The 56,730-nt window shown below is 71.8% G+C and carries 53 protein-coding genes and 1 riboswitch (1 of these 54 only partly in view); of the genes, 30 read left to right on the forward strand and 23 right to left on the reverse strand.

Translation table 11 applies throughout. The features are described from left to right. Positions 1-209 precede the first annotated feature (209 nt). Together ACIQK6_RS28790 and ACIQK6_RS28795 are read right to left on the reverse strand one after the other, a co-directional pair. Complete coding sequence (locus tag ACIQK6_RS28790) at positions 210-1,166, reverse strand: NAD-dependent epimerase/dehydratase family protein (protein WP_402695707.1); 957 nt, start codon at positions 1,164-1,166, stop codon at positions 210-212. Further along, complete coding sequence (locus ACIQK6_RS28795; protein WP_329104685.1) at positions 1,163-1,864, reverse strand: ScbR family autoregulator-binding transcription factor; 702 nt, start codon at positions 1,862-1,864, stop codon at positions 1,163-1,165. Before ACIQK6_RS28795 ends, ACIQK6_RS28790 begins: the two co-directional genes overlap by 4 nt. 102 nt (positions 1,865-1,966) lie before the next feature. Here ACIQK6_RS28795 and ACIQK6_RS28800 point away from each other — a divergent pair, with 102 nt between their 5' ends. Then, on the forward strand, positions 1,967-2,938 hold the full coding sequence (locus ACIQK6_RS28800; RefSeq protein ID WP_329104683.1) for a ScbA/BarX family gamma-butyrolactone biosynthesis protein: 972 nt from the start codon (positions 1,967-1,969) through the stop codon (positions 2,936-2,938). Between the two features lie 198 nt (positions 2,939-3,136). Here ACIQK6_RS28800 and ACIQK6_RS28805 read toward each other — a convergent pair whose 3' ends face one another. Next, positions 3,137-3,493, reverse strand: a complete 357-nt coding sequence (locus ACIQK6_RS28805; RefSeq protein WP_329104681.1) for a zinc ribbon domain-containing protein YjdM — start codon at positions 3,491-3,493, stop codon at positions 3,137-3,139. A 161-nt stretch (positions 3,494-3,654) separates the two neighbouring features. Then, positions 3,655-4,482, reverse strand: a complete 828-nt coding sequence (locus ACIQK6_RS28810) for a helix-turn-helix transcriptional regulator (protein WP_402695708.1) — start codon at positions 4,480-4,482, stop codon at positions 3,655-3,657. A gap of 247 nt (positions 4,483-4,729) precedes the next feature. On the opposite strand from ACIQK6_RS28810, the gene ACIQK6_RS28815 reads away from it, so the two are divergent. The 3 genes from ACIQK6_RS28815 to ACIQK6_RS28825 all read left to right on the forward strand — a co-directional run bounded on the left by ACIQK6_RS28815 (position 4,730) and on the right by ACIQK6_RS28825 (position 9,062). Then, positions 4,730-5,956: a serine hydrolase domain-containing protein gene (locus tag ACIQK6_RS28815; protein WP_329104677.1), complete on the forward strand. Its 1,227-nt coding sequence runs from the start codon at positions 4,730-4,732 to the stop codon at positions 5,954-5,956. Between the two features lie 287 nt (positions 5,957-6,243). Then, a complete protein-coding gene (locus ACIQK6_RS28820) occupies positions 6,244-8,313 on the forward strand; it encodes a discoidin domain-containing protein (protein WP_402695709.1) in 2,070 nt (689 codons plus the stop codon). A 125-nt stretch (positions 8,314-8,438) separates the two neighbouring features. Continuing rightward, positions 8,439-9,062, forward strand: a complete 624-nt coding sequence (locus tag ACIQK6_RS28825) for a TetR/AcrR family transcriptional regulator (RefSeq protein WP_402695710.1) — start codon at positions 8,439-8,441, stop codon at positions 9,060-9,062. Here the strand turns inward: ACIQK6_RS28825 and metE are convergent. Continuing rightward, on the reverse strand, positions 9,059-11,374 hold the full coding sequence (gene metE, locus ACIQK6_RS28830) for a 5-methyltetrahydropteroyltriglutamate--homocysteine S-methyltransferase (protein ID WP_329104671.1): 2,316 nt from the start codon (positions 11,372-11,374) through the stop codon (positions 9,059-9,061). The genes ACIQK6_RS28825 and metE overlap by 4 nt on opposite strands. A 177-nt stretch (positions 11,375-11,551) precedes the next feature. After that, a riboswitch (cobalamin riboswitch) is annotated at positions 11,552-11,781 on the reverse strand. Between the two features lie 215 nt (positions 11,782-11,996). Between metE and ACIQK6_RS28835 the strand changes: the two genes are divergently transcribed. Next, positions 11,997-12,560 carry a hypothetical protein gene (locus tag ACIQK6_RS28835; RefSeq protein WP_329104669.1) on the forward strand — a complete coding sequence of 188 codons (564 nt, stop codon included), beginning with the start codon at positions 11,997-11,999 and terminating at the stop codon, positions 12,558-12,560. Between the two features lie 95 nt (positions 12,561-12,655). Here the strand turns inward: ACIQK6_RS28835 and ACIQK6_RS28840 are convergent, their stop codons facing one another. Continuing rightward, positions 12,656-14,338, reverse strand: coding sequence for an FAD-dependent monooxygenase (locus tag ACIQK6_RS28840; protein WP_329104666.1), 1,683 nt, complete (start codon positions 14,336-14,338; stop codon positions 12,656-12,658). A 146-nt stretch (positions 14,339-14,484) separates the two neighbouring features. On the opposite strand from ACIQK6_RS28840, the gene ACIQK6_RS28845 reads away from it, so the two are divergent. Next, a complete protein-coding gene (locus ACIQK6_RS28845) occupies positions 14,485-15,657 on the forward strand; it encodes a SchA/CurD-like domain-containing protein (protein ID WP_329104664.1) in 1,173 nt (390 codons plus the stop codon). 13 nt (positions 15,658-15,670) lie between these two features. Next, positions 15,671-15,922 carry an acyl carrier protein gene (locus ACIQK6_RS28850; RefSeq protein WP_030011473.1) on the forward strand — a complete coding sequence of 84 codons (252 nt, stop codon included), beginning with the start codon at positions 15,671-15,673 and terminating at the stop codon, positions 15,920-15,922. Between the two features lie 83 nt (positions 15,923-16,005). On the opposite strand, the gene ACIQK6_RS28855 is transcribed toward ACIQK6_RS28850, so the two are convergent. From ACIQK6_RS28855 to ACIQK6_RS28865, 3 genes are all read right to left on the reverse strand, one after another. Beyond that, the gene (locus ACIQK6_RS28855; RefSeq protein WP_329104661.1) at positions 16,006-17,064 is read right to left on the reverse strand and encodes a methyltransferase; all 1,059 of its coding nucleotides are present in this window, start codon (positions 17,062-17,064) and stop codon (positions 16,006-16,008) included. 35 nt (positions 17,065-17,099) lie between these two features. After that, positions 17,100-18,263: a right-handed parallel beta-helix repeat-containing protein gene (locus ACIQK6_RS28860; protein WP_329104659.1), complete on the reverse strand. Its 1,164-nt coding sequence runs from the start codon at positions 18,261-18,263 to the stop codon at positions 17,100-17,102. Between the two features lie 196 nt (positions 18,264-18,459). After that, positions 18,460-19,008 carry a DM13 domain-containing protein gene (locus ACIQK6_RS28865; protein WP_402695711.1) on the reverse strand — a complete coding sequence of 183 codons (549 nt, stop codon included), beginning with the start codon at positions 19,006-19,008 and terminating at the stop codon, positions 18,460-18,462. A 255-nt stretch (positions 19,009-19,263) separates the two neighbouring features. On the opposite strand from ACIQK6_RS28865, the gene ACIQK6_RS28870 reads away from it, so the two are divergent. Next, positions 19,264-19,626: a hypothetical protein gene (locus ACIQK6_RS28870; RefSeq protein WP_329104657.1), complete on the forward strand. Its 363-nt coding sequence runs from the start codon at positions 19,264-19,266 to the stop codon at positions 19,624-19,626. A gap of 150 nt (positions 19,627-19,776) precedes the next feature. After that, positions 19,777-23,646 (forward strand): helix-turn-helix domain-containing protein, encoded by a 3,870-nt coding sequence (locus ACIQK6_RS28875; RefSeq protein WP_402695712.1) that lies wholly within the window; start codon positions 19,777-19,779, stop codon positions 23,644-23,646. Here ACIQK6_RS28875 and ACIQK6_RS28880 read toward each other — a convergent pair. Further along, entirely contained in the window at positions 23,630-24,199 is a 570-nt protein-coding gene (locus ACIQK6_RS28880) for an XRE family transcriptional regulator (RefSeq protein ID WP_329104652.1), read from the reverse strand. The genes ACIQK6_RS28875 and ACIQK6_RS28880 overlap by 17 nt on opposite strands. 194 nt (positions 24,200-24,393) lie before the next feature. Here ACIQK6_RS28880 and ACIQK6_RS28885 point away from each other — a divergent pair, with 194 nt between their 5' ends. From ACIQK6_RS28885 to ACIQK6_RS28915, 7 genes are all read left to right on the forward strand, one after another. After that, on the forward strand, positions 24,394-25,173 hold the full coding sequence (locus tag ACIQK6_RS28885; RefSeq protein ID WP_402695713.1) for an ABC transporter permease: 780 nt from the start codon (positions 24,394-24,396) through the stop codon (positions 25,171-25,173). After that, positions 25,170-25,889, forward strand: a complete 720-nt coding sequence (locus tag ACIQK6_RS28890; protein WP_329104648.1) for an ABC transporter ATP-binding protein — start codon at positions 25,170-25,172, stop codon at positions 25,887-25,889. The genes ACIQK6_RS28885 and ACIQK6_RS28890 overlap by 4 nt, the downstream gene beginning before the upstream one ends. 32 nt (positions 25,890-25,921) lie before the next feature. Then, a complete protein-coding gene (locus ACIQK6_RS28895; RefSeq protein WP_329104646.1) occupies positions 25,922-26,917 on the forward strand; it encodes an NrtA/SsuA/CpmA family ABC transporter substrate-binding protein in 996 nt (331 codons plus the stop codon). A gap of 88 nt (positions 26,918-27,005) precedes the next feature. Continuing rightward, on the forward strand, positions 27,006-28,115 hold the full coding sequence (locus tag ACIQK6_RS28900; protein WP_402695714.1) for an aryl-sulfate sulfotransferase: 1,110 nt from the start codon (positions 27,006-27,008) through the stop codon (positions 28,113-28,115). Between the two features lie 217 nt (positions 28,116-28,332). Then, positions 28,333-29,523 (forward strand): LLM class flavin-dependent oxidoreductase, encoded by a 1,191-nt coding sequence (locus ACIQK6_RS28905; RefSeq protein ID WP_402695715.1) that lies wholly within the window; start codon positions 28,333-28,335, stop codon positions 29,521-29,523. A 58-nt stretch (positions 29,524-29,581) separates the two neighbouring features. Then, positions 29,582-30,946 carry an NtaA/DmoA family FMN-dependent monooxygenase gene (locus tag ACIQK6_RS28910; RefSeq protein WP_402695716.1) on the forward strand — a complete coding sequence of 455 codons (1,365 nt, stop codon included), beginning with the start codon at positions 29,582-29,584 and terminating at the stop codon, positions 30,944-30,946. Between the two features lie 71 nt (positions 30,947-31,017). Continuing rightward, positions 31,018-32,160, forward strand: coding sequence for an LLM class flavin-dependent oxidoreductase (locus ACIQK6_RS28915; RefSeq protein WP_402695717.1), 1,143 nt, complete (start codon positions 31,018-31,020; stop codon positions 32,158-32,160). 173 nt (positions 32,161-32,333) lie between these two features. Here ACIQK6_RS28915 and ACIQK6_RS28920 read toward each other — a convergent pair whose 3' ends face one another. After that, the gene (locus ACIQK6_RS28920) at positions 32,334-33,899 is read right to left on the reverse strand and encodes a hypothetical protein (protein WP_402695718.1); all 1,566 of its coding nucleotides are present in this window, start codon (positions 33,897-33,899) and stop codon (positions 32,334-32,336) included. 129 nt (positions 33,900-34,028) lie between these two features. Further along, complete coding sequence (locus ACIQK6_RS28925) at positions 34,029-34,223, reverse strand: hypothetical protein (protein WP_402695719.1); 195 nt, start codon at positions 34,221-34,223, stop codon at positions 34,029-34,031. 307 nt (positions 34,224-34,530) lie between these two features. On the opposite strand from ACIQK6_RS28925, the gene ACIQK6_RS28930 reads away from it, so the two are divergent. Together ACIQK6_RS28930 and ACIQK6_RS28935 are read left to right on the forward strand one after the other, a co-directional pair. After that, entirely contained in the window at positions 34,531-35,505 is a 975-nt protein-coding gene (locus ACIQK6_RS28930) for a fibronectin type III domain-containing protein (RefSeq protein WP_402695720.1), read from the forward strand. A gap of 62 nt (positions 35,506-35,567) precedes the next feature. After that, positions 35,568-37,664 carry an NB-ARC domain-containing protein gene (locus ACIQK6_RS28935; RefSeq protein WP_329104632.1) on the forward strand — a complete coding sequence of 699 codons (2,097 nt, stop codon included), beginning with the start codon at positions 35,568-35,570 and terminating at the stop codon, positions 37,662-37,664. 152 nt (positions 37,665-37,816) lie between these two features. On the opposite strand, the gene ACIQK6_RS28940 is transcribed toward ACIQK6_RS28935, so the two are convergent. Further along, the gene (locus ACIQK6_RS28940; RefSeq protein WP_030011808.1) at positions 37,817-38,002 is read right to left on the reverse strand and encodes a DUF5999 family protein; all 186 of its coding nucleotides are present in this window, start codon (positions 38,000-38,002) and stop codon (positions 37,817-37,819) included. 155 nt (positions 38,003-38,157) lie between these two features. Here ACIQK6_RS28940 and ACIQK6_RS28945 point away from each other — a divergent pair, with 155 nt between their 5' ends. Together ACIQK6_RS28945 and ACIQK6_RS28950 are read left to right on the forward strand one after the other, a co-directional pair. Then, on the forward strand, positions 38,158-38,595 hold the full coding sequence (locus ACIQK6_RS28945; RefSeq protein WP_329104630.1) for an SRPBCC family protein: 438 nt from the start codon (positions 38,158-38,160) through the stop codon (positions 38,593-38,595). A gap of 71 nt (positions 38,596-38,666) precedes the next feature. Continuing rightward, positions 38,667-39,449 carry a hypothetical protein gene (locus ACIQK6_RS28950; protein WP_402695721.1) on the forward strand — a complete coding sequence of 261 codons (783 nt, stop codon included), beginning with the start codon at positions 38,667-38,669 and terminating at the stop codon, positions 39,447-39,449. 58 nt (positions 39,450-39,507) lie between these two features. Here ACIQK6_RS28950 and ACIQK6_RS28955 read toward each other — a convergent pair whose 3' ends face one another. After that, the gene (locus tag ACIQK6_RS28955; protein WP_329104625.1) at positions 39,508-40,737 is read right to left on the reverse strand and encodes an acyl-CoA dehydrogenase family protein; all 1,230 of its coding nucleotides are present in this window, start codon (positions 40,735-40,737) and stop codon (positions 39,508-39,510) included. 216 nt (positions 40,738-40,953) lie between these two features. Between ACIQK6_RS28955 and ACIQK6_RS28960 the strand changes: the two genes are divergently transcribed. Beyond that, on the forward strand, positions 40,954-41,598 hold the full coding sequence (locus ACIQK6_RS28960) for a TetR family transcriptional regulator (RefSeq protein ID WP_150256330.1): 645 nt from the start codon (positions 40,954-40,956) through the stop codon (positions 41,596-41,598). 376 nt (positions 41,599-41,974) lie between these two features. Here the strand turns inward: ACIQK6_RS28960 and def are convergent, their stop codons facing one another. Next, complete coding sequence (gene def / locus ACIQK6_RS28965; protein ID WP_329104621.1) at positions 41,975-42,529, reverse strand: peptide deformylase; 555 nt, start codon at positions 42,527-42,529, stop codon at positions 41,975-41,977. A gap of 123 nt (positions 42,530-42,652) precedes the next feature. On the opposite strand from def, the gene ACIQK6_RS28970 reads away from it, so the two are divergent. The 6 genes from ACIQK6_RS28970 (at position 42,653) to ACIQK6_RS28995 (ending at position 47,933) form a co-directional block, all read left to right on the forward strand. Then, positions 42,653-43,891 carry a MurT ligase domain-containing protein gene (locus ACIQK6_RS28970; protein WP_030010289.1) on the forward strand — a complete coding sequence of 413 codons (1,239 nt, stop codon included), beginning with the start codon at positions 42,653-42,655 and terminating at the stop codon, positions 43,889-43,891. Between the two features lie 20 nt (positions 43,892-43,911). Further along, positions 43,912-44,640, forward strand: coding sequence for a glutamine amidotransferase (locus tag ACIQK6_RS28975; protein WP_329104618.1), 729 nt, complete (start codon positions 43,912-43,914; stop codon positions 44,638-44,640). Positions 44,641-44,855: 215 nt separating this feature from the next. After that, positions 44,856-45,881, forward strand: a complete 1,026-nt coding sequence (locus ACIQK6_RS28980) for a 6-phosphofructokinase (RefSeq protein WP_189746068.1) — start codon at positions 44,856-44,858, stop codon at positions 45,879-45,881. Between the two features lie 103 nt (positions 45,882-45,984). Beyond that, positions 45,985-46,947, forward strand: coding sequence for a cytochrome c oxidase assembly protein (locus ACIQK6_RS28985; protein WP_329104617.1), 963 nt, complete (start codon positions 45,985-45,987; stop codon positions 46,945-46,947). 32 nt (positions 46,948-46,979) lie between these two features. Then, positions 46,980-47,138, forward strand: a complete 159-nt coding sequence (locus tag ACIQK6_RS28990) for a hypothetical protein (RefSeq protein WP_030010293.1) — start codon at positions 46,980-46,982, stop codon at positions 47,136-47,138. A gap of 84 nt (positions 47,139-47,222) precedes the next feature. Continuing rightward, complete coding sequence (locus tag ACIQK6_RS28995) at positions 47,223-47,933, forward strand: lysophospholipid acyltransferase family protein (RefSeq protein WP_329104614.1); 711 nt, start codon at positions 47,223-47,225, stop codon at positions 47,931-47,933. A 28-nt stretch (positions 47,934-47,961) separates the two neighbouring features. Here ACIQK6_RS28995 and ACIQK6_RS29000 read toward each other — a convergent pair whose 3' ends face one another. The 7 genes from ACIQK6_RS29000 to ACIQK6_RS29030 form a co-directional block, all read right to left on the reverse strand. Continuing rightward, a complete protein-coding gene (locus tag ACIQK6_RS29000) occupies positions 47,962-49,635 on the reverse strand; it encodes an alpha/beta hydrolase (RefSeq protein WP_329104612.1) in 1,674 nt (557 codons plus the stop codon). A gap of 181 nt (positions 49,636-49,816) precedes the next feature. Further along, positions 49,817-50,632 (reverse strand): urease accessory protein UreD, encoded by an 816-nt coding sequence (locus tag ACIQK6_RS29005; protein ID WP_329104610.1) that lies wholly within the window; start codon positions 50,630-50,632, stop codon positions 49,817-49,819. After that, positions 50,629-51,324, reverse strand: coding sequence for an urease accessory protein UreG (ureG, locus tag ACIQK6_RS29010; protein WP_301372643.1), 696 nt, complete (start codon positions 51,322-51,324; stop codon positions 50,629-50,631). Before ureG ends, ACIQK6_RS29005 begins: the two co-directional genes overlap by 4 nt. Before the next feature lie 21 nt (positions 51,325-51,345). Next, positions 51,346-52,020: an urease accessory protein UreF gene (locus tag ACIQK6_RS29015; RefSeq protein ID WP_402695722.1), complete on the reverse strand. Its 675-nt coding sequence runs from the start codon at positions 52,018-52,020 to the stop codon at positions 51,346-51,348. Positions 52,021-52,036: 16 nt separating this feature from the next. After that, on the reverse strand, positions 52,037-53,758 hold the full coding sequence (locus ACIQK6_RS29020) for an urease subunit alpha (RefSeq protein WP_329104605.1): 1,722 nt from the start codon (positions 53,756-53,758) through the stop codon (positions 52,037-52,039). Further along, positions 53,751-54,062 carry an urease subunit beta gene (locus ACIQK6_RS29025; RefSeq protein WP_329104603.1) on the reverse strand — a complete coding sequence of 104 codons (312 nt, stop codon included), beginning with the start codon at positions 54,060-54,062 and terminating at the stop codon, positions 53,751-53,753. Before ACIQK6_RS29025 ends, ACIQK6_RS29020 begins: the two co-directional genes overlap by 8 nt. A gap of 16 nt (positions 54,063-54,078) precedes the next feature. Next, on the reverse strand, positions 54,079-54,381 hold the full coding sequence (locus ACIQK6_RS29030; protein WP_030011137.1) for an urease subunit gamma: 303 nt from the start codon (positions 54,379-54,381) through the stop codon (positions 54,079-54,081). A 312-nt stretch (positions 54,382-54,693) separates the two neighbouring features. On the opposite strand from ACIQK6_RS29030, the gene ACIQK6_RS29035 reads away from it, so the two are divergent. After that, positions 54,694-55,086, forward strand: a complete 393-nt coding sequence (locus ACIQK6_RS29035) for a VOC family protein (RefSeq protein ID WP_329104601.1) — start codon at positions 54,694-54,696, stop codon at positions 55,084-55,086. A 70-nt stretch (positions 55,087-55,156) separates the two neighbouring features. Here the strand turns inward: ACIQK6_RS29035 and ACIQK6_RS29040 are convergent, their stop codons facing one another. Then, positions 55,157-55,606 carry an ATP-binding protein gene (locus tag ACIQK6_RS29040; RefSeq protein ID WP_327386595.1) on the reverse strand — a complete coding sequence of 150 codons (450 nt, stop codon included), beginning with the start codon at positions 55,604-55,606 and terminating at the stop codon, positions 55,157-55,159. Between the two features lie 197 nt (positions 55,607-55,803). Between ACIQK6_RS29040 and ACIQK6_RS29045 the strand changes: the two genes are divergently transcribed. Further along, positions 55,804-56,688, forward strand: a complete 885-nt coding sequence (locus ACIQK6_RS29045) for a helix-turn-helix transcriptional regulator (RefSeq protein ID WP_329104597.1) — start codon at positions 55,804-55,806, stop codon at positions 56,686-56,688. A gap of 12 nt (positions 56,689-56,700) precedes the next feature. Then, positions 56,701-56,730: the 5' portion of a DUF397 domain-containing protein gene (locus tag ACIQK6_RS29050; protein WP_266599078.1), read on the forward strand. It continues 192 nt past the right edge of the window; the window shows 30 of its 222 coding nt (coding positions 1-30); the start codon lies at positions 56,701-56,703; its stop codon lies off the right edge, out of view.

Genomic DNA, 56,730 nt, shown 5'->3' on the forward strand with positions numbered 1-56,730 from the left:
TCGACGAACGCGGCACCGAACAGCTCGGCCAGGGACTCGTCCCACTCGTCCGGCACGACGCCACGCACGTCATACGCCTTGACGATGTTCGAAAGGTCGGACATTTCCACTCCTTCAGGGGTGAACGGCTGTGCTGCGGACGCTACCCGCCCCCCTGCTCGGCACAGCCCGCCCACGCCCCATCCCACTGCGGCTTTGGCAGATCGCCATCACCCCGGGGCGGCCCCGCCCCTCTCCCGGTACCACTGGGCCGCCGGGCCGATCCGGCTCAGCGGGCCGGGCCCCGGTGCGATCCCGGCCCGCTCCCATGCCTCGTCGGCGCGGTACCAGTGGTCACCGGCCAGCAGCGTGAACTGACGCTCGCTCACCCATCCCGGAGTCGCGGCCAGGGCGTCCAGGCACCTGCGCCACGACCAGTCGACGTCGGGCCGCGCCGGCAACACGCGGTGCTCGGCGAGAACGTCCATGAGGTCCCTGTTGCGCACCGGCTCGGGGTGGTGGGCGTGCAGGACGCCCGTTGCGTCGGCCGCGGCGCCGGCGCCGAGCGCGAGCGCCACGATGAGCCGCGCGAGGTCGTCGACGTCGACGAAGGAGGCGAGCCCGGCTCCTGCGCCCCACCGCGCCGGTACCCGCCGGAAGGAGTCGACGAGGGCCGGTACGGCCCACCGGTCGCCCCGTCCCAGCACGAGCCCCGCGCGCAGGACCAGTCCCCCCGCGTCGAGCACCGCCCCCTCCCCCGCCAGCCGGCTGCTGCTCGCCGCCGATACCGGGGCGGGCACCAACTCGCCCGCTTCCCGCCCCCGATGGGGGCCCGGACCGTAGACCGCGCAGGTGGACAGGTGGATGATCCGCCCCACTCCGGCCCGCCTGGCCTCGGCCACCAGGGCCGCGGTTCCGGCGAAGTTGACCGCAGTGCACCGTTCTGCGTCCGGTCCGACGTAGGAGGCCAGGGACAACAGGACGTCCGAGCCGTCGCACACCCCGCGCAGGGACGGTCCGTTCGTCAGGTCCGCGCCCACCCACTGCGCTCCGGATAAGGCCGTGCGGGCCTGCGTGCGGGACACCATGCGGACCTCGGCCTGCTGGTCCCGCCCGGTCAGTCGGCGCAGCACCGCCGACCCCACGAAGCCCGTCGCACCGGTGACGACGACTCGAGGGGTACTCACGCCCGCTTCCCCGATGCCGGCTTCGCTTCCGGCCCCGACTCCGACTCCACCTCGGACTCCGACTTCGGTTCGCTCGGCGGCAGCGTCAGGCGCAGTCCGCCCCGGATGTCGTCGGCTGCCACGGCGGGCAGCAGGTAGCGCCACAGGGAAGCGATCCGCCGCGGCAGGTCGGCCCGGCCGGTGGACGCCTGGGAGAAGAGCTGCGCCCCGGTGAAGGAGCTGACCAGCACCCAGGCCAGTTCGTGGTCGTCGACGTCCGGCTGGAGTTCGCCCTTGGCCCGGGCGAAGCGCAGTTGCTGACGGAACTCCAGCACCCAGGCCTGGTAGGCGACGTCGTCACGCAGGCCGAACTCGCCCTGCTCCACGGCCAGTCGGACGCCGGCGCGGAGCACCGGATTGTGGCGGAGCTGCTCGGCGAGGTAGAGCGTGATGTCCACCAGGTGCTGCAGGCCGTCCTCCCCGGCGGGGAACTCCAGGCCGTCGCCCTGGCCGACCATGACGGCGTACGCGAGCTCCTCCTTGGAGCTGAAGTGGAAGTACATCCCGCCCTGGGTGACGTCTGCCCGCTTCATGATCTTGCTGATGCTGGCGCCGCTGAAGCCGAACTCGTCGAACACCTCGGCCGCGGCGCGCAGGATGGCCGCTTTGGTCTGAACTGCCCTGAGTTGGGGGGCGCGTTGCTGCTTTCGTTCTGACATGGGCACCTAACTAATCTCGACAAAAAAAACGAACATCCTTTATTTTAGGACCTGCGCCGAACAAGCACCAGCTCATGTCCGACGTTCCAGGGGGGCTCAACCATGACTGTGTCCATTGATCACTCCGCCTCACCCGTCGCCGCGCTCAGCAGCGCCTTACCTCGGGAGTACGTACACAAGAGCGCACACTCGGAAGTCCTGCTCACCGGATGGCGCACCGTCGCACCGGACGAGTACGTCGTCACCGCCCAGTGGCCCCGCACCCACAGCTTCTACACTCCGGACGGCGGTCACCACGACCCCCTCCTCCTGGCCGAATCGGTCCGCCAGGCCATACCGCTCCTCAGCCACGTCGCGTACGACGTCCCCTTCGGTCACCGCCAGATCTGGGACACGTTCAGCTACTCGACCAACGCCGATGCCCTCGCCGTCGGTTCGACCCCGGCCGACATCTCGCTGCACATCCGCTGCTCCGGCATCTCGCGCCGCGGCCGCAGACTCGCGGGTCTCACTATGCACGTGACCGCGACCCGCGACGGAGAGTTCCTCGGCACCGCCGAGGCCGGATTCACCAATCAGCCCGAAGCCGTCTACCAGCGGCTGCGCGGCCAGAACGCGGACCTCGACGAGGTGGCCGCCCGTACGATCCCGCTTCCGCCACCGCTGACCCCCCGCCGCGTGGGCCGCGACCGCTTCCACGACGTGGTCCTCTCCCCCACCAGCTCCACGCGGCGCGCCCAGCTCCGGGCCGACGTCAACCACCCGATCCTCTTCGACCACCCCGTCGACCACGCCCCGGGCATGCTGCTCCTAGAAGCCGTGCGCCAGGCCGCGTACCGGTCCGCCTACCCCCGGCGGGGAGTCCTGACCGATATGGAGATTCGTTTCTTCCGCTACGCGGAGCTGACCTCGGCCTGCTGGATCGAGACGCTCCCGAACACCGAAGGAGCGACCGCGCCGGACCGCCATCCCGTACGCGTCGTCGCCCGTCAGAACGGCGAGGTGATCTTCGCCGCCACGGCGACCATCGCCACCGCGACGACCGTCCCGCTCCGCATGTACGCCGCGCGCTGACCGGCCCGCCCCGGCCGGGGCGACCTCCGGCGATCCCGTCGGCCCATGAGCGCGCCGGCTCATGAGCCGCCCGCCGGATCGGCTCCACCCCTGCGGAAGAACGACGAAGGCGCCTGATCGGGACCGTGCCCAACAGGCGCCTTCGTGCTCCGCCGACCTGCCGGACCGGACCCCGGGGGGCGGACCCGGCAGGTCGGATCAGACCTTCCTGACCACGCTGGACTTCAGCTGCATCGGGCCGAACCCCTCGATCTTGCAGTCGATGTCATGACCGTCGACGCCGTCCACCAGACGGATGTTGCGCACCTTCGTGCCCGCCTTGATCCCGGACGGGCTGCCCTTGACCTTCAGGCCCTTGACCACCGTCACGGTGTCCCCGTCGGCCAGTACGTTGCCGACCGCGTCCTTGATCACCCGCTCCTCGGAGGCACTGCCGGACTCGCCGGGGGCGAGCGGCCACTCGTGCCCGCACTCGGGGCAGACCAGGAGCGCCCCCATCTCGTAGGCGTACGCGCCCGCACATTCGGGGCAGGGAGGCAGCGGGTTCTCAGTCACCCCGCCAGTATATTTCAGGTCCATCACCGCAGGTCGGCGCCCGATCGAGGGCCCGTAGCCCCTGCAGGAACTCACCACCCGCGAGCGTGGGCAGCACGGCGGCGTGCTGCGGATGGCGCCGGCCGCCTCCCCGACGCCGCGGCGACCCCGCCGCCAGGCGGTCATGACGTGCGGCGGGTGGCGTGCAGGCTGCCGAGCAGCGCGAGGCCCCGGGCGCTGGGGCTGTCCGGTTCGGCCTGGTAGATCACCAGTTGCTGACCCGGCGCTCCGAGCACGGCGAAGGACTGAAAACCGAGCGTGAGCGGTCCGATGTCGGGGTGATCGAACTCCTTGGTGTCGCGGGTCTTGCCGCGGACGGTGTGGGCGGCCCCGAGTGCCGCGAACTCCGCGCTGACCTCGCCGAGTTCACGGATCAGCGCCCTAAGGCGCGGGTAGTGCGGATCGAGCCCGGCCGCGTGGCGCAGGCCGGCCACCACCGCCTCGGCCGCACGGTCCCAGCGGACGAAGAACGGCCGGGCCGCGGGGTCGAGGAACGTCATGCGCGCGAGGTTGTCCCGCTGCGCGAACGGGGAGAACAACGCGTCGGCCATCGCGTTGGCCGCCAGCACGTCGGTGGCGGGATTGAGGACGAACGCCGGGGCGCCCGGGTACCCGTCCAGGAGTTGGCGCAGGGGAAGTCCGATCGACTCCCTCGGCTGCGGCCGGTCACCGTCCGGCGCCGTGCCCGCCAACCGGAAGAGGTGTTCCCGTGCCGCTCCGTCCAGTCGCAGGGCGCCGCTGATCGCGTCGAGGACCTGCGGGGAAGGGCCGCGTTCGCGCCCCTGTTCCAACCGGGCGTAGTAGTCGCTGTTCATTCCGGCCAGGACCGCCACCTCCTCGCGGCGCAGCCCTGCCACGCGGCGGTGCCCGTAGGAAACGAGTCCCACGTCGTTCGGCCGCAGGCGTGCGCGCCGGGCACGCAGGAAGTCTCCGAGATCGCTGCTGGTCACGGATCCAGACTAGGGCGCACCACCGAGCAGGTGCCTGGGTGCGGTGCACCCGGGCACCCCACCGCGACCCGCCGCACCTCGCCGCGCCCCGCCGCCAGTGGAATCGGGACGGACGAGCGGCTCGCCCGGGTGGCTGAACTGCCGTTCACAATTGGCGCGTTCCGGCTCATGCTCGCGGCCGATCGGTCCGATGATCTTGCGTAGGCTCGTGTCGTCCGACCCGTACGTCCCCCACCCGAGGAGCATCGTGCCCCTGCCCGTGAACCGTCGTCTGGCCCTCAGTGCGGCCCTGCTCGCGGTCATGGCCGCCGTGGCTCCGGCGACCACCGCCCACGCCGCCCCGACCATCCCGACCGCCCCGACCGCCCCCGATCTCGAAGCGCTGACCCAGGCGTTGCGCAACACGACCGCCGCCGGTGCACCCGGCGCCCTGGCGCGGTTCAGCGGGCCCGGCGGGGTCAGCGTCCGGACCGAGGGGGTGCGCGACAAGGCCACGGGCTCGGCGATGGACCCGCAGGCGCGCTTCCGGATCGGGAGCGTCAGCAAGACCTTCTCCTCCGTCGTCCTCCTGCAGTTGGTGAACGAGGGCCGGATCGGCCTGGACACCGCCGTCAACCAGTACCTGCCCGGACTGCTGCCCGACGACCGGATCACGGTGCGTCATCTGCTGAGCCACCGCAGCGGGCTGGCGGACTACACGAACGCCATGTTCGAGCACACGGTGCCGGGCTTCGAGTCAGTGCGCAACAAGGTGTTCAGCTACCAGGAGCTGGTGGACCTCTCGCTGCGCGAACCCCGGACGACCGAGCCCGGCGTCGCGTACAAGTACTCGAACACCAACTTCGTCGTCGTCGGCATGCTCATCGAGAAGGCCACCGGCAACGGAGTGGCCAAGGAGTACGAGCGGCGCATCTTCAAGCCGCTGAAGCTGCGCAACACCTCCTACGTCCACCCCAGTACGCAGATCAAGGGGCTGCACACGCGCGGCTACCTCCACCCCGACGAGGCCGGGGCGCCGCTGGTCGACTCCACCGAGCAGACGGTGTCGTGGGCCCAGTCCGCCGGAGCGGTGATCTCCAATCCCGCCGATCTGAACACCTTCACGTCCGCGCTGCTCGGCGGGCGGCTGCTGCCCGCCGCCATGCTGGACGCGATGCTCACCGCGACGCCGACCGATGCCACCAACACCCGGTTCTACGGACTCGGCCTGCGCCGCTACGACCTGTCGTGCGGCACCTCGGTCTACGGGCACACCGGCACCGTGCAGGGCTTCTACACCTACGCCTTCTCCACCCGCGACGGGCGCCGCTCCCTCTCCGCGATGGCGAACACCTCGAACAAGGGCGAGGCGAACACGGCCCTCGGCGGCACCCTCGAAGCGGCGTTCTGCGGCAAGCCGACCCCGAAGGCCACGAAGCGCGGATTCGGGATCGCACCGGCCGAAATGGACCTGCTGGAGCACGGCGCGCGCTGACGTCACGGCGCCGTCGCCCCGGGCGGGGCGGACCCGGCTCGCGCGCGCTTTCGCGTACCGCGCCGAGCCGGGCCGCCCGGGTGGGTGGACCTTGTGAAGGAACGGCGAATCTGATGAATCATCAGGTCAACCGTCCCGGACTATTGACTCTGTCGATGGCAGTCGCGATTCTCGTCCCACCGCTTGTTGGGTCCATGACAAAGCACGCCTGTGGCCGTGGCGCGTCGTGCCCCCGAACGGATCCGGCTCCACGACCGCGCCATCCGGCTGACCTTAAGACGTGAGTGATGACCATTTCTCGACACACGCACCACAGGCGTAGGCCCCTGGCGGTCCTGTCATTGCTCCTCGCCGTGGTGGCCATGGTGCTCGGCCCCGTACCCGCTTCCGCCGCCGATCCCGGCTGGTGGAACCCGGTCGCGCGGCCCGCACCCGACTCCGACATCAACGTCACGGGCGAACCCTTCAAGGGGACCGACGCCCAGGGACGGGTCCGGGGCTTCGTCGACGCGCACGACCACCTGATGTCCAACGAGGGCTTCGGCGGCCGCCTCATCTGCGGCAAGCCGTTCTCCGAGGCGGGGGTAGCGGACGCGCTCAAGGACTGCCCCGAGCACTACCCCGACGGCACGCTCGCGATCTTCGACTTCATCACCAAGGGTGGTGACGGCAAGCACGACCCGAACGGCTGGCCGACCTTCAAGGACTGGCCCGCCCACGACTCGCTGACGCACCAGCAGAACTACTACGCCTGGGTCGAGCGGGCCTGGCGCGGTGGTCAGCGCGTGCTCGTGAACGACCTCGTCACCAACGGCGTCATCTGCTCGGTCTACTTCTTCAAGGACCGCGGCTGCGACGAGATGACCGCCATCCGGCTCGAAGCGCAGAAGACCTACGACATGCAGGCCTACATCGACAAGATGTACGGCGGACCGGGCAAGGGCTGGTTCCGGATCGTCACCGACTCCGCGCAGGCCCGTGACGTCGTCCAGCAGGGCAAGCTGGCCGTGGTCCTCGGCGTCGAGACCTCCGAACCCTTCGGCTGCAAGCAGATCCTGGACGTCGCGCAGTGCAGCAAGGCGGACATCGACCGCGGCCTGGACGAGCTGTACCGCCTCGGGGTGCGCAGCATGTTCCTGTGCCACAAGTTCGACAACGCCCTGTGCGGGGTCCGCTTCGACGAGGGAGCCCTCGGTACGGCCATCAACGCGGGCCAGTTCCTGTCGACCGGAACCTTCTGGAAGACGGAGAAGTGCACCGGTCCCCAGCACGACAACCCCATCGGACTGGCGGCGGCCGCGCCCGCGGTGCAGAGCAAACTCCCCGAAGGGGTGGCGATCCCCTCCTACGCCGCCGACGCCCAGTGCAACACGCGCGGGCTCACGGAACTCGGCGAGTACGCGGTGCGCGGCATGATGAAGCGCAAGATGATGCTCGAGGTCGACCACATGAGCGTGAAGGCCGCGAGCCGGTCCTTCGACATCATGGAGTCCGAGTCGTACCCGGGTGTGATCTCCTCGCACAGTTGGATGGACATGGACTGGACCGAGCGGGTCTACAAGCTCGGCGGCTTCATCGCCTCGTACATGAGCGGCGCCGAGGGATTCAGCGCCGAGGCGAAGCGGACGGACGCGCTGCGCGACAAGTACAACGTCGGCTACGGGTACGGCACCGACATGAACGGTGTCGGCGGCTGGCCCGGACCGCGCGGAGCCAACACCCCGAACCCGGTGCGCTACCCGTTCCGCAGCACCGACGGCGGCTCCGTCATCGACCGGCAGACCACCGGCTCGCGCACGTGGGACCTCAACACCGACGGCGCCTCGCACTACGGTCTGGTCCCCGACTGGATCGAGGACATCCGCCTCGTCGGCGGCCAGGGCGTGGTGGACGACCTGTTCAAGGGCGCCGAGTCCTACCTGACCACCTGGGGGAACTCCGAGAAGCACAAGTCCTCGGTGAACCTCGCCACGGGGTCCCCGGCCTCGGCGTCGACCTCGGAGTGGTGGAACCCCTTCGTGAACTACTCCCCGGGCCGGGCCGTGGACGGGGACTCGGGCACCCGCTGGGCGAGCGAGTGGAACGACAACCAGTGGCTGCGCATCGACCTCGGGTCCGCGAACCGGGTGGGGCGCATCACCCTGGACTGGGAGACCGCATACGGGAAGGCGTACCGCATCGAGGTCTCCACGGACGACACGAACTGGCAGACCGTCTGGTCCACGACCGCCGGTGACGGCGGCCTGGACACGGCCCGCTTCTCCGGGGTGCCGGCCCGCTACGTCCGCATCCAGGGACTCCAGCGCGGCACCAAGTGGGGGTACTCGCTCCACGAGGTCGGCGTTTTCAGCAGCTGATCGAGCCGACGGAAGTCCAGGGGCCGGGGCCGGCCGGATCTACTGATCCGGCCGGCCCCGGCCGCCGTGGCACCACACAGCGCACCACGCACCACGCACCGCAGCACGGACCGAAAGGAACGCCCATGGCACGGATGCCCTCGGCCGAGCGGCGCCGGCAGCTGACCGAGGCCGCCATCCGCGCGATGACCCGCGACGGCGTCGCCGCCACGACGACCAGGTCGATCGCCGCCGAGGCGGGCGTGTCCCTGAACGTCTTCCACTACTGCTTCGACTCCAAGCAGGCCCTGCTCGAATCCGTCATCGCGGCGATCACCGACCACAGCGTCGCCCTGGTGAGGGAGGCGATCCAGCCGAAGGCCACCCTTCGCGAGACCGTCCGGGCGGGCTTCCAGGCGTACTGGGACCACGTGTCCGCCCACCCGGGCGAACACATGCTCACCTACGAACTCACCCAGTACGCCCTGCGCCGGCCGGACTTCGAGCACCTGGCGCGGCGGCAGTACGAGCGGTACTGCGACACCTACACCGAGCTAATCGAGCAGCTCCGGCACCACATGACCTTCGAACTCCGCGTGCCCGTGCACGTGTTGGCCCGCTATCTGGCCGCCATGACCGACGGACTGACGCTGAACCACCTCGTCCTCGGCGACGACAGGATTTCGACGGACATCCTCGATGTGATCACCGACCACGTCGCGGGCCTCGTCGGCGACGACAGGGCCGCCGCCGACGTGCGCCCGGCCTAGACCTCGGCGCGCACCTGCCGGGCCGCCTCGACCAGGTTCTCCAGGGAGGCCTTGGTCTCCGGCCAACCCCGGGTCTTCAGGCCGCAGTCGGGATTGACCCACAGCCGCTCCGCCGGGATGGCCCCCAACCCCTTGCGCAGCAGGGCCGTCGCCTCGGCGACGGAGGGGATCCGCGGCGAATGGATGTCCCAGACACCGGGACCGACCTCGCGCGGGTAGCCGGCGCCCGCGAGTTCACCGGCGACCTGCATGTGGGAACGGGCGGCCTCCAGGCTGATGACATCGGCGTCGAGGTCCTCGATGGCCGCCACGATGTCACCGAACTCGGCGTAGCACATGTGCGTGTGGATCTGGGTGTCCGGGCGCACCCCGGCCGTGGCGAGCCGGAAGGACTCGGTGGCCCAGGCGAGGTAGGCGGCGTGGTCGGCGGCCCGCAGCGGGAGGGTCTCGCGCAGGGCGGGTTCGTCGACCTGGATGACCGGGGTGCCGGCCGCCTCCAGGTCGCCCACCTCGTCGCGCAGGGCGAGCGCCACCTGGCGGGCGGTGTCGCCGAGTGGCTGGTCGTCGCGGACGAAGGACCAGGCGAGCATGGTGACGGGGCCGGTCAGCATGCCCTTGACCGGCTTGGGCGTCTGCGACTGGGCGTACGTGGTCCAGCGCACGGTCATCGGGTCGGGGCGGGAGACGTCGCCGGCCAGCACGGGCGGGCGGACGTAGCGGGTGCCGTAGGACTGTACCCAGCCGTGCTGGGTGGCCAGGTAGCCGGTGAGCTGCTCGGCGAAGTACTGGACCATGTCGTTGCGTTCGGGCTCGCCGTGCACCAGCACGTCGATGCCGGCCTTCTCCTGGAAGGCCAGGACCTCCCGGATCTCGGCCCGGATGCGGTCCTCGTATCCGGCGGTGTCGATGCGCCCGGCCCGCAGGTCGGCGCGGGCCGTGCGCAGTTCGGTGGTCTGCGGGAACGATCCGATCGTGGTCGTCGGAAGCAGCGGGAGACCCAGGTGCGCCCGCTGGGCGGCGGCCCGCTCCGGGTACGGCTGGGCGCGCCGCCCGTCCGCGTCGGTGACGGCGGCGGTGCGGGCCCGGACGGCCGGATCGTGGGTGAGGGCGGAGCCGGCGCGGGAGGCCAGGTCGGCCCGGTTGGCGGCGAGTTCGGCGGCGATGGCGTCCGTGCCGCGGGCCAGACCGCGGGCGAGCGTGGCGACCTCCGCGGTCTTCTGGCGTGCGAAGGCGAGCCAGCGCCTCACCTGCGGGTCGACGTCCCGTTCGGCGGTGGCGTCCAGCGGCACGTGGAGCAGGGAGCAGGAGGCGGCCACGTCCACCCGGTCGGCGAGCCCCAGGAGGGTGCCGAGGGTGCCGAGGGACTTCTCGTAGTCGTTGATCCAGATGTTGCGGCCGCCGACGACACCGGCTACGAGGCGCTTGCCCGGTAGGCCCCCGACGGCTGCGAGGTCCTCGAGGTTGCCGGCCGCGGCCTCGGTGAAGTCCAGGGCGAGACCTTCGACGGGGGCCTTGGCCAGTACGGGCAGGGCCTCGCCGAGCCGGTCGAAGTAGGAGGCGACGAGCAGCTTGGGCCGGTCGCTCCGGCCGCCGAGCTCCCGGTAGGCGCGGGCGGTGGCGTTCAGTTCGGCCGGGGTGCGGTCCTGCACCAGGGCGGGCTCGTCCAGTTGCACCCACTCGGCTCCGGCGGCGCGCAGGTCGGCCAGGACCTGGGCGTAGACGGGCAGCAGCCGGTCGAGCAGGGCGAGCGGGTCGAAGTGGGCGCCGACGCCGGGGGCGGGCTTGGCCAGCAGCAGGTAGGTGACGGGGCCGACCAGGACCGGGCGGGCGGTGTGGCCCAGCCCGAGCGCTTCCTGCAGCTCGGCGACCTGCTTGGTGGAGTCGGCGGTGAAGACCGTGTCCGGGCCGAGCTCCGGCACCAGGTAGTGGTAGTTGGTGTCGAACCACTTGGTCATTTCCAGCGGCGCGACGTCCTGGGTGCCGCGCGCCATGGCGAAGTACCCGTCGAGGGGGTCGGCCGCGACGGCGGCGCGGTGCCGCTCAGGGACAGCGCCGACCATCACGCTGGTGTCCAGCACGTGGTCGTAGTACGAGAAGTCACCGGTCGGCACCTCGGTGATGCCGGCGTCGGCCAGCTGCTGCCAGTTCGTCCGGCGCAGTTCGCGGGCGGTTTCCCGGAGGGCTCCGGCGTCGTTGCGGCCCTTCCAGTAGCCCTCGACGGACTTCTTCAGTTCGCGGTTGGGGCCCTGGCGGGGGTAGCCGTACACGGTGGCCGCGGTGGGCCGTCCGGCGGCGGGGGTCGTGCGGGTCACGGAACTCTCCTTCGCGAGCGTTCTCCTGTGGACCCGGTGGGGCCGAGGGCGCGAAGGGATGACGGACCGGGCGGATACCGACCGGATACGGGTGCGTGCGGCTGCACGTGCCCGCGGTCGTCCGCCTGATGTGTCGCCGACCCGCCCACGAGGTCACCGGGATTTCCGTGCGCGATCGGTCGCGCACGGGCAACGGGCAGGTCTTCGGACTCGCGGGCGCGTCCCGTCGTACGGATGCCGTACGAGACTCCTACTGGCCGTCGCTTCCCAGACCCGTCCGGGTCCAGTGCGTATGACGGCGGTCGTTCCCGCTCACCGCTGCGGGGCAGTCCCGGATTCCCACCGGGTTCCCTCTTACGACGCATCCCGCCTGGCGGACGGGGCGAACCAGCTGCCCGGCCAGAGTAGACGGCGTTGCCCGCCGGCGTGCGGAGTTGTCCGGCATCCGGATGGTGAAGTGAGACTCCTGAGGGGCGAAATCCAGCCATGGAGTGAATTGCGTCACTGCGGCGCGAGTTGTGTCCCTCTTGTCCGTTTACCGGATCGAACTGCCCGGTAAGGGCGCTACGTTGCAGCTCCCCGCATCGAGATCGCTCGACGACCACCGGAAGACCGAGGAAGTATGGCTACACCGGTCCCCCGCACCCCACGCGTCCGCGCCCTGACACCCGGCGTCGTGCGTGCCGCCCTGGTGTCCGTGCTGGCATCCGGCGCTCTCACCGCCTGTGCCGCCGACGAGGAGCTGCGGTACGCGACCGACTACGCGAACCACGAACCGCTGGGCGTGGTCGGGTACCCCACCTCCGAGTCCCTCAAGATCACCCAGAGTCTGGTCTGGCGGCTCGCCGACGGCAAGGCCGAGGAGGTGGAGTCGCTCGCGGCCGACCCCGATGACGCGAAGGGGGACGTCGAGCGGACCGCGCGGAACTGGATCCGGTCCTTCCACGAGGGGGCCAAGGGGAAGGTCACCGCCGAGTTCTACGACGAGGGGTCCGTGCGGCAGGTCGTCGTCGTGTACTTCCACGACACGGGCCAGACCAAGTCGTTCGTGGTGCGCCTCACCGGAAGGGCCGGAGAGGACGGCTGGCGCGTGACCATGCGGGAGCCGGATCCGAAGGAGGCCTCGGCCACCCCCGACTGGGTTCCGAGGACCCCCGGGGGCCTCGGCTCGAAGACGGCGCGATGACCCGGTCCGGCATCACCACGAGGTGAAGGGCGCCGCCCCGCGGATCACTCCGCCGGACGGCGCCCCCGGTGCCCGCGGGAACGGGAGCGGCCGGATCAGGAGCGGTCCAGCAGCGTGGTCAGGACCTCGTGGAGGACCGCTGCCGGATCCGCCACCGCCTGCGCCGAACGCCAGGCCACGAAGCCGTCCGGGCGGACCAGGATCGCGCCCTGCGCCGTCGTGCCGTGCACCTCGGTCCAGTCGGCGCCGTTCGCCGGGATCAGATCGGCCTCGGGGCCGGTACCGATCGCGTACACGTCCAGGGGAACGCCCAGCAGTTCGGCGACGGACCGCCCCGCGGCACGCCACGGCGCGTCCTCGGAACACAGCAGGACGAAGGAACGCTCGTAGAGGTCCACGGTGGACTTCGGCTCCGGGTCCCCCGGACCGCAGAGCCACATGTGCGGTGCGCGACTGCCCGGATCGCCGCAGAGCCGCATCCGTTCGGGCACCACGGACTGGTCCGGGTCGGCCCCCAGCACCGCGCCCCGGTTGTAGCGGTAGCCCATGGCCACGGAGAGGACCCCGCCCTGTCGACCGCCGCCGCCGATGCCGGGCACGGACGCGGACCCGGAGGCCGGCGTGGACGTGGGCTCGGCGTCGGGCTCGTACCCCGGGTGGCTGTGCTCCGCCGAACGCGCCGAGGCGCGCTCGCTCGTCGCCCGGGCCACCGGCAACCGCTCGGCCTCGTAGGTCTGTAGCAGCCCCGGCCCGGCCGAACCGTCCAGCACCGCGGCGAGCTTCCAGGCGATGTTGTGGGCGTCCTGGATGCCGGTGTTCGAGCCGAACGCCCCGGTGGGGGACATCTCGTGGGCGGAGTCGCCGGCCAGGAAGACCCGGCCGACCGCGTACCGCTCGGCGACCCGCTCGGCGGCGTGCCACGGGGCCTTCCCGGTGACCTCGACGTCCAGGTCGGGGGCGCCGACGGCCCGGCGGATGTGTTCCACGCAGCGCTCGTCGGTGAAGTCCTCCAACGTCTCGCCCCGGTCCGGGTGCCAGGGCGCGTGGAAGACCCACCGCTCGCCGTTGTCGACCGGCAGCAGGGCCCCGTCGGCATCGGGCTTGGTCAGGTAGCACACGATGAAGCGCCGGTCGCCGACCACGTGGGCCAGCATCTGCGACCGGAAGGTGATGCTCACGTTGTGGAACAGGTCTCCGGAGCCGCTCTGACCGATCCGGAGCGCCTCCCGCACGGGGCTGCGCGGCCCGTCGGCGGCGACGAGGTAGTCCGCGCGCACCGTGCTGTGCTCCCCGGTCTCCCGGTTCTTCACGATCGCGGTGACCCCGCCCGGGTCCTGGTCGAAGGAGAGGAGTTCGGTGGAGAACCGCAGGTCAGCCCCGAGTGAGGGGGTCACGGACATCAGGACCGGCTCGATGTCGTTCTGGCTGCACAGACACCATGCCGCCGGACTGAAGCGCGCGAGCGCGCCGCCCGGATCGATTTCCTCGAAGAGCCACTCCTGGTCGTCACCGGTCAGCGAGCCGCCCTGCATGATGCCGTGGTTGTCCGCCAGGACCGAGGCGGCCTCGCGGATCTGGTCCTCGACGCGGGCGACCCGGAACAGTTCCATCGTCCGTACGTTGATACCGCGTCCGCGGGGGTGCATCGAGGTACCCGCGTGCTTCTCGACCACCATGTGTCTGATGCCATGCCGGCCGAGGAAGAGCGAGGTGCACAGACCCACCAGCGAGCCGCCCACGATGAGGACCGGGACGTGGTGGTCGACGTTTTCCTTCATGGCTCTTCCATGCCCTGTGCGAGGCCGGTTCCCTCGCTCGTTCACCCGCTTGGTTCTCTCCTCTCGCGCCGCAGGGATTACGGGACAACGATCGGTTCGGGTGGCGCCGCCCGTGGCGACCGTGTGGTCTCGAAGGAGTGTGAACGATGACAACCTTGTCGGAACGGATATCCCAGTCCGCCTTCGACGGCTCGAGACTTCGGGTCGTTCTGCTGCTGGATCTGTACGACGGTGCGCAGAATCAGTTCCTGGAGGTGTACGAACATCTCCAGGAACAGGTGTCCTCCGTCCCCGGACACATCAGCGACGAGTTGTGCCAGTCGATCGAGAATCCGTCGCAGTGGCTCATCACCAGCGAATGGGAGAGCGCACCGCGGTTCTTGGCCTGGGTCAACAGCGAGGAACACGTCGCATCGGTGCAGCCGCTCCACGGCTGCGTACGGGACACCCGCTCGCTGCGCTTCAGCGTGCTGCGGGAGGTCGGCAAGGGGCCGGGCGCCGGCTCCCCCTCCCCCACCGGCCCGCCCTCCGCCCCCGCCCCTTCGCCGGACACCGCGGACCGGGCCCGGGGCAGCCTCCAGGTCGCTCCGCGGCGCGGTGACGGCGTGGTCCGCCACGCACTCACCTTCACCGTGAAGCCCGGCAGCGAGCAGGTGGTGGCGGAGCTCCTGGCCGGGTACACGTCCCCCCAGGCCCAGGTCGACGAGAGCACCCGGCTGCGCCGCACCTCGCTGTTCATGCACGGCAACCGCGTCGTCCGGGCGGTCGAGGTCGAGGGCGACCTGCTCGCGGCCCTGCGCCACGTGTCCCAGCAGCCCGAGGTACGGGCGCTGGAGGAGGCCATCAACCCGTACCTGGAGCAGGACCGGGATCTCAGCGACCCCGGGTCGGCCCGGATGTTCTTCACCCGTGCGGCGCTGCCGGCGGTGCACCATGTGGCGGCCAGCGGCCGCGAGAGCGCGGACGTCAGGCGGCACGCCCTCTTCTACCCCGCGAAGGACGGGTGCGGCATGGCGCTGGCCCGGCTGCTCGCCGGGCAGGACGAGGCCGCCGTGGACGATCCGACGAGCCCCATCGAGGGCAGCACCGTCTTCCAGCGCGACGACATCGTCGTGCGCCTCCTCGACCTGCGCGGTCCGCTCGACGCGCGGCCCGCACTGGCCCTCGGCGTCGAGGGCGGCCACAAGGCGGCCGTGCTCGCCCGGCTGCTCGACAGCGCCAAGGACGGCGTCCCCACCACCGACCAGGAGATCTCACGCTTCCTCGCGCGCTCTGAAATGCGCCTGATCACCGACCGGCGTGCGCCGGCCCAAGCCTGAGGAGTTGTCCGTCATGACCGCTCGACTGACCATGGAAGAACTGGCCGCCCTGATGAAGAAGGGTGCCGGCGTCACCGTCGACCCCGCGGACATGGCGAGCCGCCCCGACTCGGGCTTCGACGAGTGGGGGCTCGACTCCCTGGGACTCCTCGGCATCGTCGGTGAGCTGGAGAACCGGCACAGCCGGCCGCTGCCCGCCGACGCGGACCGCTGCAAGTCGCCGCGCGAGTTCCTCGACCTCGTCAACAGCGCCCTGGCGGCCTGACGCCGACGCCCGGGTGACCGCGGACGCCTTCGAGACCGGCTTCGTGCCGGTCTCGAAGGCGTGCGGTCCTATGCCGGCCGGCATCACCCGGGCACGGTGCACTCGAAGGCGTGCAGGTAGGCGTTGACCGGCCGGATCTCGCCGATCACCAGTCCGGCGTCCTCCATGCGGGCGGTGAGGCTGGCCTTGGTGTGCTTCGCGCCGCCGACGTTGAGCAGCAGCAGCAGGTCCATGGCCGTGGTGAACTTCATCGACGGGGTGTCGTCGACCAGGTTCTCGATGATGACGACCCGGGATCCGGGACGGGCCGCCTCGACGACGTTGCGCAGGGTCCTGCGGGTGCTGTCGTCGTCCCACTCCAGGATGTTCTTGATGATGTACATGTCGGCGTCGACCGGGATGGCCTCACGGCAGTCCCCGGGGACGATGTCGGCCCGTGCGGCGAGCGGACCGTCCTCCCGCAGCCGCGGATCCGCCTTCGCCGCCACGCCCGGCAGGTCGAGCAGGACGCCCCGTACCGTCGGGTGCTTCTCCAGCAGGCTCGCCAGCACGTGTCCCTGACCGCCGCCGATGTCCGCGACGACCGAGATCCCGGTGAGGTCGAGGAGCTCCGCCACGTCCAGCGCCGACTGCATGCTGGAGGTGGTCATGGCCCGGTTGAACACGTGGGCCGACTCGTGCGCGTCCTGGTGCAGGTAGTCGAAGAACCCCTTGCCGTACAGCTCCTGGAAGACGCTGTCGCCGGACCGGACGGCGTCGTCGAGCCGCGGCCAGGCCTGCCAGGTCCAGGGCTCCGTGCACCACAGGGCGATGTAGCGCAGGCTGTGCGGGTCGTCCTCGCGCAGCAGTCGCGACATCTCGGTGTGGACGAACTGCCCGTCCTCTGTCTCCGCGAAGATCCCGTAGCAGGACAGGGCGCGGAGCAGGCGTTGCAGGGGCAGCGGCTCGGAGCCGACCGCGGTGGCGAGTTCGGCGGCGGAGGCGGGCGACTCCCCGAGGGCGTCGGCCACCGCGAGGCGGGCCGCGGCCCGTACGGCGGCGGCGCAGGCCGCTCCGAAGACGAGCTCGCGCAGGCGCATGGCCGGCTGGGGGGTGTGCTGGGGGGACGGGATCGGTGTCGGAGTGGGACTTACCGTGGTCATGAGGCCTCGATTCCGCTGATCAGGGGGGTCACGCGTCAGCACATCCCGGCCGGTACGGAAGATGCGCACCGGTTGTTGACGAACTGGTTGCCCGTTCCGGTCCCCTGGTTGGCCAGGTCCGCCGGCTTGTTGTCCCGCACCACGTTGTCCCGGATGACGTTGTCGGTGTTCGTCGCGCCCACGAAGCTCTTGAACAGCAGGATTCCGCCGGACAGCGGGGAGGCTCCGACGTTGCCGCGGATGTCGTTCGAACGCACGACCGTCTGCTCGGCGCCGGTGAGGACGATGCCGACGCCCTGGATGTCGGGGAGACGGGTGTTGCCCTTGCAGAACTTGTTGTTCTCGTGGATCCGGTTGTTGCGGATGGTCATGTCCCCGGCGCCGGGCTCGCCCTCGTCGCCGACGACGAAGATGCCGCCGCAGTTGCCGGTGAGGGTGTTGCCGTAGACGGAGAGGTTCCGCACGCGCCGGACGGTCACGCCGATCCGGTTGCCGGTCAGCGTGTTCCGGCGGATCACGGCGCCCAGGGTGTCGGTGGCGCCGCCCTCCCGATCGACGGTGTTGGCGATGAAGAGGCCCGACTCGACGTTGTCGCGGGCGGTGTTGTCGCGGAAGAGCCCGCGGGTGGATCGCTCTTGGGCGATGCCCCAGGTGCCGTTCTTCTCGGAGATCACCCGCTGGACGCTCAGCCGGTCGGTGTAGGAGGCCCAGATGCCGTTGCGCTTGAAGCCCGAGACGGTCAGCGACCGGATGTCCACGCCGACGACGGGCTGTTCCGCCGTCCCCATGACGCAGATTCCGGTGTCGGCCTGCGAGCAGGCGAGCGCCCTGCCGGACGGCGCCGTCGCCGCGGTCGGCGCCTTGGCCGCTCCGGGTGCCACCGGCGCCGTCGATGCGCCGGGGGCCGGCGGTGCCACGGGCGCGACCGGCGCGACGGCCGTGACCGGCGGCTTGATCACCGTCCGGGCACCGAACCCGCGCAGGGTCAGCCGCTTGGTGATCAGCACGTTCTCGTAGTAGGTGCCGGGCATCACGGTGATGATGTCGCCCGGCCTGGCGTAGTTCACCGCGTCCTGGATCGAGTCGCCCGGGTGCACTCTGCGTCCGGCCTCGGCGGCGGCGGACGGCGCGAGCACGCCGAGACCTGCGGCCATGACGACTGCGATGCACGTGAGGGACTTGATTTGTCGGTTCGTCACGATGCCGAAGTTATGGGCGATTACGACCTATTTCCACACCGCTTGCGCGGATGGATACATCCCGTGGGCAAACGGCCGCATTTTGCCGTCCGGACGAGTGGATAGTCGTACTCCGGGAGACGGCCGAACGGGGGTGACGCCCGATCAGCTCCGGCCCCACGGCGTGTCGCCCGGCCCGGACGGCCCCGGCGGCGGGTCACACGGCGGTGAGGCCCGCCGCTCCGAAGGAGACGTCGAAGCGGTCGCACCAGATGGTGACGCTGGTGAACTCGGCGACGTTCACATCGGCGGGCACCGGGTAGTTCTGGTCCCCCTTGTTGCCCTTGAGCTTGCCGAGGCTCACGTGCTTGCCGTCGTCGAAGACGCGCCAGCCCGCCACGCCCTCCTTCACCGGGGCATCGGCCAGCCACACCCGCAGGTCCGGGCCGTTGCTCGTGTCGAGGTTCGCCAGCCGCACGGTGTGGGACCCATCGGGGAGCCGGATGAGTTCCACCGCGCCGGTAGTGGCGTGCTCGTGGCTGATGAGCGTCCCGCGGGCGACGGTCACCGGGGCGGCCGGGGCACCCGGTACGGCCGCGGGCGCGCCAGGACCCGACGGCGCGGCAGCGGCCGGGAGCGCCTCGCGGACGGTCTCGTCCTGCCACAGCTTCCACGGCTGCAGCCAGTACAGCGCCACTGCCACCACCACCGCCGCCGCGATCGATGCTCCGCCCCACAACCGTCCGCGCCGCCTCGTCCGTGTCACTGCCGTTCCCTCTTCCTCGCCTCGTCCGTCTCTTTCGAATTCAACGCGGTCGGGGCGCCGTGCGCCATGCCCGCACCGATGACGAAAGTCTTACGCCGCACCATCCGGGCGTTGCCCTCCTGCTCCGTGTTCGGGCTGGTGGCAGGGGGTTTCCCGGGCGCCGCCGCGATGGGCGACGGGCAACCCGTCGACCTCGGTACGGGCCGGGGGGAGGCTGGAGCCGTCCGCACGAGGCACGCACCACAAGGGGAAACCATGCGCAAGATGTTCCGCGGCGCCGCCGCGCTCGCCACCGCCGTCGTCGCCGTGATCGCGCTCAGCGGTACGGTCGAGGCCAAGCCGGCCGACGCGTGGGCCGGCTGCCCGGACGGGGCGGTCTGCATCTACCCTCAGAACCAGAACCCCGCCGTCAAGCCGACGCACGTCTTCTACACCTACGGGGCGCACAAGCTGAGCGACCAGTTCGGGAACCACTGGGTGCTCAACAACCAGTACGGCGGTGCTACCGCACAGCTGTGCACGGGTTCCGCGGGCTCGGGCTGCGGCAGCCCCATCGCCGCCAAGACCGGTGTCTACGCCGACCTCACGCCCATCAACTCGGTCCGTCTCAACCCGTAGCGACGCCCCATCCGGGGCGGTGTACGGAGCCGCGCGCCTGGCGGCTCCGTACGCTCGTGTGCTGGTCATACCGATTCGAAGGGGCGGCCGTCCGCCCCACCCCCGCGGTAGCCTGGCCGCTCCCGTACCGCTGCCTGGGCGCACACTGCCATGGGGGATGTCTTGGGGGATCCGGACCACCGGCGGAAGACCGATGGCCAGCGCGAGTCCGACGACGCCGCGATGCCCTTCCCCGCCCAGCTGAGACGTCTGCGGCTGCAACGCGGTCTGTCCCTCGCGGACCTCGCCCGGCAGACCCATTACAGCAAGGGCTATCTGAGCAAGATCGAGACCGGCTCGAAGCGCGTCACCGTCGACGTCGCGCGGCGCTGCGACGACGTACTGCGGGCCGGGGGTGAACTGGTGCGGATGGTCGGGGAAACGGGGCCGCGCGGAGCCGACGGCAACGCCGGCACGGGCGACACCGGTGCGCAGGCCGGTGCGCGGGCCGACGGCGAATGTCCCTACCGGGGCCTGCCGGCCTTCACCGCGCAGGAGGCCCGCTGGTTCTTCGGACGGGACCGCGCGACGGCCGAGCTGATCGAGCGGGTCTTCGAACGGATCGGCGACGGACCGCTGATGCTGCTCGCCCCGTCGGGCGCGGGCAAGTCCTCCCTGCTGAACGCCGGTTTCGTGCCGGCACTGCGCGGGGGCGGCTTCCCGATGCCGGGCTCGGACACCTGGCCGGTGCTGCGGTTCACGCCCACCGCGCACCCGCTGGACGAACTGCTGGACTGCGCCGCGAGAGCCCTCGACGGCGATCCCGGCGTCACCGTGGGCGAGCTCCGGGACCGGCCGCACGCGCTGCTCGAAGCCGTCCGGCGGCACGCGGGCGGTGACCGGGTGGACGGCCCGGGCCGAACGCCGCCGCCCCCGCGTCCGGTGCTGCTCGTCGACCAGTTCGAGGAGCTGTTCACGCTGTGTTCCGACGAGGACGAGCGGCGCGCGTTCGTCCGGGTGCTGAGCGCGCTGGCGACCGCGCGCCCCGTGCCGGACGGCCGCGTGCCGGACGGCCCGGGCGCCGCCGTCGTGGTGCTCGGCGTACGGGCCGACTTCTCCGGGAACTGCCTGGACCTGCCGGAACTGGCCCCGGTCTTCACGCGGGGGCTGTTCGCCCTGCCCCCGATGTCCCTGGCGGAGCTGCGGGAATCGATCACCCGCCCGGCGGAGCTCGCCGGACTCGCCCTCGAACCGGGCCTGTTCCCGCTGCTGATGCGCGATGTCGGACTGCGCGACGACCAGCCCGACCGGACCCCCTCCGGGGTGCTCCCCCTGGTCTCGCACGCCCTGCTGGCCACCTGGCGCCAGCGCGAGGGCGCCACCTTGACCGTCGACGGGTACGAACGCACCGGCGGCATCCAGGGGGCGATCGCCCGCACCGCCGAGGAGGTGTTCACCCGCCTGTACCCGGCCGAGCAGAACACGCTCCGCCGGGTCCTGGTGCGACTGGTGCACGTCGCCGACGGTACGGGCGCCACGCGCCGCCGGATGAGCCGGACCGCCCTGATGGAACAGCTGGCCGACGCGGGTCCCGCCGCGGCCGCGCTCGACGCCTTCGTCCGGGCCCGCCTGATCACCATGGACCGCGACACCGTCGAGATCACCCACGAGGCCCTGCTGCACGCCTGGCCGCGGCTGCGCGGCTGGATCCGCGCCGACCGGGCCGGGCTCCTGGTCCACCAGCAACTGGCCCACGCCGCCGCCGAATGGGAGCGCGAGGGCCGCGATCCGTCGGCGCTGCACCGCGGGACCCGCCTGGAGACCGCCCGGGCCTGGGCCGACGAGCACGACGGCAGGAGCCGGCTCGGTCCGCTGGAGGCCGCCTTCCTGCGGGCGAGCCAGGACGCCGAGGACGGCCGTGAGCGGCAGGCCGGGCGGCAGGTGCGGTTGCGGCAGTGGACGCTGGTCACGCTGGTGGTCCTGCTGGTCCTCGCCGTGGGCGCGGGCGGGCTCGCGTACCAGCAGCGCGCGGGCGCGCTCGACCAGGAGCGCGTCGCCCGTTCGCGGGCGCTCGCCCTGCAGTCCGCGGCGCTGGCCGCGGGCCGGCCCGAGGCCTCGATGCTGCTCGCCGGTCAGGCGTACCGGACCGCGGCGACGAGCGAGGCCCGCGGGGCGCTCCTGAGCACCCAGTCCCAGCCGTTCACCGCCCGTCTGGGCGGGCACGGCGGGCCGGTCAACGCGGTGGCCTTCGGTCCGGGCAACGGCCTGCTGGCGACGGCCGGTTCCGACGGGACGGTGCTGCTGCGGCGGGTGGCCGACCGCCGGACGATCGCGACCTTCACCCTGCCCGGGCGGGTGCGTGCGGTGGCCTTCAGCCCTGACGGCAAGATGCTCGCGGCCACGTCGACGGACGGGCCGGCGCGGCTCTGGGACACGGCTGGCCGCGGCGCGGGAGCGCAGCTCCCGGGGAGTACGACGGGCGCCCGGGCCGTGGCCTTCGCACCCGACGGGCGGAGCCTGGCCGTCGGCGGCGCCGACGGGACGATTGGGCTGTGGGACGCGGCCGGTGACCACCGCGCCCTCGCGTCCCTCACGGGCCACACCGGGCGGGTGAACTCCCTGGCGTACGCCGCCGACGGCCGGACGCTGGTGTCGGCCGGCGCCGATCGGACCGTACGGCTGTGGGATCCGGTGGAGGCGGGTCCGCAGGCCGTCCTCACCGGGCACACCGACGAGGTGCTCGGCGTGGCCTTCGCCCCGGACGGCCGTACGGTCGCGACGGGGGGCGTCGACCGCACGGTACGGCTGTGGGACGTGGCCGGGCGCCGGGCGACCGCCACGCTGACCGGGCACAGCGACGACGTCAACGGCGTCGTCTACACCCCGGACGGGACGACGGTCGTCAGCGCGGGCGGCGACGGTACGACCCGGCTGTGGGACGTGGCTGGGGGGCGGGCCACGGCCACGCTCGCCGGCCACACCGACTACGTCCTCGGGGTGGCCGTGGACCGGGACGGTGCGGTGCTGGCCACCGCCGGGTTCGACCAGTCGGTGGTGCTCTGGGACCTGCGGGGCGCGGTCCTGACCTCGCGGCCGTTCACGGAGATCTGGCACGCCGCGTACAGCCCGGACGGGAAGCGGTTGGTCACTGCGGAGGCCGATCACGCGGTGCGGCTGTGGGACGTCGCGGGGCGCCGGGTCCTGGCCACGTTCGCAGGGCACGGCGAGACGGTGTTCTCGGTGGCGTTCGCGCCCGACGGGCGGACCCTGGCCTCGGCCGGCTCGGACGGCACGATCCGGCTCTGGGACACCGTGGCCCGGGGCCGGTCCGCCGTGCTGGACGGCCGGGGCGGGACGGTGTTCGCGGTGGCCTTCTCTCCGGACGGGCGGACCCTGGCCTCGGCCTGTTCCGACGGCTCCGTGCGGCTGTGGGACGTGGCGGGGCGCCGCCCGCTCGCCGTCCTCACCGGTCACACGGACTTCGCCAACGACGTGGCGTTCAGCCCCGACGGACGCACCCTGGCGAGTGCCGGGGACGATCTGACGGTCCGTCTGTGGGACGTGGCGGAGCGCCGCCCGCTCGGCGTCCTCACCGGTCACCGGGGCGCGGTGCGCGGGGTGGCCTTCAGCCCGGACGGGCGGACGCTGGCGAGCAGCGGCAACGACGGGACCGTACGGCTGTGGGACGCTCGGCGCCACCGCTTCCGCGCGGCGCTGGTCGGACACACCGGTTCCGCGCGGGGGCTCGCCTTCTCCCCCGACGGCCGCACGCTCGCGAGCAGCGGCAACGACCGCACGGTGCGGCTGTGGGACGTGGCCGGGCGCCGGACGGTGGCCGCGCTGTCCGGCCACGCGAACGCGGTGTGGGGCGTCGTGTTCGCTCCCGACGGGCGGACGGTGGCCAGCAGCAGTACGGACGGCACCGTGCGGCTGTGGGACCTGGACGTCGGGACGCGGCTGGCGGCGGTCGACGGGCTGCGGACGTCCGGGCCCGAGGGGCGGGACGGGGGTCCGGCCCTCGGGCTCAGGCGTTCGCGATGACGAGCAGGGTGCGTGCCGCTGCCGGGCCCGACAGGCGGCAGCGGTGCGGGACTTCGCCCCGGTGGTGGGCGCTCTGGCCCGCGCGCAGGGTCAGCGGGTCCTCGCCCTCGACCTCGAGGACGATCTCGCCCTCCAGGACGTAGAGGAAGTCCTCGCCGGGGTGTTCGAACCAGCCGCGCTCGCCCCGGCCGGGCTCGAAGTGGTGCTCGTAGGCCTCCATCAGGGTGCTGCGCCCGCCGGGGATGAGGACCTGGGCGATCTGTCCTGCGGCCTCGCTCACGCGAATCACCTGGGGGTCGCTCTCGTGGCTGACGGCGCCGGGCCGATCGGGCGGCCGTAGGAAGGTGCCCGGGGTGACGTCCAGGGCCTCGGCGATCCGGTAGATCGAGCTGAGGCTGGGCGTGGCGAGTCCGCGTTCCAGCTGGCTGAGGAAGGGCTGGGAGAGGCCCGATCGGGTGGCGAGTACGGCCATGGAGACGCCGCGCTGCTTGCGGCAGCCGCGGATCACCCGTCCGACCTCGATCGCTTCGGGCGTGGGTTCTGGGCGAGACACGCAGGTGAACGTACCTCATCGGGTCTGGCGTGCCGGAGGGCCGCGGGAGGTTTCGCACGGCCGCAACACTCCCGTCATAAGCGTGGTCAATTATTGACCTCACTTATCAACGCGTTGAAACAGGCGCCTCGCAACGAATGCGCCGGAACGAACGCGTGGCAACGAACGCGTCGCAACGAACGAGGAGCCGCCCCGTGCACGCCACCCCCTCACCCCCCGGCCGGGGCCTCTCCGGGCTCGGCCCGGCCCTGGGCGCGGCCGGTGTCGTCCTCGCCCTGTGGTACCTCCTCGCCCGCTCCGGCGGGGTCGCCCCGGGACTGCTGCCCACGCCCGGCGAGACCGCGACCGCCCTGGCGGACATGGCCCGCAGCGGCACCCTGGCCGCCGACCTCGGCGCCAGCCTGGCCCGGGCCGCACAGGGCTTCGCGCTGGGTGCCGTCGGCGGCAGCGCGCTCGGCTTCACCACCGGCTACCTGCCGAAGGTGTCCGCCGCCGTCACCCCGGTGATCTCCTTCCTGCGGCCGATCCCGGCCATCGCGCTGGTACCGCTCGCGACCGCCTGGTTCGGCATCGGCGAGAGCGCCAAGCACCTTCTCATCGCGTACGCCGTCCTGCTCGCCGTCTGGCTGTACGTCCACGACGGGGTGTCCCGGGTACCGGTCTCCCACCTGCGGGCGGCCCGGTCGCTGGGGGCCCCGCTGCACCGGCGGTTCACCGAGGTGCTGCTGCCCGCCGCCGCTCCCGTGCTGCTCGCGGCGCTGCGCTACGGGGCTTCAGTGGCCCTGCTCGCCCTCGTCGCGGCCGAACTGGGCGGCGCGGACAGCGAACTGGCGTACCGGCTCCAGGTGGACGGCCAGTTCCTGCGGGTGGACCGGATGTTCGCGGGGCTGCTCGTACTCGGGCTGCTGGGGGTGGCCGTCGACCTCGTACTGGCCGCCGTGGGCCGCCGGTTCGTGCACTGGAGCGCGTCATGAGCCTCGAGGTACGCCTGAAGGGGCTCTCGGTGGGCTACGCGGCCGGCGCGCCGGTGCTGGAGCACACCGACCTGGAGTTCGCGGCGGGCTCGTTCACGGCGCTGCTCGGGCCCAGCGGATGCGGCAAGTCTACGGTCCTCAACACGGTGGCCGGCTTCGTACGGCCCACGGCCGGGCGGGTCACCGCGGGCGCGGAGCCGGTGCGCGGGCCCGGCCCGGAGCGGGGCGTGGTGTTCCAGCACTACGCGCTGTTCCCGTGGCGCACGGCCCGCGGCAACGTCGAGTTCGCCCTGGGGCGCCTCGGGCTGCCCCGTGCGGAGCGCCGCCGGCGCGCCCTCGCGGCGCTGGCCGAGGTGGGGCTCGCGGACGGCGCGGAGAAGTACCCGGCCCAGCTGTCGGGCGGGATGCAGCAGCGGGTGGCGCTGGCCCGGGCGCTGGCCGCCGAGCCCGAAGTGCTTTTGATGGACGAGCCGTTCGGTGCGCTGGATGCGCTGACCCGGACCCGGATGCAGACCCTGCTGCGGGAGCTGTGGCAGCGCCGCGGCACCACCGTCCTGTTCGTCACGCACGACATCGACGAGGCGCTGGCGCTCGCCGGGCGCGTGATCGTCCTCGGCGGGAGTCCCGGGCGGGTGCTCGCCGACCACGCCGTGCCCGCCGGGCCGCCCGATCCCGACCTGCGCTCCCTGATCACCCGTCACCTCGGCTCCGAATGATCCCGTTCACGTCCCCGGAAGGACCGCTCACCATGCTCGGACCCCGCGCGGTGGCCGCCGTACTGCTGGCCGCCCTGCTCTCCCCGTTCGCCACGGCCTGCGCCGGATCCCCCTCGGACCCGGCGGACGACCGTCCGGCCGTCGCCCTCGCCGCGAGCGACCATCTCGGCGGCGCCCCCGTGTACGTGGCCGAAGAGGGCGACCTGTGGTCGGCCGAGGGCATCGAGGCCACCGTCACCACCCAGCCCACCGGCCGGGACGCGTTGAACGCCGTGCTCGGCGGCCAGGCCCAGCTCGGCGTCGTCGGCGATCTGCCCGCCGTGACGGCCGCGCTGGGCGGGCGGGAGCTGCGGGTCGTCGCCGACCTGTCCCGCTTCTCCGACTGGCGCCTGCTCACCAGGACCGACCGGCAGATCACCGCCTTCGCCGCGCTGAAGGGCCGCAAAGTCGGAGTCCCCCAGGGCACGAACGTCGAGTACGCGCTGTCGCGGATGCTCGCCTCGGCACAACTGACCGCGGCGGACGTCACCGTGGTGAACCTCGCCCCGAACCAGGTCACTTCGGCCCTGGCCCGCGGCGACATCGACGCCGGCGTCACCTTCCCCAGCTTCTACGACGCCGCGCGCACCGCCCTGGGCGGCGCCTACGCCGAGCTCCCCTTCACCGGGTACACGGCCAGGACCCTCCTCGTCGCCGGACCCTCGGCGAGCGAGCAGAGCACCACCGCGGTCCTGCGCACGCTGCTGCGCGCCCAGCGGGAACTCGGCGCCAACCCGGCCGAGGCCCGCAAGGCCGTGCTCGCCCAGTCCAAGGGCGTCCTCCAGGCCGCCTACGTCGACGCCTTCCAGCCGCGCTACACGTACGGCGCCACCCTCTCCCCCGAGCTGTTGGCGCAGCTGGAAGAGGAGGCCGCCTGGGCCAAGGCCGCCCAGAACCTGCCCGGCGCCGCCGACCGCGCCGCACTGCTGACGTACCTGAACACCGGCCCGCTGGCGGCCGTCGACCCGGCCGCCGTCACCGTCCGCTGAACCAGGCACCCGCACCCGCACCCGCACCCGCACCCGCACCCGCACCCGCACCCGCACCCGCACCCGCACCCGCACCCAGGAGAATCCCATGACCGTCGACCAGAACACCCTGCGCCGCCGCGGCGTCGGCCTGATCGCCCACGACCCCGAGCGCAGCTACGGCGGCCTCACCCTCTACACGCCGATCACCAGCGCCGGCGAGATCCACCTCGTCGACATCGAGGGCCGGCCGGTCCACACCTGGAACTCCCCGCACCCGCCCGGCCGTCAGGCGCAGATCCTGCCGAACGGAAACCTCTTCTACGCGGCCAAGGACACGAGCGGCCCGACCCTCTTCCCCATCTGGGACGTCTACCACGGCGGCATCTTCCAGGAGCTGGCCCCCGACTCGACGGTGGTCCGCGAGGTCCGGCACCCCTTCCACCACCACGACGCCTCGCTGCTGCGCAACGGCAACCTGATCATCGGGGCCGTCGAGCCGCTGGACCCGGCCGACGCGGCCCGGATCCGGGGCGGCGTCCCCGGGTCGGAGGCGCCCGGCGGGGTGATCTACGGGGACGTGGTGTACGAACTGACCTGGGACGGGGAGATCGTGTGGCGCTGGGCCGCCATCGAGCACCTGGACCCGCAGGAGGTACCGCTGAACCCGCACTTCGCGCGCAACCACTGGCCGATGGCCAACACCGTCAACGAGAGCGCGGACGGCTCGATCGTGGTGGGCTTCCGCAGTGCGTCCACCACCGTGTCGGTGGACCGCGCCGACGGGTCCGTGCGCTGGCGCATCGGCCCGGACGTGCTGGCCCAGCAGCACCATCCGCACGAACTGCCGGGCGGCACCCTCCTGGTCTTCGACAACGGCACCTACCGCGACACCACTTCGGTGCCGTACTCGCGGGTGCTGGAGCTCGACCCGACCACCGGCAAGGAGGTGTGGGCGTACGAGGACAACCCGTCGCAGAACTTCTTCAGCCCGTACATGTCCAGCGCCCAACGCCTCCCGAACGGCAACACCTTCATCGCCGAAGGCTCCTTCGGACGGCTCTTCGAGGTGACCCCGGGCGGGGAGGTCGTGTGGGAGTTCGTGGTCCCGCAGTTCCGGTCGTTCGGGGAGGGCGTGGGCCTGGAGTCCTCGGCCGGCGCCCAGAACTCGGTCTTCCGCGCCCACCGGTACGCCGCGGAGCAGATCCCGTGGCTGTGAGGCACACCCGCACACCCCGAATTGTTGCGCCGGAAGGCGTTTCATTCGAACAGCAGACTCGGGCAACACCGGTGCCAAGTTCTCTTAATACTGCGGTCATTGTATGGCACCACTATCGGGCGTAGCGTTTTCGAAGGGAATTGATGACGGGCCGAATTACGTGATCTCGCATCGGCTTCCCCATTTTCGTACGCCGAGCAGGAAGGCGCAATCCTCCGTGTCCGTTTCCTCATCGTCCCCGGAGCCCCTGCACCTCGCCGTCGCCCTCGACGGCGCGGGCCGGCACCCGGCCGCCTGGCGCGAGCCGGGTGCCCGGCCCGCCGAGCTCCTCACCGCCCGCTACTGGGCCGGTCTCGCCGCCGAGGCCGAGACCGGGCTGCTCGACTTCATCGCCTTCGAGGACGGCCTCGCCCTCCAGTCCTCCTCACCCGCCGGACCCGACGGGCGCACGGACCGGGTCCGCGGGCGGCTGGACGCGGTGCTCACCGCCGCCCGGATCGCACCCCTGACCCGGCACGTCGGGCTGGTCCCGGCCGTGACGGCGACCCACACCGAGCCCTTCCACGTCTCCAAGGCGATCGCCACGCTCGACCACGTGAGCCGGGGACGGGCCGGCCTGCGGATCCAGGTGTCCGGGCTCGCCCACGAGGCACGGCACTTCGGGCGGCGGACCGCTCCGTTCGCGGACGGGGAGCTGTACGCGGAGGCCGCCGACCACGTCGAGGTGATCCGGCGGCTGTGGGACAGCTGGGAGGACGGCGCGGAGATCCGGGACGTGGCCACGGGCCGGTTCGTCGACCGCGGGAAGCTGCACCACATCGACTTCGAGGGCCGTCACTTCAACGTCAGGGGCCCCTCGATCACCCCGCGCCCGCCGCAGGGTCAACCCGTCGTCAGCGCGTCCGGGGACGGCGAGGCCTCGTACGCGCTCATCGCCCGGTCAGCGGAGGTCGGGTACGTGGCCGCGCACGACGGCGACGGTACGCGGGCGGCCGTGGCGGCGATCCGGCGGGCCCGGGAGACGACCGGGCTCGCGGCGGACCCGCTGCACCTCTTCGGGGAGCTCACGGTGTTCCTCGACGCGGACGCTCCGGCGGCCGCCGCCCGCCTGGAGCGCCTCGACGCTCTCGCGGGTGTCGCGTACGCCGGTGACGGCACGGTCTTCACCGGGAGCCCCGGGCAGTTGGCGGACCTGCTCCTGGAGCGGCGTTCGGCGGGCCTGTCGGGCTTCCTGCTGCGGCCGGGCGCGATCGCCCACGACCTGCCCGCCATCACCCGGGGGCTGGTGCCGGAACTGCAGCGGCGCGGAGCCTTCCGCCAGGGGTACGGGGCGGACACCGCGGACACCCTGCGCGGTCTGCTCGGGCTGGACCGCCCGGCCAACCGCTACGCGCGGCCCGCGGCCTGATCGCGGCCTGATCGCGGCCCGATCCGTCGCCCGACCCGGACCTCCGGAAGGACCCACCATGAGCAGCAAGCCGCTCAAGCAGATCCACCTCGCGGCCCACTTCCCGGGCGTCAACAACACCACGGTGTGGAGCGACCCGGCCGCCGGCAGCCACATCGACTTCGACTCGTTCATCCACTTCGCGCAGACGGCCGAGCGCGCCAAGTTCGACTTCCTCTTCCTCGCGGAGGGGCTACGACTGCGTGAACAGGGCGGTGAGATATACGACTTGGACGTGGTGGGCCGGCCCGACACCTTCACGGTGCTCGCCGCGCTGGCCGCGGTGACCGATCGCCTGGGCCTGACCGGCACCATCAACTCCACCTTCAACGAGCCCTACGAGGTGGCCCGCCAGTTCGCCACGCTCGACCACCTCTCCGAGGGCCGGGCCGCCTGGAACGTGGTCACCTCCTGGGACGCCTTCACCGGCGAGAACTTCCGGCGCGGCGGGTTCCTGCCGCGCGAGGACCGCTACTCCCGCGCCCAGGAGTTCCTGGCCACCGCCAACGAGCTGTTCGACTCCTGGAACGGCTCCGAGATCGCCGCCGACGCGGGGTCCGGCGCCTTCCTGCGCGACGCGCGGGCGGGGGCCTTCGCCCACCGGGGCCGGCACTTCGACATCGAGGGCCACTTCAACGTGCCGCGCAGCCCGCAGGGCCGGCCGGTGATCTTCCAGGCGGGCGACTCCGAGGAGGGCCGGGAGTTCGCCGCCGCCGGTGCCGACGCGATCTTCGGACGGTACGGAACCCTCGACGCGGGGCGGGAGTTCTACGCGGACGTCAAGGGCCGGCTCGCGGGGCACGGCCGGACGCACGACCAGTTGAAGATCCTGCCCGCGGCCACCTTCGTCCTCGGGGACACGGACGCGCAGGCTCGGGAGCTCGCGCACGAGGTGCGCCGCCTCCAGGTCAGCGGGCAGACCGCGATCAAGTTCCTGGAGCACGTCTGGAACCGGGACCTGTCCGCCTACGATCCGGACGGTCCGCTGCCCGAGGTCGACCCCCTGGCCGGGGAGAACACCATCGCCCTCGGGCGGGCGAGCGTACGGCAGTTCCGCGATCCGCTCGCCACCGCCCGGCAGTGGCGCGAGCTGGCCCGGGCCAAGAACCTGTCGATCCGCGAGCTGGTCATCGGGGCCACCGCCGACCAGACCTTCGTCGGGTCGGCCGCCACGATCGCCGAATCGATCAACACGCTGGTACAGGCGGACGCCGCCGACGGTTTCATCCTGGTCCCCCACATCACCCCGGGCGGTCTGGACGGATTCGCGGACTCGGTCGTACCGCTGCTCCAGGAGCGGGGTGTCTTCCGCACCGACTACGAGGGCACCACCCTGCGCGACCACCTCGGCCTCGCGGTTCCGACCCCGTCCTCCCGACCCTGAAGCGCTTCGTCGAGCGGAGCTCGGCGCTGATCGGCAGCCCCTTCCCTCCCCGACTCTCAAGGAGTCCGGCCATGCCCGGCATCCCCCTCGGGGTCCTCGACCTCGTCCCCGTCTCGTCCGGTTCCACCGCCGCCGAGGCCCTGCACCGCAGCATCGATCTCGCCCGGCGGGCCGAGGAGTTCGGCTACGCCCGCTACTGGTTCGCCGAGCACCACCTCAATCCCGGGGTCGCCGGGACCTCGCCGGCGGTCGTACTCGCGCTGACCGCCTCCGCGACCTCCACCATCCGGCTCGGCTCCGGCGCGGTGCAGCTCGGGCACCGCACCGCGCTGTCGACCGTCGAGGAGTTCGGCCTGATCGACGCGCTGCATCCCGGGCGCATCGACCTGGGGCTGGGCCGCTCGGCGGGCCGGCCCCGCCCGCCGTCCGCCGGTCTTGGCAGACAGCCGCCGGTCACCCCGGTCGTGGACGGGTACGCCCCGAACGGCCTGCGGATCCCCGACCCGTTCTCCTTCGCCCCCCTGCTGGGCCATCCGCGGGTGGCCCTCCAGCAGAAGCTGCTGAACCTGCCGGGGGCCGAGCCCCAGGAGTACGGCGAGCAGGTCGACGACGTGCTCGCGCTGCTGCGGGGCGAGTACCGCTCGCCGGAGGGGGTGGAGGCGCACGCCGTCCCCGGCGAGGGGGCCGACGTGGAGGTGTGGATCCTGGGCAGCAGCGGCGGGGCGAGTGCGCAGACGGCGGGTCGCAACGGGCTGCGGTTCGCGGCCAACTACCACGTCAGTCCGGCGGCGGTGCTGGACGCGGCCGCGGGGTACCGGGCGGCCTTCAAGCCGTCGGCCGAACTGGACCGGCCGTATCTGACGGTGTCCGCCGACGTGGTGGTCGGCGAGGACGGGGAGACAGCGCGCGAACTGGCCACCGGGTACGCGGCCTGGGTGCGCAGCATCCGGACGGCCGAGGGTGCCATCCCCTATCCCACCCCGGCCGAGGCACGGGCCCTGCCGTGGACCGAGGCGGACCGGCAGTTGGTGGCCGACCGCGTGGAGACCCGGTTCGTCGGCTCCGCGCGGACCGTCGCCGATCACCTGGAGCGGCTCCAGGTGGCGACCGGCGCGGACGAACTGCTGATCACCACGATCACGCACGGGCACGCGGACCGCGTGAACTCCTACCGGCTGCTCGCCGAGGAATGGCACCGCCGGTCAGCGCACTGACGAGGCCGCCGCCAACAGCGCCGGTCGCTGATCGACCTCCCGCTCGTCTCCAGCGCCGTCGTTCCCGCCGGCACCGTGGCGTGCTGGTTCCGGCCGATCGTCCGAAGCGGGCGCCGTGCGCGGTGAGCCGCCCGCCGCCGGGGGTACCCGGCGGCGGGCGGTCCGTCCGTCCGTCAGGTGTCGCGGACCGCGACGATGCCGTTGAAGACGCCGACGTACGCGGTGCCGTCGGGGCCGAGGGTGATCGGGGCCCAGTTGTTGTCGTAGAGCGGACCGGTGCCGGTCAGCTGTCGCCAGCGGCGTTCGCCCGTGCGGAAGTCCACCGCCGTGAGGTACCAAGCGTCGATGCCCCAGGCGTTCGGCTCCTTCTCGTAGAAGTAGAGCAGCCCGTTCGCGGTGGAGAGCTTCGGGACCACGGAGGGAGCGCGGATCGCGCTCGCCCAGACCGTGTCGCAGCCGCTGCCGTCGGCGCGGACGTCGATGCGGGCCGCTCCGCCCACGACGGACTTGCCCAGCAGCAGGGTGGTCGGGTTCTCGTAGCCGTAGTTGTTCTCGACGACGATGCTGTTGCCCCAGGTGATGAGGGAGTTGTCGGTGGTCGAGGCGCCGGATCCGAACACCGGCACCTTGCAGACCAGCCGCCGGTCGGCGGGTACGTCCGCCCCGCGCTTGTAGACCAGTACGTTCATCCGGTCGTCGGCGTTGTCGGTGATGGCGACGTAGCCCTGGCCGAAGAGGTCCGGGGTGGTGCCCGACCCCTGGTTGACCGAACCGGGCTTGGACGCCGTGCCCCGGTCGTACGTCTGGCGCCACTGGATCTCGGGAGTGCCGTCGGCAGTGGCACGGAAGCTGTAGAGCGCGTGGTCGGAGACGATGGAGACGCCGTCTTCGGCGACCGAGAAGGAGTTCTGGATCTCCTCGCCCGGCAGCTGGACCGAACGGATCTGCGAGGTCACCGGATCCACCGTGCCGACCCGGCCCTGGCGGGTGACCCACCAGATGCGGCCGTTCCAGTCGGGCATCACCGAGGTGACGGGGTCACAGGTACCGCTGGGCCACAGGTTGGTCCAGGTCACGCAGTCGTGCGGAACCTGCCCGGTGAGGTCCCAGTCGTCGTCGACCGTGAACTTCCAACTCCCGTCCGGGTTCTGGGAGTGGGCCAGGCGCAGGATGTGCTGGCGGGAGTCGGCCAGCACGGCGCGGTCCTGGTCGTCCAGGTAGAAGTAGGCGCCGCCCGAGGTGTCCTTGAAGATCTTCGCGAAGTCGAGCGAGGTGATCGCCTCGACCGTCGAAGAGCGCTGCGGGAGCTGGTGTTCCGCGAGCGTGGCGAGCGTACGGGGCTCCAGGAGCTTGACCTTGAAGCCGGAGAAGGTGCCGCACACCGTGACGAGCCGGCCGGCCGAGTCGAAGGTCGCGGTCGCGCACTCGCCGCCGAGTGCGGCGATCTTCTCGCTGGTCACCTTCGGGTTCTTGCCGAGCGGTCCCGACCAGGGGGAGGTGGCGCTGCCCGCCGCGTCGGAGTGCATGCCGCTGCGGCCGTTGGGTGCCAGGAAGGGGTGCTGCGGCGGCGCCCCGCCGGGCAGGGGGGCGGCGGCCGCGGGCGCGCCGTCGTAGTGGGTGACGAGGCGGTGGCCGGGGGCCTTGGGTATCTCTTCGGCCTGGGCCGGCGAGCCGCCGTACATCACCGTGAGGGCGGCGACGACGGGCAGCACGGCGCAGTTCAGCGATCTTCGGAACATCCGGACTTCCTCCGTTTCTCTCAGCGTTGTTGACGTTGCGTCTGATGTCGCGCCGCCGCCAGACGCTAGGTCCCTCCCCTCGAGGAGTCCATGGACGGGCCGGATGATTCACGAAGGCGCAACAGTCGATCAAGGATTGAGACTGGACACGACGTGCGCGGTGGCCGTCAGGCCGTCGTGGATGGTCGCGGCCATGCTGCTGCTCGCGAGGTGGAAACCGAGCAGCGCGCAGACGACGGCGTGCGAGAACTTGAGACCGCCGCTGCGCAGGAAGATCCAGGCCAGGATGAGGAGCAGGACGACCGCCGAGAGGGAAATCACCATCGAAACCTCCTTACTCGCCGCCATGGTGACGCAGGAAGGAGTGCCTTCGGGCGAAGGACGTGCCCGCCATACGGGTGTTGACCGTCCGTGACGGCCGGTCGGTCCTTGACGATCCCGTCCGAGTCGGTCGTACGGTCGCACCGGCCGCCGGCCGCCGGCCGCCGGGGTGAGGCGGGCGGGCCCTGCGGGAACAGAAGGGCACGAACCCGGGCACACCGCGAGCCGCCGGGCGCAGGGGGCTTGTCGGGGTCCCGCCCGCCGTGCCATATATGTCTAGACCATTAAGGAAGCCGAGGAAGGCACTCCTGTGCGACGCAGCGCCCCCACGCTCGCCCTCCGCCTGGCCGTCGCAGGCATCACCGGCCTCACTGCCGTCACCGGCCTCACCGCCTGCGCCGCGCCCGATACCGAACCCCCGCCCGCCCCTGCCGGACTGACCGCCCAGGCCGGCAGCGCCACCAGCGTGCACGTCATGTGGAACGCGGCGGCCGACCGGGACGGGGTGACCGGCTACCAGGTCTTCCAAGCCGACCGCATGGTCCGCGAGCTCCCCGCAGAAAAGACCATGGTGGACATCACCGGCCTCGCCCCGCAGACCGGTTACGCCTTCACGGTGCGGGCCGAGGACGCCGCCGGCAACCTTTCCGAACCCGGCCCGGTCGCCCGGGTGACCACCCCCGCCGCCAAAGCCGAGGACCGTACGGCACCCACTTCCCCCGCCACCACCACCGCCCGGGCGACCGGACCCCGGTCGGCCCGGGTGTCCTGGACGGCGGCGACCGACGACACCGGCGTCACGGCCTACGACGTCTACCAGGGCGGGGTCCGCATCCACACGGCCGGCCCCGGCGAGAGCGCCACGGCCCTGGACAACCTCCGGCCGGACACCGTCTACACCTTCACCGTCCGGGCCCGCGACGGGGCGGACAACTCCTCCCCCGACGGTCCGGCGGTGGACGTGACGACCCCGCCGGCCTCCGGTGACGGCCCCGGCACGGCACCCGCCGACTTCGCTGCGACCGCCGCCCCGGGCGCCGTCACCCTGACGTGGACCGCCCCGGACACCGGCGACCCGGCCACCGAGTACGAGCTGTACGTCAACGGAGTGCCCACGACCGTCATCCAGTTCGGAGCGGGTGCGGTACCCACCGGCCGCGCGGAGCACCGGCTCACGGTGGCCGAGCCGACCGGCACGCCCTGGGCCGTGAAACTGCGGGCCAGGCTCCCGGACGGCAACTGGGGATCCTTCTCAGCGGAGCGGCGGATCACACTCGTCGCATGAAAGTGGACACCGATCCGGCTTGAACGGCACGGCCGCACGGGAAGATCGCGCACAATACATCCGTGTTCGGTGAGTACTCGTTCAATGACAGTCAGGCAGGATCCGCGGACGGCGATCCCGGACCGGACCCCTGCCCGGTGCCCGGCAACCTGCCCCCGGAACCTGCGAGCTTCGTCGGTCGGGAGCGCGAACTCCAGCTGCTCGACGACCTGTTGCACGAGCGAAGACTGATCACCCTCACGGGGGTGGGCGGCGTCGGCAAGTCACGGCTGGCCCTGCGGGCGGTCGCCACCGTCCGCCAGGTGCGCCCCGACGGGGTCTGGTGGGCGGAACTGTCACCCCTGCGCGATCCGAGCCTGCTCACCGCCACCGTCGCCCACACCGTGGGCCTCGCCGACCACTCCCCACGCCCCCTCGACGAGGAACTGTGCGCGTGGATGGCCGACAAGGAGCTGCTCCTGGTCCTGGACACCTGCGAGCACCTGGTGGCCGACTGCCGCCATCTCGTCGGCGAACTCCTGCAGTCTGCGCCCGGGTTGACGATCCTGGTCACCTCCCGCGAGCCGCTCGACATGCCGACCGAGGAGGTCGTGGAGGTCCGACCGCTGCCCTGCGAGGGGCCCGACAGCGATGCCCTCACGCTCTTCCGGGCCCGCGCGCTGGCCGCGACCCCGCGGGCAGCGGCCGTCTTCGCCGACCCCGCGCGCGCCGCCCTGGCCGCCGAGGTGTGCCGGCGCCTGGACGGCATCCCGCTCGCGCTGGAACTCGCGGGCGCCCGGATGCGGTTGTGGACGCTGGAGCACATGGCCGAGCGGATCGGCGAACGCTTGGAGGTGCTGTCCGACGCCCGGGCCGCGCTGCCGCGCCGGCACCAGACGATGCGGACCACGATCGGCTGGAGCCACGAACTGTGCGAGCCGCTGGAACGGCTGCTGTGGGCCCGGCTCTCGGTCTTCACCGGTGACTTCGACATCGCCGCGGCGCGCGCCGTCTGCTCGGGCGGACCGCTGCCCGCCGCCCGGGTGGAGCGCGTACTGGCGGGCCTCGCCGCCAAGTCCGTGGTCCTGCGCATCGAGGAACGCGGGACCGGGACCCGCTACCGGATGCTGGACACGATCCGCGAGTACGGACAGGACTGGCTGGGCGAGCTGGGCGAGGTGGAGATCGTCACCGACCGACACGCCCACTGGTACGCGGCGCTCTCCCAGGCTGCCGAGCGGGGGTGGATGGGCCCGGGGCAGGTGGACTGGTACCGGAGGATCACCGCCGAGCACGCGCAGCTGCGCACCGCCCTGGAGCACCTGATCGCCGCCGACCCGACGGCGGCGCTGGAGATGGCCGGGGCCCTGTGGTTCTACTGGTTCGCGTGCGGGCACGTGCACGAGGGACGCGGCTTCCTGGAACGGGCCCTGCGGTCCGGTCCGCGCACGGGGGCCGCGTACAACCAGGCCGTGTGGGCCCTCGGACTCACCATGCTGCTCCAGGGCGACATGGACGCGGCGCGGCGACTCGGCGACGAGTGCACGCGCGACGCGGCGCGACTCGCGGACCCCGAGCGGGAGCTGCGCGCGGCCTACCTTGCGGCGGCGTCCGTCCTCATGCCCGGTGACCCGGTACGGGCCCTGAGCCTGGCCGGCCCCCGGGCCCGGGCGGGACACGGCGGGCGGACCAGCGGCACGGGCTGGCTGCTGTGCAAGCTGGCCACCAGCTACTCCCTGTGCGACTTGCGGCGCTTCGACGAGGCGACCGAGGAGGCACAGGCCCTGCGGGAGGCCTGCGCGGAGCTGGGCGAGCGCTGGCTGCGGGCGTACGCGGACTACATCCTGGCGGTGGCGGCGCTGGGCCTGGGCGACCACGGGGAGGCCGCCCGGCACGTACGGGCCATGCTCTCCGGAAAACGGCTGCTCGGCGACCGCTTCGGCATCGCGCTCGGCCTGGACCTGCTGGCCGCTGCGGTGGCCGGGCTGGGCGACGGTGAACTCGCGGCTCGACTGCTCGGCACCGCGCACGCCTGGTGGCGCACGGTGGGCCGCCCGCAGATGGGCTCACCTTCACTGAGGGCCCTGCGGGACCAGGGCGAGCAGCAGGCCCGCGCGGCGATCGGGGACGCCGCCTACGAGACGGCGTTCCTGGGCGGCGCGGCTGCGCCCACCGGCTGAGTCTCGGCCGGTGGGCCTGGAATACGGCCTAAGTCCTGGGCTCCCGTCAGTACGGGAGGGGTCTGCCCGACGGTGTGCGCAGGTCCAGGTCTCGGGGGGCGGGCTTCGGGACGGGCTTACGGATCAGCTGCTGGCGCATGCTGCCTCCTCGCTCAGACCAGGGCCGGGCGGCGGGGTTCCACCGTGCGGCTGTCGGGGAGCAGTTCACCGGTGTCGTCGAACACCACGACTCCGTTGCACAGCAGGCTCCAGCCCTGTTCAGGGTGGGAGGCCACGATGCGGGCGGCGTCGTGATCGGCGCTGTCGGCAGTCGGGCAGGGTGGCTGGTGGGAGCACATGGCGCACCTCCTCGCGAAGTGGGGCGGGAGCGCCGGTGGTCACCCGGTCGAATCCGCGATCCACGGTGGCGGTGAGTATTACTGATCGCCGCCCCCGGACGGAACCCATATCGGCCGTCCAGTTCAGGGTGTGTATGCCCGCTTACCATGCGCTCATGCCCGCTATCCGGATCGTTCACCGCACGTCTTTGCAGCCGCTCGAGGCGTGGCCGATGCTCACGGACTGGGAGCGCCACGGCGCGCAGGTCCCGCTCACCCGGACGATCATCGAGACGGCGCCCCCGACCCGCGTCGGAACGATCTTCACGGCACGGACGGGCGTGAGCAGGATCACATTCGACGATCGCATGGAGGTCGTCGAATGGCGACCCCCTGCCGAAGGCCTGTCGGGATTGGTCCGACTGGAGAAGCGCGGCCGGACGGTGACGGGCTGGGCGGAGATCGAGATCCGCCCTTTGCACACGGGCGGCGCAGAGGTCCATTGGCGGGAGGAACTGCACCTGCGCGGCTTCCCCCGCGCCCTGGATCCCCTGGTCGCGGCGGCGGGCCGGTTCCTCTTCGGCCGGGCCCTCGCGCGACTGCTGCGGCCCTGAGGCCGCGTCCGGCAGGGCGTAGGGTGCCGTGATCACCGTTTCGGTGATCATGAACCGATCGAGGAGTCTCCGTGGCCACTCCGCCACAGCCGCAGCAACAGGGCGCCGGCCCGTACAACCCCTACGGCGCGCCCGTCCCGCAGCAGGGCGGCCCGGGCGGCCCCTGGCACGCCGGACCGCAGCCACACGGCGCGTACGGCACGTACGGCGCGTACGGCGCGCACCCCGAGCCGGGCCGGTACGGCTGCCGACTGTGCGGGGCCTGGCCCGCCGCGCACGCGACCGTACGCGGGCACCAGGGCCTGATCGTGCTGATGCGGTTCCTGAGCCTGCGCGGACCGTTCTGCCGCGACTGCGGGCTGGCCAGCTACCGCCGCATGTCCTCCGACTCCCTCTGGCAGGGCTGGTGGGGGCCGCTGTCCCTCTTCATCACGCCCGTGACCCTGCTGATGAACCTCGGCCCGCGGGCGTCCTTCCGGAAGCTCGCTCCGCCGACGGGCGGCTACCGGCCGGCGCTCGACCCGGGCAAGCCGCTGTGGCGCCGGGGCCCGGTCCTGCTGTTCCTCACACCGGTGCTGCTCGTCCTCCTGGGGATCCCCGCGCTGATCGGGATCGCCCTGTTGGTCGGTGACGACACGCTGACGCTGTCGGTGGGCCAGTGCGTCGCCGACGAGTGGGACGGGAAGCACCTGAGGCTGCGCGTGCGGGACTGCGGTTCGCCGAAGGCCGAGTACCGCGTCAGCAAGCGACCGAAGACATCCGCCGACGGCTGCGCCCCGCTCGACCGGATCACTGGGTCGGACTACGGAGCGATGGGCTCCACGCTCGCCTGCCTCACTCCTCTGCCCAAGTGACGCGAAGGCTCCCGGACGCCGCGCGGCGTCCGGGAGCCCTCGTGCGCGGGCCCGCCGGCTAGCGGATCGGCATGCCGGAGATCGTGCGGGCGATCACCAGGCGCTGGATCTCGCTGGTTCCCTCGAAGATCGTGTAGATGGCGCTGTCCCGGTGCATGCGCTCCACCGGGTACTCACGGGTAAAGCCGTTGCCGCCGAGGATCTGGACCGCCTGGGCGGTGACCTTCTTGGCGACCTCGCTCGCGAAGAGCTTCGACATCGAGCCCTCCGCCGACTCGAACGGCCGGCCCGCCACCGCCATCCAGGACGCCCGCCACACCAGCAGCCGGGCCGCGTCGATCTGCGTCCGCATGTCGGCGAGCTGGAAGGCCACACCCTGGTTGTCGATGATCGGGCGGCCGAACTGGGTGCGGGTCTTCGCGTAGTCGAGGGCCACCTCGTACGCGGCGCGCGCGGTGCCGACGGCCATCGCACCGACCGCCGGCCGGGAGGCCTCGAAGGTGGCCATGGCCGCGTTCTTCACCCTCTCGCCGCCGCCGCTGCGTGCGCGCTCGTGGGCCCGCGCGAGGCGCTCGTCCAGCTTCTCCTTGCCGCCGAGCAGGCAGGAGCCGGGGATCCGTACGTCTTCCAGCACCACCTCGGCGGTGTGCGAGGCACGGATGCCGTGCTTCTTGAACTTCTGGCCCTGGGACAGTCCGGGGGTGTTCGGCGGGATGATGAAGGAGGCGTGTCCCTTGGTCCCCAGCGCGGGGTCGACGACCGCGACCACGATGTGGACGTTGGCGATGCCGCCGTTCGTCGCCCAGGTCTTGGTGCCGTTCAGCACCCATTCGTCCTTGGCCTGGTCGTAGACCGCCCGGGTGCGCATCGAGCCGACGTCGGAGCCGGCGTCCGGCTCGGAGGAGCAGAAGGCGGCGACCTTCACGTCGTCCGGGGTTCCGTACATCTGCGGGATCCAGGTGCCGATCTGCTCCTCGGTGCCGTTGGCGACGACGCCGATGGCCGCGAGTCCGGTGCCCACGATGGACAGCGCGATGCCCGCGTCGCCCCAGAAGAGCTCCTCCATCGCCATCGGAATGCCGAGGCCCGTCGGGTCGAAGAACTGCTGGGCGTAGAAGTCCAGCGAGTAGATGCCGACCTTGGCCGCCTCCTGGATGACGGGCCAGGGAGTCTCTTCGCGCTCGTCCCATTCCGCGGCCGCGGGGCGCATCACATCGGCGGCGAAGCCATGGATCCAGTCCCGCACCTGCTTCTGGTCGTCGTTCAGCTCCATGGTGAACTCCGCCATGTCCCCTCCACCTGTCTGTCCTCGGCCCTGCGGAAGTTACTAGCGGTAACCTACGCGAAGACCACAGTGTGTTACCGGCGAGTAAGCACTGTCAAGCACCGTCCGCACCGGCCACGACGCCGGACGGAGTGGCCTCCGGTTCGATCGACAGGGTGTGCGGGGTGTTACGTTGCGTGGGCGTCACGCACATCGCAAGGGCGGGGAGAGAAACACGTCATGGAGACCACTCAGCAGGCCGGTGAGCCGGGAGCGGCCGAACGCCGCCGTCGGGAACTGCTCGAAGCCGCCGACCGGGTCGTGCTCAGGGACGGCCCCAAAGCCTCCATGAACGCGATCGCGGCCGAGGCCGGCATCACCAAGCCCATCCTCTACCGGCACTTCGGGGACAAGGCGGGCCTCTACCAGGCGCTCGCGGTCCGGCACACCGACGCCCTGCTCGACTCGCTGCGGGCCGCGCTCGACGCCCCCGCCGAGCGGCGCCGCCGGGTGGAGGCGACCCTCGACACCTATCTTGCCGCCATCGAGGCCCGCCCGCAGGTCTACCGCTTCCTCATGCACCCGGCCGAGGACTCCCACAGCGCCGAACGCGGCTTCGACGTCGGCCTGCACTCGGCCCCGCTGCTGCGCCGGCTCGGCGAGGAACTGGCCGAGGTGATCGGCGAACGGGTGGACCTCGGTCCGGGGGGCGAACGCCTCGCCCGGATCTGGGGCCACGGCATCGTCGGCATGATGCACGCGGCCGGCGACTGGTGGCTGGGCGAACGCCCCTGCGAGCGCGCGGACCTGGTCGCGGGCCTCACGGACCTCCTCTGGGGCCGCCTGGCCACCGCCGGCAACCGCGAAGACGGCCCGGGCTTCTAGCCCGTTTCAGCCCCGCCGGCGTTTGAGGCGCAGGTCCGGGCGGAGCCCGGTGCCCGGCGGAGCCGGGTTTCGGGGGGGGGGGGGGCCCGCCCCCCCCCCCCCCCCCCCCCCCCCGGGCGGCCCCCCCCCCCCCCCCCCGGGCCGGGGGGGCGCCCCCGCCCCCCCCCCCCCCCCCCCCGGGGGGCCCGCCGCCCCCCGCCCGCCCCCCCCGCGGCCGGCCGGCGGTCGCCCCCCTTTCCCCCCCGGCGGGTTTTGCCGCCCCAGGTCCGGGCGGAGCCCGGTGCCCGGCGGAGCCGGGTTTCCTGGGGCTCCGGCCCCAGACCCCGCTCCTCAAACGCCGGAGGGGCTAGACATGCCCCGGCGAAGGTGGATCGGGCTAGCCGCGCAGCGCCCCGGCTCCCCAGGGGGTCTTCCGGATGGCACGCCGCAGGCGACGGGCGCGCAGGCCCGTCACGCGGTCCGCGTACACCGTCCCGTCGAGGTGGTCGCACTCGTGCTGGAGGCACCGCGCGAAGAACCCCGTCCCGGCGATCCGAACGGCCGCCCCGTTCGACGTGACGCCTTCCACCACCGCGTGGTCGAAGCGGACCGTCCCCGCCTCCAGCCCCGGCAGGGACAGGCACCCCTCCGGCCCCCGGAACTCGTCCCCGTCGGCCGTGACCAACCGCGGGTTGACGATGTGCCCGACGTGGCGGACGTCCTCGTCGTCGGGGCAGTCGTAGACGAACACCCGCTGCCCGACGCCGATCTGGTTCGCGGCGAGCCCGACGCCCTCGGCGGCGTACATCGTGGCGAACATGTCCTCGATGAGCCGGTCGAGTTCCGGGCCGAACTCGGTGACTTCCGCGCACGCGGAGTGGAGCACCGGATCACCCAACAGGCTCATGGGGCGGACGAGGCCGGCGGTACCGGGAATGGGGCGCTGTCGCATGGCCACAACCCTACGACGGGCGACTATATGAGGAGATCCGCGGCGGGGCGGGGGCGCCGCGGTCAAGGCTCCGGCCGGTACTGGATAGGCTGGGGCCGACCGACGCAAGGAGGACAAGGGACGATGGCAGGCAACACGGAGCCGCTTTCGCCGCGGGCCAAGCTGGCCGTGACGGCGGGCAAGGCCGCGGCGGCGGTGTCGCGGGCCGCGGGACGCGGAAGCGGATCGGTAATCGGTGGCAAGGTCGCACTCAGGCTCGACCCCGATCTTCTCGGCGCGCTGGCGCAACATCTCGATGTCGTCCTCGTGTCCGCGACGAACGGCAAGACCACGACGACCCGACTGATCGCGGAGGCCCTGCGGGCCAGCGGTCCGGTCGTCTCCAACGCCTTGGGCGCCAACATGCCGGCGGGCATCACCTCCGCGCTGGCCGGCGGCTCGGACGCCAAGTACGGCGTCATCGAGGTCGACGAGAAGTACCTGGCCGGAGTGGCCCGGGACGTCACCCCCAAGGTGATCGCCCTGCTCAACCTCTCCCGCGACCAGCTGGACCGCGCCGCCGAGACCCGCATGCTCGCGGAGAAGTGGCGCGAGGGGCTCCAGGGCTCCAAGGCGGTCATCGTCGCCAACTGCGACGACCCGCTGATCGTGTGGTCCGCCTCCTCCTCCCAGAACGTGGTGTGGGTCGCGGCCGGCCAGGAGTGGAAGGACGACGCCTGGTCCTGCCCCTCCTGCGGCGGTGTCATGCAGCGCCCGGGCGACGACTGGTTCTGCGGCGAGTGCGGCTTCCGGCGCCCGACCCCGACGTGGGTGCTCTCCGGCGACCACGTGCTGGACCCGCACGGCTCGGCCTGGCCGATCCACCTCCAGCTGCCCGGCCGTGCCAACAAGGCCAACGCGGCCACCTCGGCCGCCGTGGCCGCCGTCTTCGGCGTACCGCCGCAGGTGGCGCTGGAGCGGATGTACCAGGTGCAGGCCGTCGCCGGCCGCTACGACGTGGTCAGCTTCCAGGGCCGTGAGCTGCGGCTGCTGCTCGCGAAGAACCCGGCGGGCTGGCTCGAAACGTTTTCTCTGATCGATCCCCCGCCGACCCCGGTGATCCTCTCGGTGAACGCGCGCGGCGCCGACGGCACCGACACCTCGTGGCTGTGGGACGTGGACTACCCGCGGCTCGCCGGTCACCCGATCTTCGTGATCGGTGACCGCAAGCTGGACCTCGCGGTCCGCCTGGAGGTCGCGGGCCTGGACTTCCGGGTGTGCGACACCCTCGACGAGGCCGTGCAGCTCGCGCCGCCCGGCCAGATCGAGCTGATCGCCAACTACACCGCCTTCCAGGACGTGCGCCGCCGCGTCGGCAACTAGTACCCATAAAGGACAAGAGCATGAGCGACAACAGCCTGCGTCTGGTGTGGGTCTACCCGGACCTGCTGAGCACGTACGGAGACCAGGGCAACGCCCTCGTGGTGGAGCGCCGGGCGCGCCAGCGCGGCCTGGACGTGCAGCGCGTGGACGTGCGCAGCGACCAGCCGATCCCCACTTCGGGCGACATCTACCTGATCGGCGGTGGCGAGGACCGGCCGCAGCGCCTGGCCGCGGAGCGCCTGCTGCGCGACGGCGGTCTGGAGCGGGCCGTCTCCAACGGGGCGATCGTCTTCTCCGTCTGCGCCGGATACCAGATCCTCGGCAAGGAATTCGTCAACGACCAGGGCCAGCGCCAGGAGGGCCTCGGCCTGCTGGACGTCGTCACCGTGCGCGGTGAGGGCGAGCGGTGCGTCGGCGACGTCCTCGGGGACATCGACCCGCGCCTGGGCCTGCCCCAGCTGACGGGCTTCGAGAACCACCAGGGCGTGACCCACCTCGGCCCGACGGCCAAGGCGTTCGCCCGGGTGACCATGGGCCGCGGCAACGGCACCGGTGACGGAACCGAAGGCGCGTACAACGACACGGTGTTCGGCACGTACATGCACGGTCCCGTGATGGCCCGCAATCCGCACATCGCGGACCTGCTGCTGAAGCTGGCCCTCGACGTGAACGCGCTGCCGGCCATAGACGACCGGTGGTACGAGGCGCTGCGCGCGGAGCGCATCGCGGCTGCGACGCAGCCCGCGTAGCACCCGGAGAACCGCTCATCGGGGCGGCCCCTCCATCATCTGTTCGGCCCGGTTTTCCCTAGGGGGAACCGGGCCGACGTGGTTTCGCACGACGAGTGCGACCAGCATGTGGAGGATGGTTCAGCCCACCGCTCCGGCGCTTGTAGGGTGGCGTTAGTTCCAACCGGACGACGTGGTCCGGTCGTCGGCCCACGTTGCAAAGGTCCGTTCCTGCCATGCGCATAGGTGTGCTCACTTCCGGTGGCGACTGCCCCGGTCTCAACGCCGTCATCCGCTCCGTCGTGCACCGTGCCGTGGTCGACCACGGTGATGAGGTGATCGGCTTCCTCGACGGCTGGAAGGGCCTGCTGGAGGCGGACTACCGCAAGCTCGACCTCGACGCGGTCGGTGGCATCCTCGCCCGCGGCGGCACCATCCTCGGCTCTTCCCGGGTCCAGCCCGCGCACCTGCGCGACGGCGTGGAGCGCGCCCGCGGCCACGTCGCGGACCTCGGCCTCGACGCGATCATCCCGATCGGCGGCGAGGGCACGCTGAAGGCGGCGAACCTGCTCTCGCAGGCCGGTCTGCCCATCGTCGGCGTCCCGAAGACCATCGACAACGACATCGCCTCCACCGACGTCACCTTCGGCTTCGACACCGCCGTCGGGGTGGCCACGGAGGCGCTGGACCGGCTGAAGACCACCGCCGAGTCCCACCAGCGGGTGATGGTCGTGGAGGTCATGGGCCGCCACACGGGCTGGATCGCCCTGCACTCGGGCATGGCGGCCGGCGCGCACGCGATCGTCGTGCCGGAGCGCCCCTTCGACATCGAGCAGCTGACGGAGATCGTCGGCGAGCGCTTCTCCGCGGGCAAGCGGTTCGCGATCGTCGTGGTCGCCGAGGGCGCCAAGCCGCGCCCCGGGTCGATGGACCTGGAGGAGGGCGGCGTCGACATGTACGGGCACGAGCGGTTCGCCGGCATCGGCAACCGCCTCGCCGTGGAGCTGGAGCACCGTCTGGGCAAGGAGGCCCGGCCGGTGATCCTGGGCCACGTGCAGCGCGGTGGCACGCCCACCGCGTACGACCGGGTCCTCGCCACCCGCTTCGGCTGGCACGCGGTGGAGGCGGCGCACCGAGGCGAGTTCGGCATGCTGACCGCGCTGCGCGGGACGGACATCGTGATGGTGCCGCTCGCAGAGGCGACCTCGACCCTCAAGACGGTTCCGGCCGACCGGTACGACGAGGCGCAGACGGTTCTCTGACGCCCCTTTTGTACGCCCCTCATATCCTGGGCCGCCCCCGCGCGCAAGAGCGTACGGGGGCGGCATTACTGTGGTGGGGCATCACGGTCAAGGGAGTGAACAGATGGATCACAGCGGGCACGGCATGGACATGCACATGGACATGGACCTGCCGCCGTTCACTCTCGGGCGCGGGCTGGAGTTCTCCTTCGACTCCTTCTTCCTGATCGGCTCGCTGGCCGGGCTGGCCCTGTACGGGTGGGGCGTGCTGCGACTGCGCCGGCGGGGGGACGCCTGGCCGCTGGGCCGGACCATCGCCTTCACCGTGGGCGTGCTGACCGTGCTCCTCGTGATGTGCACCAAGCTGAACGACTACGGCATGGTCATGTTCAGCGTCCACATGGTCCAGCACATGGTGATCAGTATGGTCACCCCGATCCTCGTGCTACTGGGTGCCCCGGTGACGTTGGCGCTGCGTGCGCTGCCGCCGGCGGCCCGCGGCAGCAAGGGGCCGCGCGAGCTGCTGCTGATGCTGCTGCACAGCCGGTACATGAAGGTGATCACCCACCCGGCCTTCACGATCCCGATGTTCATCGCGAGCCTCTACGCCCTGTACTTCACCCCGCTCTTCGACTTCCTGATGGAGAGCCGGACCGGACACATCGCGATGATGGTCCACTTCCTCGCGGTCGGCCTCATCTTCTTCTGGCCGATCATGGGCATCGACCCGGGTCCGCACCGGCCCGGCTACGTGATGCGGATGCTGGAACTGTTCGCGGGCATGCCCTTCCACGCGTTCTTCGGCATCGCCCTGATGATGGCGAGCCAGCCGATGATCAAGACGTACGCGAACCCGCCGGCGTCGCTCGGCATCGACCCCCTGCTCGACCAGCAGTGGGGCGGCGGCATCGCCTGGGCCTTCAGCGAGATCCCCTCGGTGCTGGTCCTGATCGCCCTCGTCTACCAGTGGTACCACTCCGAACAGCGGGCCGCGCGGCGGTCCGACCGGGCCGAGGACCGCAATGGCGACAAGGAGCTGGCGGCGTACAACGCGTATCTCGCCTCGCTCCGAGCGCGTGGCCAGTAGCGCGACACCGGCTTCTCGCGTCACCATGGGGCATGACCGGATCCGTTAAGGCGATGGCCGTCATGACCTTCGCCGCTCTGGTGGCCGTCGCCACGTATTCCGTGGCCCTCGGCAGCAACGGCTGGCTGTGGTTCGGCTGGGTGGTGCTGGGGCTGCTGACCGCCGGGATGGCCGCCACGCGCAATGTCTGAGCAAGGTCCCGTCCGCCCCCTGCTCCCCCGGGCTCACCGTCCGTAAAATGGCTGTGACAACGGGATGTCGACGGGAGCGGCCTGGTGTTCTACCACTTGCTCAAGCACGTGTTGCTCGGTCCCCTGCTGCGGCTGCTGTTCAGACCCCGGATCGAGGGCCTGGAGAACATCCCCGCTGAGGGTGCCGCCATCGTCGCGGGCAATCACCTGTCCTTCTCCGACCACTTCCTGATGCCCGCCATCCTCAAGCGGCGGATCACCTTCCTGGCCAAGGCCGAGTACTTCACCGGTCCCGGGGTCAAGGGCCGGCTCACCGCCGCCTTCTTCCGCAGCGCCGGGCAGATCCCCGTGGATCGCTCGGGCAAGGACGCCGGACGGGCCGCCCTGCGCGAGGGGCTGGCGGTGCTGGCCAAGGACGAGCTGTTGGGCATCTACCCGGAGGGCACGCGCTCGCACGACGGCCGGCTCTACAAGGGCAAGGTGGGCGTGGCGGCGATGGCCCTGGGCGCCCGGGTGCCCGTGGTGCCCTGCGCGATGGTCGGCACCTTCGAGATCCAGCCGCCGGGGAAGAAGATCCCGAAGATCCGGCGGGTGACGATCCGCTTCGGCGAGCCGCTGGACTTCTCCCGCTACGCCGGGATGGAGGGCGAGCGGGCGGTCCTGCGGGCGGTCACCGACGAGATCATGTACGCGATCCTCGGGCTGTCCGGCCAGGAGTACGTCGACCGGTACGCGGCCGAGGTCAAGGCCGAGGAGGAGGAACAGCGGAAGAAGGCCCGGCGCACCGCGCGCTGAGCCTTCTCCCGCTCGCTCCCGCCGGTCCTTAACGGACGGCGGGGAGCTCCTCCGGCGCCGGGAAGACCGAGGACTCGGCCGGCGCGTCGGACGACAGGGACTTCGCCGCGGCCGGGGCCGGGGCCACGGGGGTGGCGTGCGGGGCGCACGTCACGTCCTTGGCGTCGACCTTGCCGGTGAGCAGGTAGGCGTCCACCCGGGTGTTGATGCAGGGGTTCACCAGGCTGGTGACACCGTGCGAGCCCGCGCTCTTCTCGGTGATCAGCCGCGAACCGGCGAGGCTACGGTGCAGTTCGACCGCGCCCTTGTACGGCGTGGCCGCGTCGCGCTCGGACTGGACGATCAGCACGGGCGGCAGCCCGCGCTTGGCGCCGACCGCGATCGGGGTGCTCTGCTTGGCCTTCCAGGTCGCGCAGGGGAGGTTCATCCACGCGTTGGACCAGGTCAGGAACGGGTACTTCTGGTGCAGCTTGCTGTTGTCCCGGTCCCACTTGGACCAGCTGGTGGGCCACTTCGCGTCGGCGCACTCGACTGCGGTGTAGACGGCGTTGCTGTTCTCCGACGCCGCGTTGCCCTTGGTGTCCGTCATGTCCGGGGCGATGGCGTCGACGAGCGCCTGCTCGTCACCGGCCTCGTACGCGGCCCAGGTCTTGGCGACGGGCACCCAGGAGGAGTCGTAGTACGGGGCGCCCTGGAAGAAGCCGATGAGCTCGGCCGGGCCGACGATCCCGCCGAGCGGGTTGGCCTTGGCCTTGGCGCGCAGCTTCTGGTAACGGGCCTCGACCTTGGCACGGGTGTCGCCGAGGTGGAAGGCGGCGTCGTTCTTGGCGACCCAGTCCTGCCAGTCGTTCCAGCGCATCTGGAAGGCGACGTCCTGGCCGAGGTTGGCCTCGTACCAGATGTTGTCCTGCGACGGGTCCACCACGCTGTCGACGATCATGCGGCGCACGTGGGTCGGGAAGAGGGTCGCGTAGACCCCGCCCAGGTAGGTGCCGTAGGAGACGCCGAGGTAGTTGAGCTTCTTCTCGCCGAGGCCGGCCCGGACCACGTCCAGGTCGCGCGCGGTGTTCGGCGTGGTCATGTGCGGCAGCATCTCGCCGCTGCGCTCCTTGCAGCCGTCCGCGTACTCGGCGGCGAGCTTGCGCTGGGCGCGCTTGTCGGCCTCGCTGCTCGGGACCGGGTCGGCCTTGGGGGCCTTGACGAACTCCTGCGGGTCGGTGCAGGAGATCGGCGCCGAGTGGCCGACGCCGCGGGGGTCGAAGCCCACGAAGTCGTAGGCCTTGGAGGCGTTGACCCACAGCGGGCTCTTGGTGGTGACACGGCGCGGGAAGCGCATGCCGGAACCACCGGGGCCGCCGGGGTTGTAGACGAGCGCGCCCTGGCGCTCCTCCTTCGTCCCCGTGCTGCCGATGCGGTCGACGGCGATGTCGATGGTCTTGCCGTACGGCTTCGCGTAGTCGAGCGGGACCTTCACCCATCCGCACTGGATGGGCTTCTCGAGGCCCCAGTCCGCCGGGCAGTCCTTCCAGTCGATCCCGGCGCGGGCGGCGCGGGCGGCGGCGATCTGGACGCCCCGCGCCTCCGGCACCCTGCCGTCGCTGCCGGTGGAGGCTGCTGCGGCCGGCGGGGCCAGCAGCAGGCTCGCCGCGAGCGCGCCGGTGATCAGTGTGGCGGCGCTCCCCAGCGCCGCGTTGCGTATCACGTGGTTGTTCCCCCTGCATCAGGTACGGCCGTGGGCGGCCGAGTTGGTCGTTTCGGTCGTCGGCGTGTAGGGGGATCCTGTCGCCTGATCGGGATCCGGCGACAGGGCCGGATCGACTTCTTTGCCAACCCGATAACCGGAAAGGCGTGTACCGCTGAGCGGTGCCTGATGCGTCCCGCTTTCACCACCCGTACGTACGGCAGGCCTCGTCGAGGAGCTCGCGCACGAGCAGGGCGTCGGCGGCCAGGGCCGTCACCAGGACCGCCGGGCCGGCCAGCGGCGTCACCGCGGCGAACTCCCCCAGGACCGCGGCTGCGGGCGGTTCCTCGGCGAAGGCGGGGTCCACGACGAGGAGTTGACCGAGCGCCCGGTACCCGGCCAGGCCCGCCGGGCCGTCCCAGCCGCCGGGCGCGCCGGGCCCGCAGGCGAGCTCCTGGTCCAGCAGCGGCCGGCCGCCGCGCTCGACGGTGACGCGGCTGCGCAGCAGGCCCGGAACCTCCCCGGTGCGGCCCAGCACCTGCTCCTCGCGCAGCACCAGCCGTGCCGTGGGGGCGAGTCGGACCCGGGTGTGCACCCTCAGGTCGCTGCCGCGCACCGAGACCAGCGGCTCGGGCAGCCACCGCACCGACGCCCCCTCCCCCACGTCGAGGTGCACGTCGTAGCGTGCGGGCTCGCCGGACCGGCCGGGCAGGGCCAGGGTGGCCGCCGCCGAGGCGAGGTCGAGCTGTGCTCCGGGTCCGGCGGTGGCCTCGATGGTGAGGTGGTCCCCGCCGAGCGGGGCGCTCATCGCGCCGACCAGCATGACCCCGGCCTCGGTGCCCGACGAGGAGCGCGTGCGGCGCAGCGCGAGCGGCCCTTCGCCGGCGAGCAGCGGCAGGGCGGTGCCGCCCCGCCCGTCGGCCACGGCGTGGATGCGGGCCGTGGCCCGCAGGCCCGCCGGGGGCGTCGGCGGCGTCGAGGGGGCCGGGGCCGTGCCGGTGGCGCTCGTACCGCTCACCGCGAGGACCAGGCGGCGATCCGCTCGCGCACCCAGGCGGCCACCGGACCGACCCCCTCGGGGCCGCGCAGCGACTGGAAGGCGACGGGGAGTTCGCCGCGCTGTGCGGCGGCGTCGCGGGCCATCCGGTCGAGGTCGGAGCCGACGTGGGGGGCGAGATCGGTCTTGTTGACGACGAGGAGGTCCGCGGTGGTGACTCCGGGGCCGCCCTTGCGGGGGATGTCGTCGCCGCCGGCCACGTCGATGACGAAGATCTGGGCGTCGACGAGTCCGCGGGAGAAGGTGGCGGTGAGGTTGTCCCCGCCGGACTCAACGAGGATCAGGTCCAGTCGGCCGTTCTCCCGGAAGGCGTCCTCCAGTTCCTCCACGGCCTCCAGGTTGGCGGAGATGTCGTCGCGGATGGCGGTGTGCGGACAGGCCCCGGTCTCGACCGCGGTGATCCGCTCGGGCGGCAGGACGGCCTCGCGGAGCAGGAACTCGGCGTCCTCGCGCGTGTAGATGTCGTTGGTGACGACGGCCATGGACAGTTCGGTGCGCAGGGCGCGGCACAGGGCGGCGACGGTGGCGGTCTTGCCGGAGCCGACGGGGCCGCCGAGTCCGATGCGCAGGGCCCGCCGGGTGCCGTCGGGCCGCAGGGGGTCGGCGCTGTGGGTGTGCCGGTGGGGATAGGTGACGGCGTGGTCGAGGTGCATGGGGGGTGTCTCCTTCAGGGGTCAGGAAGCGAAGAGCCGGACCGGCCAGTCGGCATGTACCTCCGCCGAGATGTCCAGCAGCGGCGAGGAGGCCGCGGGCAGTGCGTCGGTGCCTCGTGAGCGGGCCCGCAGCGCGGCCCGCTCCGCCCGGGCCGCGACGGCGTCGAGATCGGGGGCGAGCCGGGCCAGCACCCCACTCGCCTCGAAGGGGTCCAGGCCGAGCAGCCGTACGGTCGCGGTGGCGGGTCCGCCGACGCTCTCGTACGCCGCCACGTGCGCCGCGTCGCCCGGCCCGAGCCCGGCCGCGCGGGCGGTGACGCCGAGCACCACGGGTTGGTGGGCCCCGCGCGGGAACGCGGCGGCCAGGGCCTCCAGTTCGGCGGAGGGCCAGGTGGCCCGGGCGGCGCGCAGTAGTTGGCGCCCGAGCCGCCGGGCCGCGGTGCGCAGCGCCGGCGACGGGGTGCGGGCGTCGGCGGCGGCGTCGAGCACGGCCGGGTCGAGCCCGAGGGCGGCGGCCGCCGCGAGGGCGGCGGCGGTGAGGCCGGCGGTGTGCAGCCGACCCCGGCAGAACTCCTCCAGGGTGGTGGCGTCATGGATCCGGCCCGCCTTGCAGGCGGCCTCGGCCCCGCCGGAGTGGGCGTGCCCCCCGGCGGGGAAGCGGCCGTCGGCGAGGACGAGCAGCGCGGCGCGGCTCATCGGCAAGGACCTCTTCTCAGAACAGGAAGTAGCGCTGGGCCATGGGCAGTTCCGCCGCGGGTGCCGGTTCCACGGCCTCCCCGTCGATGGAGACCGTGAAGGTGTCGGCGTCGACCTCGACCCTCGGCATGGCGTCGTTGCCCCGCATGTCGGCCTTGGTCACCTTGCGGGTGCTCTCGATGGCGACGAACTGCTTGCCCAGTCCGAGGCGTTCGGGCAGTCCGTCGTCGAGCGCGGCCTGGGCGGTGAAGTTCAGGGAGTTGAGTCCGGGCGCGCGACCGTGGCCGCCGAACATGGGCCGGGGCAGGACGGGCTGCGGGGTGGGGATGGAGGCGTTGGCGTCGCCCATCTGCGCGTGGGCGATCTGGCCGCCCTTGATGACGAGTTCGGGCTTGACCCCGAAGAAGGCCGGGTTCCACAGCACCAGGTCCGCGAGTTTGCCGGTCTCGACCGAGCCGATCTCGCGGGCGAGCCCCTGGGCCACTGCGGGGTTGATCGTGTACTTGGCGACGTAGCGGCGGGCCCGGTGGTTGTCGGCGGGTCCGTCGCCGGGAAGGAAGCCGCGCCGCTTCTTCATCACGTGGGCGGTCTGCCAGGTGCGCAGCACGACCTCGCCGACCCGGCCCATGGCCTGGGAGTCGGAGGAGATGATGGAGATGGCTCCGAGGTCGTGGAGGACGTCCTCGGCGGCGATGGTCGAGGGCCGGATCCGTGATTCGGCGAAGGCGAGGTCCTCGGGGACGGCAGGGTTGAGGTGGTGGCAGACCATCAGCATGTCGAGGTGTTCCTCGACGGTGTTGACGGTGTGCGGCCGGGTGGGGTTGGTGGAACTGGGCAGTATGTTCGGCTCGGAGACCACCGTGATGATGTCGGGCGCGTGCCCTCCGCCCGCGCCCTCGGTGTGGTACGAGTGGATGGTCCGCCCGGCGATCGCGGCGAGGGTGTCGGCGACGAAACCGGCCTCGTTGAGCGTGTCGGTGTGGATGGCGACCTGGACGCCGGTCTCCTCGCACACCGAGAGGCAGGCGTCGATGACCGCGGGGGTGGCCCCCCAGTCTTCGTGGATCTTGAATCCAAGGGCGCCGCCGCGCAATTGGGAGTGCATCCCCTCGCGGGACATGGTGTTGCCCTTGCCGAGCAGGCCGATGTTGACCGGGTAGGCCTCCAGGGCCGCGAACATCCTGGCCAGGTGCCAGGGCCCGGGGGTGACGGTGGTGGCCTTGGTCCCCTCGGCCGGTCCGGTGCCGCCGCCGACGAGGGTGGTGATCCCGGAGGCGAGCGCCTCCTCGATGACCGTCGGGGAGATGAAGTGCACGTGGGCGTCGATGGCACCGGCGGTGACGATCTTCCCGTTGCCGGCGATGATCTCGGTCTCGGGACCGATGACCAGTGCGGGGTCGACACCGTCCATGGTGTCGGGGTTGCCGGCCTTGCCGATGCCGCAGATACGGCCGTCGCGGATGCCGAGGTCGGCCTTGACGATGCCCCAGTGGTCGAGGACGACGACCCCGGTGATCACGGTGTCGGGGGCGCCCTCGGCCCGGGTGGTGCGGGCCTGCCCCATGGACTCGCGGATCACCTTGCCGCCGCCGAACACGGCCTCGTCGCCGGCCCGCCCGGGGCCGCCGCTGAGGTCCTGCTCGATCTCGACGAAGAGGTCGGTGTCGGCGAGCCGGATCCGGTCACCGGCGGTCGGTCCGAAGAGGTCGGCGTACACCTGGCGGGAGAGCTCAGCCATCGAGCGGCCCTCCGGTCTCGCCGCGCAGCCCGGGTACGGTGCGCAGGCCCCCCAGCGGTACGAGTTCCACCGCGACCGGGATGCCCGGTTCGAAGCGGACGGCCGTCCCGGCGGCGACGTTGAGCCGGAGTCCGCGGGCGGCGGTGCGGTCGAAGTCGAGACCGGGGTTGGCCTCGGCGAAGTGGTAGTGGGATCCGACCTGGACCGGCCGGTCGGCGGAGTTGAGCACGGTGAGACGGGTGACGGGGCGGCCCTCGTTGAGGGGTACCGGGCCGTCCCCGTAGGCGATTTCGCCGGGGATCATGCGGGGGTACTCCGTTTCAGACGATCGGGTCGTGGACCGTGACGAGTTTGGTGCCGTCCGGGAAGGTCGCTTCGACCTGGACGTCGTGGATCATCTCGGGGATCCCCTCCATGACCTCCTCGCGGGTCAGGACGGTGCGGCCCGAGGCCATCAGCTCGGCGACGGTCCGGCCGTCGCGGGCCCCTTCCAGGAGGTGCGACGTGATCAGCGCGATCGCCTCGGGATGGTTGAGGCGGACCCCGCGCGCCCTCCGCTTCTCGGCCACGTCGGCGGCCACGTGGATGAGCAGTCTCTCCTGCTCGTGCGGTGTCAGTTGCACTCGTATCACCAAGCTTCCGGGACAAGATCAACAAGAGGCGGGGCGACCCTACCGACCTTCAACACTCTGTTGACCTGCGCATATCCGAACCAAGCGTCTCTTGCCCAACACAGGGAAAGGCTTTCCGCGCCGACCACCGTCGCTTTACCGGATCATGGGTGATCATTGGCGGTCGAACGTGGCCGCCACGCTAAGCGCTGCGCTTTTCCGCTGCGTTAACCCACGTTTCGGGCAGGTACCCGGTTCAACCCCGGTACCCCAAAGCCACGATTCCGTATACGGCTCCGCACGCGGTCCCCATCGAGGAGACAGATGTTCGTCAACCCCGTCCGACACATCACCTTCGACGCCCTCGACCCCTACCGGGTCGCCGAGTTCTGGTCCGCGGTGACCGGATTCACGATGCATCCCGATGACGTGGAGGGGGGCGACGAGGCCCTGCTGGAGCCCGGGCAGCCCGGCGTACCGGGGCTGCTGTTCATCCGGGTCCCGGACGGCAAGTCGGTCAAGAACCGGGTCCACCTGGACATCCGGCCGTCGACCGGCACCCGGGACGAGACCGTCGAGCGCCTGATCGGGCTCGGCGCGAGGCTCGTGGACGACCGTCGCGCCGAGGACGGCGTCGCGGGCTGGGTCGTGCTCGCCGACCCGGAAGGCAACGAGCTGTGCATCGAGCGCAGCGCGGGCGAACGCGGCCCCGCCTGAGCGGACCCCGGACCCCGGGCCTTGGGCCTTGGGCCCGGGGTCCGGGGTCCGGGGTCCGGGGTCCGGCAGGTCAGTAGCCGGTGGCGCTCCGCGCCGGGGCTCCGACGCTCCAGGGCAGTGCGATCCACACCGTCTTGCCCCCGTCTTCGGTCGGGGTGACCGAGAGCCGGCCGCCCGCCTCCGCCGTCAGCCAGCGGATGATGACCATGCCCCGGCCGTTGTCCTGCTGGACGGCGGCCGGGAGCCGCTTGGGCCAGCGCGGGTGGCTGTCCGTCACCCCGACGCGCAACCACTCCTGGCGCTCCAGCCGGACGTCCACGGTGAAGGTAGGTGACTGGCCGAAAGTGTGCTGTACGGCGTTGGTGGCGAGCTCCGAAACGATCAGCCGGACGCTGTCGGCGATGTCGGCGTCATCGGGGAGTCCCCACTCGCTCAGCACCTCCGCGACGTAGCGTCGGGCAGTGGCGACCGAGGCGGGATCGCTCGGCAGAGTGACGGATGCTTCCTGGTGATCTGCCATGGCGACGGTCCCTTTCCCACCGGGGCGAAAAGCCCCCGGATCTGTGCTGGACGCCAGAGTGCCACCGATCGGCCCGTCACATCTGCCTTTTCCCCAAGATATGCATATATCTGTCGCTCGATGCGGTGAACTCTGCTACGGAAGAGCTTATTTGAACGGCAAACTGGTGCGAGCTGTGCCGGTGGAAGGAGGCGGGTGTGCAACACGGTCCCGCGGTGCGCCGACGCAAGCTCGGCGAGGAACTGCGTGCCCTGCGCGACCGGTCCGGACTCACCAGTGGTGAGGCGGCCCGGATCATGGGATGGCACCAGTCGAAAATCAGCCGCATCGAGACGGGCCGCAGCGGCGTGAAACCGGAGGACATCCGGCTCCTCCTCGACGCCTACGGGGAGATCGTGAGCCCGGAGCAGCGCGCACTGCTGGAGGCGCTGTCGGCCTCGGCCGCCGGCTCCGGTTCGGCGGGCGACACCGGGCGCGGCCGCCAGTGGTGGCACGACTACCGGGGGCTGTTGCCCCAGGAATACCGGGACTTCATCAGCCTGGAGGCGGGGGCCAGGTCGGCCCGCACCGTGGAGCTGTCCGTGGTGCCCGGGCTGCTGCAGACCCCCGGGTACGCGCGGGCCGTGACCCGGGCCGCGCTGGGCGGGCTGCCGGAGCCGAAGGTGGACGCGCTGGTCGACGTACGGCTGGCCCGGCAATCGGTGCTGCGGGCCGATCCCCCGCTGGAGCTGAGCGCCGTACTGGACGAGGCGGTGCTGCGCCGGCAGATCGGCGGGCCCGGGGTGATGGCCGAGCAATTGCGGCACCTGGCGGAGGTGTCGGAGCTGCCTCAAGTACGCCTCCAAGTACTCCCGTTCAGCGTCGGAGGGCATCTCGGCCTGACCGGACCGTTCGTTATTTTTTCATTTCCGGACATCGCCGATCTGGATGTGGTGGTACTCGACCATTTGACGAGTAGCCTCTATCTGGAGCGGAAGGAAGACCTTGAGGCGTACGGCGCCGCGTTCCGCACCATCCAGGCGCACGCCCTCCCGCCCCAGGACTCGTCGGATCTCATCAGCTCACTCGCTGACGACGCGTAAGGAGGCACCCCCGTGTCCGCAACCCCCTTATCCAACAGCGGA

The sequence above is a fragment of the Streptomyces sp. NPDC091682 genome, assembly GCF_044756625.1.
GTDB lineage: Bacteria > Actinomycetota > Actinomycetes > Streptomycetales > Streptomycetaceae > Streptomyces.

Coding starts and splice junctions, on each gene's coding strand:
- ACIQK6_RS28795 (WP_329104685.1), bottom strand. CDS start 1,864: ATGTCAGAACGAAAGCAGCAACGCGCCCCCCAACTCAGGGCAGTTCAG.
- ACIQK6_RS28800 (WP_329104683.1), top strand. CDS start 1,967: ATGACTGTGTCCATTGATCACTCCGCCTCACCCGTCGCCGCGCTCAGC.
- ACIQK6_RS28820 (WP_402695709.1), top strand. CDS start 6,244: ATGACCATTTCTCGACACACGCACCACAGGCGTAGGCCCCTGGCGGTC.
- ACIQK6_RS28825 (WP_402695710.1), top strand. CDS start 8,439: ATGGCACGGATGCCCTCGGCCGAGCGGCGCCGGCAGCTGACCGAGGCC.
- ACIQK6_RS28835 (WP_329104669.1), top strand. CDS start 11,997: ATGGCTACACCGGTCCCCCGCACCCCACGCGTCCGCGCCCTGACACCC.
- ACIQK6_RS28840 (WP_329104666.1), bottom strand. CDS start 14,338: ATGAAGGAAAACGTCGACCACCACGTCCCGGTCCTCATCGTGGGCGGC.
- ACIQK6_RS28845 (WP_329104664.1), top strand. CDS start 14,485: ATGACAACCTTGTCGGAACGGATATCCCAGTCCGCCTTCGACGGCTCG.
- ACIQK6_RS28850 (WP_030011473.1), top strand. CDS start 15,671: ATGACCGCTCGACTGACCATGGAAGAACTGGCCGCCCTGATGAAGAAG.
- ACIQK6_RS28855 (WP_329104661.1), bottom strand. CDS start 17,064: ATGACCACGGTAAGTCCCACTCCGACACCGATCCCGTCCCCCCAGCAC.
- ACIQK6_RS28870 (WP_329104657.1), top strand. CDS start 19,264: ATGCGCAAGATGTTCCGCGGCGCCGCCGCGCTCGCCACCGCCGTCGTC.
- ACIQK6_RS28875 (WP_402695712.1), top strand. CDS start 19,777: ATGGGGGATGTCTTGGGGGATCCGGACCACCGGCGGAAGACCGATGGC.
- ACIQK6_RS28890 (WP_329104648.1), top strand. CDS start 25,170: ATGAGCCTCGAGGTACGCCTGAAGGGGCTCTCGGTGGGCTACGCGGCC.
- ACIQK6_RS28895 (WP_329104646.1), top strand. CDS start 25,922: ATGCTCGGACCCCGCGCGGTGGCCGCCGTACTGCTGGCCGCCCTGCTC.
- ACIQK6_RS28900 (WP_402695714.1), top strand. CDS start 27,006: ATGACCGTCGACCAGAACACCCTGCGCCGCCGCGGCGTCGGCCTGATC.
- ACIQK6_RS28910 (WP_402695716.1), top strand. CDS start 29,582: ATGAGCAGCAAGCCGCTCAAGCAGATCCACCTCGCGGCCCACTTCCCG.
- ACIQK6_RS28915 (WP_402695717.1), top strand. CDS start 31,018: ATGCCCGGCATCCCCCTCGGGGTCCTCGACCTCGTCCCCGTCTCGTCC.
- ACIQK6_RS28920 (WP_402695718.1), bottom strand. CDS start 33,899: ATGTTCCGAAGATCGCTGAACTGCGCCGTGCTGCCCGTCGTCGCCGCC.
- ACIQK6_RS28925 (WP_402695719.1), bottom strand. CDS start 34,223: ATGGTGATTTCCCTCTCGGCGGTCGTCCTGCTCCTCATCCTGGCCTGG.
- ACIQK6_RS28940 (WP_030011808.1), bottom strand. CDS start 38,002: ATGTGCTCCCACCAGCCACCCTGCCCGACTGCCGACAGCGCCGATCAC.
- ACIQK6_RS28945 (WP_329104630.1), top strand. CDS start 38,158: ATGCCCGCTATCCGGATCGTTCACCGCACGTCTTTGCAGCCGCTCGAG.
- ACIQK6_RS28955 (WP_329104625.1), bottom strand. CDS start 40,737: ATGGCGGAGTTCACCATGGAGCTGAACGACGACCAGAAGCAGGTGCGG.
- ACIQK6_RS28960 (WP_150256330.1), top strand. CDS start 40,954: ATGGAGACCACTCAGCAGGCCGGTGAGCCGGGAGCGGCCGAACGCCGC.
- def (WP_329104621.1), bottom strand. CDS start 42,529: ATGCGACAGCGCCCCATTCCCGGTACCGCCGGCCTCGTCCGCCCCATG.
- ACIQK6_RS28970 (WP_030010289.1), top strand. CDS start 42,653: ATGGCAGGCAACACGGAGCCGCTTTCGCCGCGGGCCAAGCTGGCCGTG.
- ACIQK6_RS28975 (WP_329104618.1), top strand. CDS start 43,912: ATGAGCGACAACAGCCTGCGTCTGGTGTGGGTCTACCCGGACCTGCTG.
- ACIQK6_RS28980 (WP_189746068.1), top strand. CDS start 44,856: ATGCGCATAGGTGTGCTCACTTCCGGTGGCGACTGCCCCGGTCTCAAC.
- ACIQK6_RS28985 (WP_329104617.1), top strand. CDS start 45,985: ATGGATCACAGCGGGCACGGCATGGACATGCACATGGACATGGACCTG.
- ACIQK6_RS28990 (WP_030010293.1), top strand. CDS start 46,980: ATGACCGGATCCGTTAAGGCGATGGCCGTCATGACCTTCGCCGCTCTG.
- ureG (WP_301372643.1), bottom strand. CDS start 51,324: ATGCACCTCGACCACGCCGTCACCTATCCCCACCGGCACACCCACAGC.
- ACIQK6_RS29015 (WP_402695722.1), bottom strand. CDS start 52,020: ATGAGCCGCGCCGCGCTGCTCGTCCTCGCCGACGGCCGCTTCCCCGCC.
- ACIQK6_RS29020 (WP_329104605.1), bottom strand. CDS start 53,758: ATGGCTGAGCTCTCCCGCCAGGTGTACGCCGACCTCTTCGGACCGACC.
- ACIQK6_RS29025 (WP_329104603.1), bottom strand. CDS start 54,062: ATGATCCCCGGCGAAATCGCCTACGGGGACGGCCCGGTACCCCTCAAC.
- ACIQK6_RS29035 (WP_329104601.1), top strand. CDS start 54,694: ATGTTCGTCAACCCCGTCCGACACATCACCTTCGACGCCCTCGACCCC.
- ACIQK6_RS29040 (WP_327386595.1), bottom strand. CDS start 55,606: ATGGCAGATCACCAGGAAGCATCCGTCACTCTGCCGAGCGATCCCGCC.